Here is a 42,137-nt window from a genome sequence, read left to right as displayed (position 1 = left end):
CCGCCTTGAGCAGGCTATCGGCACTGCCCTGATCCAGCGGCTGGTTGAGGGTGAAGACGTAGTGGCCTCTCTGATCAAGCGTGAGGGTGAAAACGTTCTGACCGTTGACGGTGCCGCTGATGCTGTTACCGCTGATGCTGATAACGACCGGCTGGCCACCGCTGGTGAGGCCCTGCAGGCCCGGCTGGCTGGCATCGAAGCTGATGTTGACCAGGGGATCCGTGCCGGTGGTGATGTTGAGATCCCCGCTGAGGCTCTGAGCGGCGCTCCAGTCGCTGTCTTCCACCAGATTCAAAGTGACCGCATCCACGCTCGGCAGGGCGCCGTCGGTGATGGCGATATTCAGGGTGCCGAGGTTGCTCTGGTCACCGTCGAAATCGGTGCCCTGCACCTGCAGGCCCAGGTTGACGCTGTTGCTGTCCAGCGGCTGATCCAGCACGCCGTCGAGCTGCAGATGGTATTTGCCGTCCAGGTCCAGGGTGACAGTCAAAATGACCTTGCCAGCGGCATCGAGCAGGGTGATCTGGTTGCCATTGACCTGATAACTAGTGGCTTTACCGCCGCTGGTGAGACCGTCGAGGCCGGGCTGGCTCGCCTCGAAGTTGAGGGACACCAGACGGTCGCTGCCCACATTGACCGGCAGTTGGCCATCCATTGTCTGACCCGATGCCCCTTCCTGCAGGCTGATGCCGCCGTCGATGCCAAGACTCGGGTCTGCCGCATCATTGATCACCACATTGGTGCTGCCATTGATCACCGAGCCGTCGCTGTCGGTCACCTGTACCGGCAGGCTCAGGTTGAGGTTGTCGCTCGCCCCGTGATCCAGGTTGGTGTGCACCGTCACCTGATAGTCCAGGGTCGCGTCGCTGTGAGCCTCGATGCGGCCCGGCACGTTCGGCAGGGTGACCATCAACACCAGGGTGCCGCTTTGGCTGATCGCCTGGAAGCTGTGGCCGTTGCTGCCCGGCACTTCCTGCCAGGTCAGAGTCTCACCGTTGTGGGTGATGGGGTTGCCGCTCGCATCCAATACTTGGCCGGAAAGGGTCAGCCGCACGTCCACCACGGGATCCGAGTCGGCGGTGATGGTCAGAGTGCCGGTGGCGTGTTGATCGTCGCCAGTCGCACCGCTGGCGGCGCCGTCGAAGCGCCCTTCTTTCAGGGTCACCCCGGTCAGGGTGATGGTCGGGTTGTTCCCCTCGCCGATGCTGACGTTGAGGGTGCCGCTGGTGCTGTCGTTGTTGCCCGCACCCTTGTCACTGTCGACGACATTGATCTTGAACGGCAGCTCTGTCGTGCTGCTGCCGTTGGCTTGGTGCACCCCTTCGAACAGGGTCACCTTGTAGTCGAAGCCGTTGTTGGCGGCGTTGTCGAGCTTGCCGCTGATTTCGACCTGCAGCACTTCAATGCGCTGGCCATTGACTTCCACATAGCCCTTGAGGATCTGGTTGCCCGGGATGCTGGCATCGCCGTCCACCAGTTCGTAGAGGACTGTCTGACCGAGCGCGGTCAGGGCTGGCTGCTCCGCGATATCGGCAAACGACACTTCGCTCACCCGATCCGAGCCAGCGTCCACGCTGAAGTGACCGGTGCCGCTCAGGGGGCTGCTGCCATCGAGGTTGCCCTCATCCAGGCTCACCCCGCTGCCCGCCACGAAGCCCGGCGCGTTGCCATCCTTGATGACCAGCGGCAAGTCGGTGGAAACACTGTCCCCGTCCTTGTCGGTCAGGGTCACGGTGAGCGGCAGATCCAGGGACTCGTTGCCCTGATGATCCAGTTCGCCACTCAGAGTCACCTTGGCCGTGACGCTCCAGTTACCGTTGTTATCCACCAGGCTCAGCTCGGCGCGCAGCACGGTGCGGCCGTCGGCGCTGGTGCCCACCAGGGAGCCGTCAGCGTCCAGGGTGAAGGTAACAGGGCTGCCGTGGCTGCTGTATTTGCCGTCCAGACTCTGCTGGATGGCGCCGATATCGAACTTCAAACTGGTCGCATCGAGGGCATCGGAGCCGTGACTCACGGTGAAGCTCATGTGGCTGACCACATCCTTGGCCCCCTGATTGGCCTCGGTCATCTCGGTGCCGGTCACGGCGCTGATCACCGGGTTGGCTCCATCGCCGACAGACACGCTCAGGGAAGAGGAGACCTTGTCGCCGTCGCTGTCGGTGAGGGTGAAGCCCGCCTTGAGCAGGCTATCGGCACTGCCCTGATCCAGCGGCTGGTTGAGGGTGAAGACGTAGTGGCCTCTCTGATCAAGCGTGAGGGTGAAAACGTTCTGACCGTTGACGGTGCCGCTGATGCTGTTGCCACTGACGCTGATCACGACCGGCTGGCCACCGCTGGTGAGGCCCTGCAGGCCCGGCTGGCTGGCATCGAAGCTGATGTTGACCAGGGGATCCGTGCCGGCGGTGATGTTGAGATCGCCGGAGAGGCTCTGAGCGGCGCTCCAGTCGCTGTCTTCCACCAGATTCAAAGTGACCGCATCCACGCTCGGCAGGGCGCCGTCGGTGATGGCGATATTCAGGGTGCCGAGGTTGCTCTGGTCCCCATCAAAATCGGTGCCCTGCACCTGCAGGCCCAGGTTGACGCTGTTGCTGTCCAGCGGCTGATCCAGCACGCCGTCGAGCTGCAGATGGTACTTGCCGTCCAGGTCCAGAGTAACAGTCAAAATGACCTTGCCAGCGGCATCGAGCAGGGTGATCTGGTTGCCATTGACCTGATAACTAGTGGCTTTACCGCCGCTGGTGAGACCGTCGAGGCCGGGCTGGCTCGCCTCGAAGTTGAGGGACACCAGACGGTCGCTGCCCACATTGACCGGCAGTTGGCCATCCATTGTCTGGCCCGATGCCCCTTCCTGCAGGCTGATGCCGCCGTCGATGCCGAGGCTGGGATCCGTGCCGTCGTTGATGGAGACCACCAGATCGGCGCGGGTCTCATCACCGTCGATCTCCTTGGCCGAGACGGTGAGCCCGAGCGAGAGCTCATCGCTGCCCTGATGATCCAGGGGCCCATTGAGGGAGAGGGTCACGGTGCCGTCAATGTCGCTGCCAGACTGGTTCGCACTCAGCTCGGCCTTGATCACCTCGACTCGATTGCCCTTGTCATCGAGGTAATAACCGCTGAGCAGACGGTCGCCGCTGAACTCGAAGCTCAGCACATGGCCGTCGCTGCTGAGCCCGCTGCCGTTAAGGCGGGCCAGGGTATTGGCCTGATCTGCGAAGACGACGGAGTCCGCCAGCAGGGGATCGGCCTGGTGGCCTACCACGAAGTGGCTCTGGCCCACTACGGCCCCGGCATCGGCAAAGGCATCCTCGGTGAGGGTGATGGGGGTCAGCGTAAAATCGGGGGGCGTGCTGTCCACCAGATTGACGTTGAGGCTGGCGTGGACCAGATCCCCGTCGCTGTCGCGATACTCCAGCGAGAACGGCAGGCTCAGGCTGTCCTGGTCGTGATCCAGGCTCTGGTTCCAGACGATGCGATAGCTGCCGTCATTGGAGAGCGTCAGGGTGAAAACGGTGATCCCGCCTGCGCTGGCGGTGAGGGTTTGACCGCTTATCTGGTAGGAGAGCGCCGTGCCCTGGCTGCTGAGACCGAGCTGCTCGAGGGCACTCTGATCGGCGGCGAAGCTCACCTGCAGGCTGCCATCCATGCCGGCGCCGGTATGCAGGGAACCGGCGGCACTCACCGGGCCCTTGGCCAGATCCGCCTCGGACAAGGTCAGCACATCGCTCTGGCCGATGAGGGGCGCCCCGTCGACCACCCGGTTACCCGCCAGATCCGTCACCTCGGCGCGCACCTCGTAGGGGCCCTGGATGGTCGACAAATCGAGATTATCAAGCTGCCAGCGACCGTCGCTGCCCACCAGGGCGGTGCCGCTGTAGAGGGTCTGGCCATTCTGGCCGATGAGGGTGACGGTGACGCTCTGGCCCGCCTCGACCTGAGTCGTGGTGCCGCTCAGGGTGGCGTTGTCGTGGCCCAGGATGTTCTGGGTGTCGAGATCGTCGATGTCGATGCTGGCCTGGGTATCGACGGTGACGGTCAGGGTGTCGCTGGCGCTGTTGCCGGCGATGTCGACGGAGTCGACGCGAAAATCATAGGCCCCGTCGGCCATGTCGTTCGGGATCTGATATTGCCAGTTGCCATTGCCATCGACGGTGAGCACGGTCATAACCTTGCCACCGAGACTCAGGGTGACGGTGGCGCCGGGCTCCCCCTTGCCTTGCAGCAGCGGGGTGGTGTCGCGAGTCAGATCGTCCCCCTGGCTGGCGCCGGTGTCGCTTTCATCAGCCAGGTCGAGCGTGATGGTGGTGATGGTGTCGAGCAGGGTCTGACCGAGATCGCTGGCCCTGTTGCCGGCAGCATCCTGGGTATCGGCCTGGATCGTCAGGGGGCCATCCACCAGCTTGCCGGTGACATCGCCGAAATTGGCCTCCCAGACGAAGCCGGGCAGCACCACAGTGGTGGTGGTGAGGCGGTTGCCGTCCTGATCGGTCAGGGTGACGGTCACCGTCTGGCCGACTTCCACATCTTGCACAGTGCCACGAATAATGACCCCGGCCGCCTCATCGGCGTTGATGATGTTGTCGAGGGTCTGGGGCTCGGTGATGGTGATATAGGCCTGCTGATCCTGATCTTCGACATAGGGCTCGTCATTGCCCTGAAGAGAAACCTGGTGGTTGGTGTCAAAGCCCGCCTCCACCACGGTGAAGTCGTTGTTGAGATCCACCACCACGAAGCCACCGGCGCTGGAGCCGACCACACCGCCCCCCGTGGCGGCTGCCGCGTTACCGGCCGCGGTCTCCTCAAACAGCTCGGTCGGGTCGGCGCCCTGGCGGATGGCCTCCTGCAGGCTGGCCAGCTCGGGATCGAGCTGCTGGGGATCCGGCTGCAACTGAGCCAGCTCGAGCCTATCTGAGGTGTTGGCTTCAGCGGCCGGATCGGCCAACTCGAATCGCCCATCGGATTCGGCGAGCAGACGTTCGCCAGGCTGCAGCTGCATGCCCACCGCCGCACGGTGCAAGGTGCCGTCGGCATCCATGACAAACACGACCCCCTCCAATTGGGTAATCAGGGTCGGTTTTTCGATTCGCAGCTCAGCCATATTTCCTCCAACGCATAAACACTGACTCCCCTGCATATGAAGGGACGGGGAAGTCACAGTGACAGGTGGTCATTTTACCGTCTCGGCCGGCATATATCCCTTCGACATTTTCGAAAATATCGAAAGAAAATACGGCCAAACGTCCTACTTAATGCAAGAAAACGTTATCCCATGGGGATATCTGCATTATTTCCGCTCATTTCTCTTTGGACGTCACCCGGCATGTGTCTCTTGGCACCCATTTATACGACAGCTTCTGACTGCCTGCCCGGTCTGGCCTGAGTGCCGATCATTTCACCGTGAACCTCTCAGGGTAGGCGCCGTATCGATAAAAGTGAATTTCCATTCGTTCATTCACCACAGTTTCCCATGCCGGCAATGCCCTCTCATCTCTCTCACTCCAGGGAATGGAGCCCCTTCCCCCGCCTGTCTTCCCGCCGGTATGGCCCTTATCCGGCAGTGGTCATTCGCACTAAGCTCCCAATAGCATTCAATAATTAAAGCTGGATCTCACTTTTCACATGTGGATCCGCTGGCAATTGATCTAGCGCAATCCCCGTCGCGATAAATAATTATCCGTTTTACCTATTTGGTAATATCTCCCTGAGCAATCGCATAAAAAGCATTCTTTATGCACCAATAAAAATTAATCGGCCTGCCATGCCCGTCGACGACGGGCACTGATATCCACGCACCAAGATGGAAGGATCAGGCCCCGCAAGGACATTTATCTGGGAGTGATGATCGTGGGTTCACACAACAAACCATCCAGGCTGGGCTTCGCTGCCCTGCTATTGACGGCCCTGCTGGGCAGCAGTTGGGCAATGGCCGATGAGGCCACCCCCAAGGGCAAGTTCGAGGCGCGCAACGAGCTGTTCGCCAAGGATCACGTCGATCAGTTCGACAGCTGGAAATCGACCAGCGAGAGCAAGGAACGCACCGACGCCCTGGCGGAAGATCCGCAGATGGTGGTGCTCTGGGCCGGCTACCCCTTCTCCAAGGATTACAACAAGCCGCGCGGCCACTTCTACGCCCTGACCGACGTGCGGGAAACCCTGCGCACCGGCGCCCCCAAGACCGCCGAGGATGGCCCCCTGCCCATGGCCTGCTGGAGCTGCAAGGGCCCGGACGTGGCCCGCGTCATCGACGAGAAGGGCGAGGATGGCTACTTCAAGGGGATGTGGGCCAAGGGTGGCCCGGAGATCGTCAACACCATCGGCTGCGCCGACTGCCATGATACCGCCTCCAAGGAGTTCAAGGAGGGCAAACCCGCCCTGCAGCTCTCCCGCCCCTATGCGGACAGAGCCATGAACGCCATCCACAAGCCGTTCAAGGAGCAGGGTCGTTTCGATCAGCAATCCCAGGTCTGCGGCCAGTGCCACGTGGAGTACTACTTCAACGGCCCCACCAAGGCGGTGAAATTCCCCTGGGACAAGGGCACCACGGTTGAGCAGATGGAAGAGTACTACGACGAAGTTGGCTTCGCCGACTGGACCCACGCCCTCTCCAAAGCCCCCATGCTCAAGGCCCAGCACCCGGAATACGAGACCTGGCGCGCCGGCATTCACGGTCAGAACAACGTCGCCTGCGTCGACTGTCACATGCCCAAGGTGCAGAACGAACAGGGCAAGGTCTACACGGATCACAAGGTCGGCAACCCCTTCGATCGCTTCGAGCAAACCTGCCGCAACTGCCACACCCAGAGCAAGGAGATGCTGCAAGACGTCGTCCACCAGCGCAAGGTGGCGATCACCGAGATCAAGCTCAAGGTCGAGAAGCAACTGGTGCACGCCCACTTCGAGGCCAAGGCGGCCTGGGATGCCGGCGCCACCGAGGCAGAGATGAAGGACATCCTGCAAGACATCCGCCACGCCCAATGGCGTTGGGACTTCTCCATCGCCTCCCACGGGGTGCAGGCCCATGCCCCGGAAGTGGCATTGAGGATGCTGGGCAGCGCCCTGGACAAGGCGGCCGACGCCCGCACCAAGCTGGCTCGCCTGCTGGCCGCCAAGGGGATCAGCCACGAGATCGCCATTCCTGACATCTCCAGCAAGGAGAAGGCTCAGGCCGCGCTTGGCATGGACATGAAGCAGATGAACAGCGACAAGGCCCAGTTCCTCAAGACCACTGTCCCCGCCTGGGAAGCCGAGGCCAAAGCGGCCGGACGGCTCGCACAATGACGAGGCCGGCGGGCCCGCATCATCGGGCCCGCCGCCGAATGGAGGCTTCCTATGGGTGATTTAACGATGGATTTCTTACGACTGATGCTGATGGCAGCCATGCTGCTGACCAGCGTGCAGGGCCAGGCCGCGGATCAGACTGCCGCACCGACCGCCATGCCCGCCCCCCACCAGGTTGAGTTCTTGCGCAGCGCCGACAAGGCCTGTACCGACTGCCACAAGGAGCAGAAAGAGGGCATGCACGGCCAGCATGCCAAGGCGACCAATCCCAACAACCTGGCCCCGGTGACCTGCACCAACTGTCACGGCCAGCCCTCCCTCCAGCACCGGGAAGGGGTCAAGGATGTGATGCGCTTTAGCGATAGCTTCAACCAGCCGCAAGGCAAGGATGGCTATCCCATCGCCGAGCAAAACAGCGTCTGCATGAGCTGCCATGAGCCCAAACCCCTGCGCGAGGCGCTCTGGGCCCACGACGTGCACATGAGCAAGCTCAGTTGCACCAGCTGCCACCAGCTGCACCCGGCCAAGGAGCCCATGGTGGGGATCCCGGCAACATCCCGCATCAAGCTGTGCGTCGACTGTCACAGCAAGCAGCACGAGGCCATCAAGGCCAAGACCGCCGCCAAGGTGGATGCCGCCCAGGACAAGGAGGCGCCATGAGCTGCTCTCGCCGTCAATTTATGGCCGGCATGGGAGCGGGCGCCCTCATCATGATGACGGGCCCCGCTCGCGCTGGCACCGCCGCCCTCGTCCACAGTCAGCGCATCGACGGGGTACGCTACGGCATGCTGCACGACGAGACCGCCTGTATCGGCTGTACCGCCTGCATGGATGCCTGCCGCGAGACCAACAAGGTGCCGGAGGGGGTCTCGCGCCTCCAGATCCTCCGCTCCGGCCCCGAGGGCGAGTATCCCAATCAGGAGTACCGCTTCTTTCGCAAGTCCTGCCAGCATTGCGACAACGCCCCCTGCGTCCACGTCTGCCCGACCGGGGCCTCCCATCGCCGTGCCGAGGATGGCATCGTCGATGTGAACCCGGATCTCTGCGTCGGTTGCATGTACTGCCTCGCCGCCTGCCCCTACCGGGTGCGTTTCATCAACCCGGTCACCAGGGTGGCGGACAAGTGCGACTTCTGCCGCCAGACCAACCTGGCCCAGGGCAAACAACCCGCCTGTGTCGAGGCCTGCCCCACCAAGGCGCTGGTATTTGGCAATCTGGATGATCCCCAGAGCGCCCTCAGCCAGCGGATCGCAAAGGAAGAAACCTATCGCTTCAAGGAGGCGCTCGGCACTTCGCCCAAGATGTACCGCATCGCCAAAGGGGAGAAGTCATGATCTGGCATAACGCGTTTCACCGTGAGTCACGGACACCAGAGGGAGAGATCTGATGTGGCATGATGCTTTTCACTTCGAATCCCTGGTGTGGGATGGCCCCATCGCCATCTACCTGTTCCTGCTCGGCATCTCCGCCGGCTCCTGCACCCTGTCGGTGTTGCTGCGCCTGCGCAAGGGGGCCGGCAGCGAGAGCGGCATCATCAAGGCGACCGCCATCCTGGCGCCGCTCAGCGTGATCCTCGGTCTGATGTTGCTCATCCACCACCTGGCCCGTCCCTGGACCTTCTGGAAGCTGATGTTCCACTACCAGTTCGACTCCGTAATGTCGATGGGGGTCATGCTGTTCCAGGTCTATATGGCGGTACTGTTCGCCTGGCTAGGGGTGGTGTTTAGAGCCGAGATCGAGGGGGTGCGCCGCAAGCTGCTTGGCGACAAGCTGGCCTTCGTCGATGGCCTGATCGCTCTCGTCGGCCGTTTCGAGCGGCTGCTCGCCCCGGTCCTGTTAGTGCTGGCGGCGCTGCTCGGTGCCTACACCGGCTTCCTGCTGTCCGCCTTGATAAGCTACCCCATGCTGCACAACCCGGTGCTGCCGGTGCTGTTCCTCATCTCGGGAGTGAGCTCGGGGGTGGCCTCCACCACCTTGCTGGCGGTCACCCTGTTCAAGGAGGACGGCCACAGCCAGGGGGTGAGCTTCGTGCACCGTTTCGAGCGCCCCGTGGTGACGCTGGAGCTGTTGCTGCTGGCCAGCTTCTTCGGCGTGCTCTACGCCGCAGGTGGTCAGAGCGAGGTGGCGATGCAGGCGGCGATCGGCGGTGGCTTCTGGTCCAACGTCTTCTGGTTCGGGGTGATCGGGGTCGGCATACTGCTGCCCCAGTTGCTGAGCCTCGTTGCCGGCAAGGAGAAGGCCCATCGGCCCTCCCACCTGGTGCTGCTGTGCAGCCTGAGCCTGCTGGGGATCCTGATGCTGCGCTACTTCATCCTCTACGCCGGACAGATGACGCTGGTATGAGCGCTTGATCACAAACGCCAGTCGCCCCGGGCGGCTGGCGTTTGTCTGTTATGGGATCCTGGGATCTTCTGGTTATGCCCCAACGCCAGCCTGAGGCGGACGCTGCGGCATGACATGAACGAATGATTGGGACTGGAGGTTGTGTGCTGGCTGAACTCGGCTATCTCTCACTGTTGCTGGCGACCCTGCTCGCCCTGGTGCAAGGCAGCCTGCCCTGGCTGGGCCTCAAGCTCGCCTCGCGCCCGTTGATCGACAGCGCCCGCCCCCTTGCCCTGCTGACCGCCGCCCTGCTCGGGGCCGCGCTGGTGCTGCTCGCAATCTGTTTTGCCCGGGATGACTTCACCCTGGTGTACGTGGCCCAGCACGCCAACAGCGCCCTGCCCCTTGGCTTCAAACTCGCGGCCGTCTGGGGGGGCCACGAGGGCTCCATGCTGTTCTTCGTGTTCGCGCTGGCCCTCTGGGGGGCGCTGGTCGCGCTCTGCTCCAGGCGGGTCGATCCGCTGATCCTGGTCCGGGTACTCGCCATCATGGGACTGATCGTGGGGTTGTTTGGCCTCTACACCCTCGCCTTCTCCAGCCCCTACGATCGCGCCTTCCCTGGGCCGCTGGAGGGGCGCGATCTCAACCCCATGCTGCAGGATATCGGCCTCATCATCCACCCACCGCTGCTCTATCTCGGCTACGTGGGCTTCGCGGTCAACTTCGCCTTCGCCATGGCGGCGCTGCATTCGGGCAGGCTGGACGGCGCCGTGGCGCACTGGAGCCGCCCTTGGGCACTGGGCTCCTGGGTGTTTCTCACCGCCGGCATCCTGCTCGGCTCCTGGTGGGCCTATTACGAACTGGGCTGGGGCGGCTGGTGGTTCTGGGATCCGGTGGAAAATGCCTCCCTGCTGCCCTGGCTGCTGGGCACTGCCCTGCTGCACGCCCTTGTCGTCTGCGAGAAGCGTGGCGCTTACGGCCACGGCGTCTTGCTGCTCTCCATCTTCACCTTCGCCCTGAGCCTGCTCGGCACCTTCGTGGTGCGCTCCGGGGTGCTCACCTCGGTCCACGCCTTCGCGGTAGATCCCAACCGCGGCCTGACCCTGTTGCTGCTGCTCGGCCTGCTGCTGACTACGGCATTGACCCTGTTCGCACTGCGGGCCGACACCCGCGCCCCTTACGCTCGCTTCGGTTTCTGGTCAAAGGAGGGGTTGCTCGGTGCCGCCATCCTGCTGCTCTGCGTGGCCTGTGCCAGCGTGCTGCTGGGCACCTTCTACCCCATGGTGTTTCAGTCGTTGCATCTGGGATCCCTCTCGGTCGGCGCCCCCTACTTCAACGCCATCTTCGTACCGCTGGCCCTGATGCTGATGGCCCTGATGACCCAGATCCCGCGCCTGCGCTGGCAACAGCTGGCCACCGTCTCCCGCCTCCGCGCCCTGCTGCCACCGCTCTTCGGCTTGCTGGGAGGCAGCCTGCTCAACCTCACCTATCGCGAGCAGGGCAGCCTCGGCTGGAGCGGCATCCTCGCCAATATGATCGGCCTCTGGCTGATGGCGAGCCTGTTGTTCAACTTCCCGCTGAAAACCCGGTGGCGAGATGTGAGCCGGATAGGCAGCCTGCTGGCCCACCTCGGGGTCGCGGTCTGCGCCCTCGGGATCAATCAGGTGAGCCACCATAGCCAGGAGGGTGGCACAGTGCTCAGCGCAGGCAATCCCTACCGACTCGGTGCTTACGAGTTTCGCTACGAGGGGAGCGAGCCCCTGCTCGGCCCCAACTACACCGCCGAGCGCATCACCTTGAGTGTGCATAAGGAAGGCAAAGAGGTCGCGAGGCTGATGCCGGAGCGGCGCCACTACAGTGTGCGCACCATGAACATGAACGAGCCCGGCATCGCCTGGGGGCTCTTTGGGGATCTCTATGTGGTGCTGGGGGAGAAGATGGGGCCTGATGCCTATGCCATGCGACTGCACCACAAACCGCTGGTGCGCTGGATCTGGTTCGGCGGCCTCTTGATGACCGCCGGTGGCGCGCTGCGCCTGCTGGGGCGACGCCCGTTGCTGGCGGCGCACCAGCAGCCCTGTGCACATCAGACTCTCCCCTTGCAACCCAGGGAGGCGCCATGAGTGCTCGCCTGCGTCTCTTTATCCCCCTTGGGATAACCCTGTGCCTCGGCCTCCTGCTCTGGCTGGGGCTCGGCAACAACCCCTACAGCCAGGACGATGCCACCCTGGGCCGCAATCTGCCGAGCTGGCAGAGCCAGGATCTGTTCAGCGACCGGCTCATCCACACCGACAACCTCAAGGGGACACCCTTCGTGCTCAACGTCTGGGCCAGCTGGTGCCCGGCCTGCCGCGCCGAGCACCCCTTGCTCAGCGAGCTGGCCGGCACTGTGGCCCTCTATGGCCTCAACTACCGGGACAAGGCTGAGGCGGCCCGCAGCTGGCTGCGCGAGGCGGGCAACCCCTATCAAGCCGTGCTGGCGGATCCGGACGGCAAGCTGGCACTGGAGCTCGGCGTCTATGGCACGCCGGAGACCTATCTGTTCGGCGCCGACGGCACCCTGATCGCTCGCCACACCGGCGAGCTGACCCGGGATATCTGGCAGCGCCAGTTTGTGCCCCTGCTCGCCGAGGCCCATGCCAAGGCTGCCAGCCAATCCCCATCGGGCAGGGCGGAGACCACCCCATGAGACGCCTCACTCTGCTCACCCCACTCCTCAACGCCCTGCTGCTGGCGATAAGCCTCGGGGCCCTCGCCAGCGGTGTCGACATCTACCAGTTTCGCCACCCAGAACTCCAAACGCGCGCTCAGGAGCTGGCCCGTGCCCTGCGCTGCCCCCAGTGCCAGAACCAGAACCTGGTGGAGTCCAACTCCCCCATAGCACGGGATCTGCGCCTCGAGGTCTACCGCTGGGTGGACGAGGGGCAGAGCGACGAGCAGGTGATCGCCCGAATGACGGAGCGCTTCGGCGATTTCGTCCGCTACGATCCCCCCCTCAAGGCCAGCACCCTGCTGCTCTGGGGAGGGCCACTGCTGCTGACGCTGTTGGCACTGATTCGCCTGCGCCGCAGTCTGCGGCAGAAGGTGCGAGCTCCCCTTGTCGGATATCAACCTCAGGGCGCACAGCCCGAGGATCCCAGATCCGAGTTGAACCGGCGGATCCTGGCCGAGCAGCAGGTGGGGCTGACCCCTCACTCGCGCCTCTATCGGGAGCTGGAGCAGGCAAGGCTCGCCACTACCACGCCGCTGGCGGAGCAACAGTTGCGCGCCAGGGTGATGGCCGCCAGCCCCGGCATCCGCCCCCTGCCCTGGCTGTTGCTCGGAGTGTTGTTGCTGGGATCGGTCGCACTCTTCTACACCAGCACCGGCCGCTATCAGGCCTGGCAGGGGTATCAGCAGCGCTCCGATCCCTTGGCGGGCCTGAGCCCCCGCGACTTGCAGGACAAGGAACTCGGCACCCTGCACCAGCGGCTGCAACGGGATCCCCAGGATCTCGAGGGTTGGGCCGATCTCGGTCAGCTTTATCTGTATCGGGACGAATACGAGAACGCCTGGCTGGCCTATCAGCGGCTCGCCTTGCAAGAGGGTGGTGCCAGCGCCGCCACCCTGGCCGCCCAGGCCACGGTGCGCTACTACCAGGCGGGGCAGCGGCTCACCCCGGAGGCCAGCCGCCTGCTCGATGCCTCGCTCGCGCTAGACAGCGGCGAAGTGAGCGCCCTGATGTTGCTCGCCTCCGATCACTTCCTGCACGGCCGCTACAGCGAGGCCATCGCCCTGTGGCAACGGCTGCTCGATGAGGAACGCCCGCGCATCAACCGCGCCGCGCTTATTCAGGCCATTCAGACCGCTCGCATCATGGGGGGTTAATGCCGGTGGTGGCCGCCCAGGCACGCCACATCAAGACGCCGGATGCCTGGCTGTCGGGGAGCTTTGTCAGGGCAAGGGAGATGGGGAGTGACGAGGCAACAAAATACGTAAAAAAAAGAGTGGTAACGGATGGCCATAACCGGCATATAGTGCGCGTCCCTGACGGGGATGTTGACGCTTATTGGCCCCTTTGATGACCTGGTTCTGACCGAATAAGGGCGCGATATAGCCGCCGATGCGGTGATTTCAAGGATCACCGTCCCATTAAAATAAAAAATTGGAACTTTTAGCATTGTGAAGCGTCAATTCCCGTCATATAACTTAGCCAAATGCCCCTCTGAGTCGTAGTAGAGCCAAATCATGAACATTCGTCCTTTTCTTCCCTTGCTGTTCGGCGCCTTGCTCCTTCCCGCCAGCATGGAAAGCGCCCATGCCAACCCGTTTTCTGCGACATCCACCTCCTCCAGCCGTCTGCTCGAGCAACGAACCAATCTCTCCCTGAGATCCGATGCCTTCGTGGTCGCCAACTCCCGCACCGGTGAGATCCTGGCCGAACGCAACGCCAACCGGGTGATGCCCATTGCCTCCATCACCAAGTTGATGACGGCACTGGTGGTGCTGGATGGCAATCAGCGGCTCGCCGAGACCATCACAGTCACCATGGACGATGTGGACAGGATCAAGGGCACCGGCTCCCGCCTGGCCATAGGCTCTCGCCTGAGCCGTGCCGACATGCTGCACATCGCCCTGATGTCGTCGGAAAACCGCGCAGCCTCAGCCCTGGCGCGCAACTACCCCGGTGGCCGGCGCGCCTTCGTCGAGGCGATGAATGCCAAGGCCCGCATGCTCGGCATGTGGAGCACCCATTTTGCCGACAGCACCGGGCTCAACCCGCGCAACGTCGCCACCGCCCACGATCTGGCCAAGCTGGCGGCAACGGCCTCCACCTACCCGCTGATCCGTCAGTACACCTCGACCGAACACAGACTGGTGCGCAACGGCAAGCGCCAGATGCAATATCACAACTCCAACCGCATAGTGCGGGAAGGCAGCTGGCCCATTCTGGTCTCCAAGACCGGCTATATCCGCGAGGCGGGACGCTGCCTGGTGATGGGCACCACCGTCAGCAATGAGCCCGTGATCATGGTGCTGCTCCATGCCAACACCACGGACGAGCGGGTCGCCGACGCCAAGCGGATCAAGACCTGGCTGGAGACCTCTGGCCGGGCGACCCTGACCGCCCAGTCCACGCCCCCCGCCAAGCTGTTCTCGGCGCAATAACCCTATCCGCCCGATCTTGAACCGCAGGCCACTCGCCTGCGGTTTTTGTTGTCTCCTCGCCGCGTTCGCCCTCATATCTGCCCGCCTGACAGCCTGGCTGTCTTTCATCGCCCCCTCATCTCGTCGTCTTTTTTGGCAGCAACAAACATCACAAACCCATCGTTCAACATGATAAAAACACTGGTTATATATGTTAATGCAGTGATAAATCACATTTCACGGCGACAGGATTTGCCGATCTCACTGCCGATGATACCGTGATGGCCAATCTCCCCCGGCAACGGGACCGGGGGCAATTCACTCCAGGTGCAACAACAAGGATGATGGAATGAAGATTGTCGTATTGGGAGGGGGCGTGATCGGGGTCACCAGCGCCTGGTATCTGGCCAAGGCGGGTCATCAGGTGACCCTGCTGGAGCGACAAGACGGGGTAGCGCTTGAAACCAGCCATGCCAATGCGGGGCAGATCTCCCCCGGCTATGCCTCCCCCTGGGCGGCCCCCGGCATTCCCCTCAAGGCGGCGAAATGGATGCTGCAGAAGCACGCCCCTTTTACGATAAGGCCCACCTCGGATCCCTTCCAGCTGCGCTGGATGCTGCAGATGTTTGCCAACTGCACCCCGGCGGCCTATGCCACCAACAAGGGGCGCATGGTGCGTCTGGCCGAATACAGCCGTGACTGCATGAAGGCACTGCGGGATGAGCTTGATCTGGATTACGAGGGGCGCCAACTCGGTACCCTGCAGCTGTTTCGAAGCGCGGCCCAGCGCGAGGCCAGCAAGCGGGACATCGCCGTGCTGGAGGAATACGGCGTCCCTCATCAGGCGCTGGATGCCGCCGGCTGTGAGGAGGCAGAGCCCGCGCTGGCACGGGTGCGTGGCAAGATCCTGGGGGGCCTTCGTCTGCCCGGCGACGAAACCGGCGACTGCTTCCGCTTCACCCAGGCACTGGCGGACGAAGCGAAGCGGCTCGGGGTGGAGTTTGTATTCGATTGCGCCATCGACGAGGTCGAGCTGGCTGGGGGCCGCGCCGTGGCAGTGCGAGCCGGCGAGCGGCGCTGGCAGGCCGATGCCATCGTCTGTGCGCTCGGCAGCTATGGCACCGGCTTGCTGCGTCCCCTCGGCATCGCGCTACCCGTCTACCCGGTCAAGGGCTACTCCCTCACCCTGCCGATGACCAATCCCGAGGCCGCGCCGCTCAGCACAGTGCTGGATGAAACCTACAAGGTCGCCATCACCCGTTTCGACGAGCGGATCCGGGTCGGTGGCATGGCCGAGCTCAGCGGCTTCAACCTGGCGCTCAACCCCAGGCGCCACGACACCCTGGCCATGGTGGTCGGGGATCTCTTCCCCGCTGGCGGCGATCTCTCCCGCGCCGAGTTCTGGACCGGGCTGCGCCCCATGACGCCGGACGGCACCCCGCTGGTGGGTCCAAGCCCCCTCCCCGGCCTCTGGCTCAACACCGGCCACGGCACCCTGGGCTGGACCATGGCGGCGGGCTCGGGCCAGTTGCTGGCGGATCTCATCAGCGGCAATCCGACCGCCATCAGTGACGAGGGGTTGACCCTGGCCCGCTACGGCTAGGCCGCTCGCCGCCACAAGGCAAAAACGAAGAGGGTGTGCCAGCCACTCCCTCTTCGCTTGTCACAACGCTCTCAGGGGCCAATATTCAACCCGGGCAGCCCCTGCCACACCAAGGCGGGATCGGGCTCGGCAATAGCCGCCGCCACCAGCTGCTCGCTCCAGCGCCGGTGCAACTGCCACATCTGCCGCCCCAGCTCCCCCTGCTCCTTGGTGCACTGCTTGGCCACGTCCGCCGTGCGATAGAAGTAGCGCACCAGCATCGTCAGCTCAGGCTCGGGCCAGCGGCAGCCAAAATGACGCAGCCGCTCGGACCAGAAGGCAATCTGGCCCCGCTCGTGCTCCTGCTCCACCGCATGCAACGCCGGGATCAGATCCATCGCCTGCCAGAGCGCACCATAACCGACGAAGCGCTCATCCAGCGCCTCCAGCGCCTGATCCAGCAGCTGCAGGCTCTGCGGCCAGTCGGCGGCCTGCTGCTTGATCGCCTCCTGCGCCTCGCACACCGCTGCCAGCCAGTCCAGGGCAAGGCGGCAGATGATCGCCTCCTTGTTGGGAAACAGGTGATAGAGCGACTTGATGCCCACCCCGGCGCGCGCGGCGATGGCATTGGTGTTGAGCGCCGCAAAGCCCTGCTCCTGCAGCAGCGCCAAGGTGGCCTGCTCGATACGGCTCGCCACGTCCTGGCTGCGTAACTGCCTGGGCTGGCGCCGCATACAGAACTCGGTCGGCAGTGAATGATCCGTCATCTCGTTTCCTCAACATGGTGACTGGTTGTCATAACTACATGATGTGACAAGCTAAACACAAGCCAAAAAAAATGCAGTAATCACTGGCATTTTTCAGGATAGCTGCAATAAACAAGGTGCTCATATCTGCAGTAAAGACTGCAATTAACTCAAGGAGAGCGCGCTATGGATAGCAAAAAGACCCCCTTCAGGTTGGGGGTGACCACCCTGTTGGCCGCTGGCCTGCTCGCTGGCTGCCAACAGGACAACAGCAGCGAGGCCCCACCGGCCAACACCCTCTACCTCAACGGCCAAATCCACACCCAGGATGGGCAACGCAGCCAGGCCGAGGCCATGGTGGTCAGCGATGGCAAGTTCACCTATGTGGGCTCCCGTGAGGGGGCCGAAGCCTTGCAGAACAAGGCAACCCAAGTCGTGGATCTGCAAGGCAAGATGGTGCTGCCGGGCCTGCACGACAATCACATTCACCTGCTCGGTACCGTGGCGCTGGACATGTGCGACCTCGATGGCCAGAGCATCGATCTGGATCAGCTCGCCGCCAAGGTCAAGGAGTGCCTGCCCCGCTATGCCCCCAAACCGGGGGACTGGTTGGTTGTCAATCAGTGGTCCCCCTATGACGGCAACACCCCGACCGCGACCTACGGCACCCTGCTGGCGGTGCTCGATGCCATGGCGCCGGACAACCCCGTGATGCTGGCCGGGGTCGACGGCCACGCCGGTGGCTACAACTCCCAGGCGCTGGCACTGGCCGAGGACAAGGACGGCAATGTCGTTGGCTTCAACCCCACCACCCTGGCGGCGGGGGGCGTGTTTGCCGACTTCATCCCCTACGTGGACTTGACCAGCGGCGTCATCCGCGACGCGGCCCGCAGCGCCATCCCTGTGCCCGACAGCGGCGTGCTGAGCGCGAGCGACGATCAGGCCGCCGCCCAGTATGACAAGATTTTGCCGGCCATCTCCGAGCTGATGGCGTCGCGCGGCATCACTGGCATTCAGGATGCCTGCGCCAGCGATTTCATCCGCCAGCGTCTGCGCAACATGGAGGCGCAGGATCTGCTGCACATGCGCGTCACCGCCGCGACCTGCTTCCACGACGATGATTTCAGCGGCAAGCTCGATCTCGCCAGCCATCTGGCCAAGGCCAGACAGGTCAGGGACAGCTTTGCCGAGGATCCGCTGATCAAGGCCGATGCGGTCAAGATCTTCCTCGACGGCGTGATAGAAGGGGACCCCTTCACAGATCCCGTCTTCCTGCCCAACGCCGGCATGCTGGAGAACTACCACCGCCCCCATCTGGCCATGGATCCCAGCAGTGCCGAGGTCACCATCACCGCCGACAGCGAGGACGCGGGCAGCAACGGCATCGTCAACTACAAGGATGCGGACTTGAAGCGTTACGTCAGCGCCCTCGATGAGGCCGGCTTCAGCATCCACATGCACAGCATCGGCGATCGCAGCACCCGGATGGCGCTGGATGCGCTGGAGGCGGCCCGGGCCAGCAACGGCGATCATGGTATTCCCCACACCCTGGCCCACCTGCAGGTCGTCCACCCGGACGATCAGAAGCGATTGGGAGAGCTTGGGCTCTATCTGACCTTCACCTATGCCTGGACCAACCCCCAGCTGGCCTACGACATGCTGGTCTCCCCCTTCATCCAGCCGACCAAAGCGGGTCAGTCCTTGAGCGAGGCCATCTATGACCCCCTCGGCTATCTGCACGACGCCCTCTACCCGGTGGAGAGCACCCGCAAGGCTGGCGCCGTGCTGGTGGCGGGCAGCGATGCCCCGGTGGACAGTCGGGATCCGCGCCCCTTCGAGAACATGGCCGCCGGTATCATGCGAGCGGCGGATGGCCACGACGAGTATCGCGCCAGCCAACGTATCTCCCTTTCCGAGATGCTGGCCGCCTATACCATCAACGGGGCCAGAGCAGTGCGCCAGGGAGACATCACGGGATCCATCGAGGTGGGCAAGTCGGCAGACTTCATCGTGCTGGACCGAGATCTGTTCGCCCTGGTCAAGGCCGGCACCCCGGAGCAGATCGCCGGCACCCAGGTCGAGCGAACCGTGTTCCAGGGGGAGACGGTCTATCCCGTCACCGGCGCAACCCCCTGAGCCCGTCACCATGTAAAAGGCCCCGCGAGGGGCCTTTTTTTATCGTCAAACTGCCGCGTTTCTTGTCTAGGGCGACGGCACCACCTCGTCGATCAGCCCGGGCTGCAGGGCCAGGGTGAAGAGCGCGGCCACCATGTCCGACTGGGTCAGGATCCCCACCAGCCGTTCCCCCTCCAGCACCGGCATATGGTGCAGCCCCCCGTCGGAGAAGGCCCCCACCAGATCGTACAGTGGCTGATGGCTGCGCGCCGTGCGCACCTCCCGGGTCATCAGATCCGCCACTCGCCACTGCGCCAGGGCGATGGCCTCCCTCGGCTGCTGCCGCTCCCTGTCGATCATCAGATCGTGCAGCGTGATGATCCCGACCAACCGGCCGCTCTCGTCGACCACCGGCAGCGCCTTGATCCTGTGGTGGGCAAGCAGGCGCCAGGCCGCCATGGCCGACTCGTCCGGCGAGATGACGATGAGATCCCGCGACATCACATCCTGGCAGCGCACCGTGCCCACCCGCTCGCGCAGGGCGTGCAACTGCGCCTCCTGCAGCAACTCCTGCAGATCCTGGCGGCTGATGTCGAGCAGCTCGCCATGTTTTTCCAGCGCGAAGTCGATGTCGGTGGCGCTGGCAAGGCGTGCGCTCGGTTCGGGATCCGCGGTCTGGTGGCGATTGGGCTGCGCCTTGCCGCCATTGGGATAGCGACGCCCCAGCAGGCGGTTGTAGCACAGCCCCAGCACCAGCAGCAGGCATGAGTTGATGAGCACCGGCAGCAGCACATAGCCCACTCCGAGCTGGCGAATGCTCTCACCACCGATGACGGCGGTCAGTGCCACGGCGCCGCCGGGGGGGTGCAGGCTGCGGGTGAGGAACATGGCCGCGATGGCCAGCATCACGGCGCAGGCGCTGGCGAGGGCCAGATCCGGGATCAAGGTGGCACTCGCCACCCCCATCAGGGCCGAGACGCCGTTGCCCACCACGATGGACCAGGGCTGAGCCAGGGGGCTCGCCGGGGCGGCAAACAGCAACACGGCGGAGGCCCCCATGGGGGCGATCAGCCAATGGGCGTCCACCCCCAGTCCCCACTGACACAGCCAGCCGGTGCCCAGCAGCCCGATGAAGGCGCCAAGGGCGCCATAACCACACTCTTTGAGGCCGGTATTGGTCGATACCGGAAAGAAATCCCTGAACTGCATCCTGCTCCCGACGACGATAAGGTTTATTTCAAATGCGCAATATTAACGGCAGAGCCACCGCAAAGGCCAGCCATGGAGCCGTCACCGCCAACAGCCGTGATAAAGAGACCAAAAAAGAGGGAAGGCCCAGGCCTTCCCTCTCTCGTTACTTATCCCTGCTCTGCTTCGTTATTTTTATCCCTTCAGGCCAGCTCGGCCCGCAGCGCCTTGGTCGCCTCCACCATCACCTTGAGGGCGGCGGTGGTCTCCTCCCAGCCGCGGGTCTTGAGGCCGCAATCCGGGTTGACCCAGAGCCGGTCCGCCGGAATTTGTTCGGCAGCCTTGCGGATCAGATCCTCAATCCAGCCCTGGCTCGGCACGTTCGGCGAGTGGATGTCGTAGACGCCCGGCCCGATCTCGTTCGGGTAGTTGAAGCGCTCGAACGCCCCCAGCAACTGCATCTGGCTGCGACTGGTCTCTATGGTGATGACGTCAGCATCGAGCGCCGCCACCGCCTCTATGATGAGGTTGAAGTCGCTGTAACACATGTGGGTGTGGATCTGGGTGCTGTCCACCACCGGGCTGGCGCTCAGGCGGAAGGCACGCACCGCCCAGTCGAGATAAGCCTGATGATCCTGCTTGCGCAGGGGCAGGCCCTCGCGGATCGCCGGCTCGTCGATCTGGATGATCTTGATGCCGGCGGCTTCCAGGTCCGCCACCTCGTCGCGAATGGCGAGGCCAATTTGCAGGGCAGACTGCTCGCGGCTCACGTCTTCCCGGGGGAAGGACCAGCAGAGGATGGTGACCGGGCCGGTCAGCATGCCTTTCACCGGCTTGTCGGTCAGGCTCTGGGCGAACTTGGTCCATTCGAGCGTCATGGGAGTCGGGCGGTCGATGTCACGGGTGATCACCGGCGGCTTGACGCAGCGGGAGCCATAGCTCTGCACCCAGCCGAAACGGGTGATGGCAAAGCCGTCCAGCAGCTCACCGAAGTACTCCACCATGTCGTTGCGCTCGGCCTCGCCGTGCACCAGTACGTCCAGCCCTATGGCTTCCTGACGCTCAATCGCATCCTTTATCTGGGCCTGAATGCCCGCCTCGTAGGCCTGGTCGTCGATGCGACCGGCCCGCCACTCCTGACGCAGCCCCCGAATTTCCGAGGTCTGCGGGAAGGAGCCTATGGTGGTGGTGGGCAGCAGCGGCAGCTTGAGATCAGTCCGCTGCGCCTGCGCCCTCACCGGGTAGGCGCTCTGGCGATCGAAGTCGCCGCTGGTGAGGCTGGCCAGACGGGACTGCACCGCTCGTTTGTGTACCCGGCTATCGGACTCCCGATCGACGATGGGCTGGCTGTAGGCGGTGATTTTGTCGATGTCACCACCGTCCAGATAGTCGGAGAGCAGCCCCAGCTCGTAGCACTTCTGCAGGGCGAAGGCGAACCAGCTGCGGCTCTGGGGATCCAGCTCGTGCTCCAGGGTCAAGTCCACCGGGCTGTGCAGCAGGGAGCAGGAAGAGGCCACCCAGAACCGCTCGCCGAGCTTGGCTTTCAATGTTTTGAGCGTCGGGGCCAGCTTGGCCAGGTTGGCACGCCAGACGTTGCGGCCATTGATGACACCGGCTGAGAGCACCCACTGGGCAGGCAGATGAGGCACCAGCGTCTCCAGTTGCTCGGGAGCGGCCACCAGATCCAGGTGCAGGCCATCCACCTTGAGGCTGGTGATGATGTCGCGCTGATGGGCCACGGAGCCGAAATAAGTGGTGAGCAGCAGCTTGCAGGGGCCGGCCAGGCGCTCATAGGCCTTGAGGCAGGCCAGGCGCCACTCGTCAGGCAGATCCAGCGCCAGGGCAGGCTCGTCGATCTGTACCCACTCCACTCCCTGGGAAGCCAGCTTGGCCAGGATCTCCTGATAGACGATGAGCAGGCGCTCGAGCAATTCGAGGCGAGAGAAACCGCTCTCTTTCTCCTTGCCGAGCCACAGATAGGAGACGGGTCCCAGCAGCACGGCCTTGACCGGCAACCCCAGCGCCTTGGCCTCTTCGACCTCGTCAAACAGCTGGCTCCAGCCCAGTTTGAAGCGCTGATCCCGGCTGAATTCCGGCACCAGATAGTGGTAGTTGGTGTTGAACCACTTGGTCATCTCGGCGGCAGCGGCGCTGGGGCCGGTGGGCGCACGGCCACGGGCCACCCGAAACAGGGTATCGAGGTCGGTGTCACCATGGCGGTGACGCTCAGGCACGGCGTCCACCAGCAGGCTGGTGCCGAGCACCTGATCGTACCAGGCGAAGTCGCCCACCGGCAGCAGGTTGACCCCGGCGGTGCTCTGGGCCTGCCAGTGGCGCTCACGCAGGCTCTTGCCCACGGCCACCAGCTCGGCCTGGGTGGTCTCGCCACGCCAGTAGGATTCGAGGGCAAATTTCAGCTCGCGCTTGGCGCCGATACGGGGAAAACCGAGGGTGTGTGCGCAGGTCATAGGTCCAATTCCTTATGCTCGTTCATCTGATGGGAAACTGGATGATTTGGCCATCCAGATGTTTACACATCTAGAATGTCGAGATAAGGTGGCCCTGGCTATTGAATCCTTTTCAACTGGCTCTCAAGAAATTCTCAACTGACGCGCAAGGGAGTCTTAGCCCATATGGAAGTCAGCCTGCAACGGACGCAACAAGGAGCCCCATCATGACCGCACCCCACCCCACGACCGGCAGTCAGAGCGGCAACCTGGGCATCGATCTCAAGCACCTGAAGACCATCAGCGCGCTGGCCGAGCAGGGTTCACTGGCGGGGGCGGCCCTCTGCCTCAACCTCACCCAGTCCGCCCTCTCCCACCAGTTGAAAGAGCTGGAGACCCGTCTCAACCTGGAGCTCTACTTGCGCAAGAGCCGGCCCCTGGTGCTGACGGCGGCGGGTCAGCAGTTGCTGCATCTGGCGCGCCAGGTGCTGCCCGCCCTGGCCCTGACCGAGCGGCAGTTGCAGGCCTTGCACAGCGGCGATGCGGGCAGGCTGCATCTGGCGCTCGATTGCCACAGCTGCATCCAGTGGCTGCTGCCGCTGCTGCCCGATTTTCGCCGCCAGTGGCCAGGGGTGGATCTGGAGGTGGAGTCTGTGCCCGGCTTCGATGCCATCAGCGCCCTGCTCGGCGGCCAGCTCGACTTGCTGCTCACCTCGGACGTGCAGGCCCGCGGGGATCTCCACTTCGAGCCCCTGTTCGCCTTCGATCTCACCCTGGTGATGGCGCCGGACCACCCCCTCTGCCAGCAGTCACACATCAGCCCCACCGATCTGCAACGGGAGGTGCTGCTGGTCTACCCGGTGGAGCGGGCTCGCATGGACGTGTTCAGCCGCTTCCTGCAACCCGCCGGGGTGGAGCCCGCCCGCTGCAAGCTGGTGGACAACACCTCCGTCATGCTGCAGATGGCCGCCGCCGGACTCGGGGTCGCCGCCCTGCCGCGCTGGGCCAGCGAGGAGTTTGTGCGCCAGGGACTGCTCGAGGCCAGGCCACTCGGCAACGGCGTGCGCCGCCATATGTATGGCGCAGTGCGGGCCGCCGACAAGGATCAGGCCTGTTTGCAGAGCCTGTTTGAGCGCATCCGCGGCAAGATGGCGCCGGTCCCCGCAGTCGCATAAGCCCACGGCTCGGAGCACAAGCCCACAAGAAAGCCGCCCATGGGACGGCTTCGTCAAATCAGCGGTAGCGAGTACGCAACCCGGCCCTTGCCGGGTTCAGTAGGCACAATCCCCTTGGCCCCCATCATGGCAACAATGGCGTGGGCAGTTGTCACACAGGCGGCCGTCACTGCGCTTGTGGTGCAGGCAGCAGCGCTGGCGCACGTAACCGGGGACGGCACTTGCCGGCTCGAGCTCCCCACACTGACGCCAACCCGCCAGATGCTCGGCGGGCAGGCCGCAGGCGGCGAGCCAGAGCGGCGCATGGGCCGCCACCTGCTCGCGGCTTATCTCGCCGAAGAAATCGGGCACCCGCACCAGGGCCGCCAGCAGATCGTCCGCCAACAGCGGGCGAATGAAGCCGGGTCGCAGCCGCTGCACGCTCGCCATCAACTCGAACAGTGCCTGCCAGTGGCTGCGCAGCCGCCGACCCACCGCCTCGATCAGCACCTCCCGCTCGCCCCTGATCATGGGCAGGGCCGGCAGGGTAAAACCGGACACCAGCCCGGCGTTATAGCCCAATCCCATCCGATCCAAAGCGGGCACGGCCCCCACCCGATAGACGGCGACCATGGCCAGATAGATGGATTGCCAGCAGAGCATGCCCCAGCTGCGAGTCAGCCAGTAGGCAGGGCCCGCCTCCGGGTGCGCCAGCCGCCAGTGATCGTGCAGCGCCAGCGTCACCTCTGGTGGGGCCAGATCGGTGTCGGCGGGCGCCAGCAATGGCATGGCCTCCGCCACCAGCCGTCCCTTGAGGGAGGGAATAAGCTGCTCGGCCGCAGCGAACAGGGCATCGTGCTCCGCCTGGTGACGGGCCCGCTGATGGCTGGCCAGACTGCCGAAACCCTTGTCACCAAATCCAAGAGTGCTGCCAGAGGAGCCGCCACGCGCCGGCATCCCGTGATGAGAGGGCCCCGGCGTCTGGCCGGGGCGCAGGCTTAGAATACGTATTTGAGTCGAGCCTCCATGTTACGCTCGGCACCGAACCAGCAGTTGTTCTGGTCGTAGCAGGAGTAGTAGGTTTCATCGAACAGGTTGCTGACGCTGAGCGAGGCTTCGACTCCCTTCAGGCTGTGACTAAGCGCCGCCAGATCGTAGGAGGCAGCCAGGTCCATCAGCAGGTAATCCGGCACCGTGTCGGTGTTGGCGGCATCGAGCTGCGCCTCACCCACGTAGCGCAGGCCGGCACCGATACGCATCCCCTGCAGGCTGCCGCTCATGTGGTAATTACTCCACAGGGAAGCCATCTGCTCGGGTACCCAGACCGGGGTCTTGCCCTGCAGATCTGTGGTGTCACGGGTAATTTCCATATCCAATCGGGTGTAACTGAACGCCAGATCCAGGTTGTCGGTCAGATCGGCCCGCCCTTCCAGCTCGATCCCCTTGGAGACGATCTCGCCGGTCTGCAGCTTGGGCCCATAGATGTTGTCCGGATCCGTGACCAGGGCATTTTGCTTGGTGATATGGAAGGCGGAGACGGTGAAGGTCTTGCTCATGTCCTCAGACAGGTACTTGAGACCCCCTTCCCACTGCTGAGCCGTCGAGGGCTCGAAGGCCTGGCCATTCTTGTCGGCCCCTGGCACCGGTTCGAAACTGTCGGCGTAACTCATGTAGGGCGAGAAGCCATTATCCAGCTCATAGAGTCCACCGAACCGGAAGGAGACGTTGTCCTGATCAATCTGTGCCAGGGAGTGGCTGGCGGATCCCATATAGAGGCTGTGGCTGTCGGTATCCATCCGGTAGCTGTCATAGCGGGCGCCACCGATGACCACCAACCTGTCGAGGCGCATCTGATCCTGCAGATAGAACCCCGTCTGGTACTGACGGATACTCTGCTGATCCTGATAGTTGAAGACCAGCTCGCTCGGCACGATCTGGCTGTGGTCCGGGTCGAAAATATCGATGGGGGGAGCCGAGTAGTCGAGGGTGTCCTTATAGAGGATCTTCGCGTCCAGATACTGGTAATCGATGCCGATCAACAGGTTGTGCTGGGCCGCACCGGTCTGCACCTTGCCCGCCAGCTGGTTGTCGATGACGAACCCTTTGGAATGCTCGTCGGTTAAATAGGCATTGCGGGCCAGGGTGCGATTGTCTGCCGCCAGCGCCGCGTTATAGGTATTTTTCTGATAGGCAGACGAGTCCATGTAGCGGGCATTTTGCAGCACCTGCCAATTGTCGTTGAAGTCGTGGCTCAGTTTGTAACCGAGCAGAGCCACATCCCGGTTGTACTGGTTCCAGTTCTCGTCACCGAGGAAAGTATCGCTGTCCAGCTGACCCAGCGGGTTGCTCTTGACTGAACCGCTGGCGGGCACCGTGGTGTAGATGCCGGCGGCCGGATCCTTCTGGTAATAGAGATTCAGGTTGAGCAGGGTACGATCACTGAGCTGCCAGTCCAGCGACGGCGCAAACACGTAACGCTCCTCTTCCGAGGTCACCGCCTGGCCCTCTTTCTGGCGGGCCAGCCCCACCACGCGGTAGGCGAGCTGCTCATTGATGGCGCCCGTGCTGTCGACGGTCATCTCCTTGAGTGTACCGGTCCCCGTGGCCACGCTGACACTGTGCTTGGCTTCCCGCTGCGGACGCTTGGCGATCAGGTTGACCATGCCACCGGGCGGCATGCTGCCGTAGAGCACCGAGGTCGGCCCCTTGAACACCTCTAGTTGCTCGATGGCCACCGGATCTATCTGGGGTTGCAGGTTCCAGTTGTTGTATTGCAACAGCAGGCCGTCGTAGAAGTTCTGGTAGTTGTCAAATCCCCGAATATTGAACAGATCCAGCCGGCTGACCGCACCGCCCCGCAACTCGGTGTTGACGCCCGGCACATAGCGCAGCGCCTCGCTCACCGAGCTGACCCCGCGCTGCTCCAGGGTTTCGCTGTCGACCACCGAGATAGCCTGTGGCGTCTCGATGGGCTCGAGCTGGGTCTTGGTCGCCGTATTGCGATAGGTCTGACCGAGCACGGTCAGCGTCTCGTCGGCGATCGCCGTATCCGGGCTGGTGGGCGCAGCGGCCAGCACAGAGCCTGCCAACAGGACGGAGATGGTCGCGGCGACCACGGTCAATGGGGGGTGAACAAGTTGCATCTGATCCTCGACTGCCTACTGCATGTGAATAGTAACAAATATCATTTGCATTTTATTGTTCTATTTTGCCCCTGAATTAACAATTTGGGGCATGTTGGCGGAGAAAACGGGGAAATCCGGGTCAAGTCAGCCTCAACCGACAACATCCATCGGCGACCGAAAAAGCGAGTGAATTCAAATGACTATCTACAGCAGAAATTAAACGCGATTGAATGGGGGTCAGGAGAAAGGCGCGAGCTCAGCCTGGGTGGGAGGTAGCATCAACCTCCGGCTGCACCGTGTCGGCTCAGATCGCCTCACAGGGGGCGACGGGCAGCCAGTATTCCATACGGGCATCCGCCTGCTGGCCATTGAAGTGGGGGCCGTAGCGCTCCAGCTCGAAGCCATCCAGCCCCCGATAGCAGGAGCCGGGCAGCCAGTGCAGGATAAACCAGTTGAGGGTCTCCGCCAGCTGCTGGATGGGGCCCACATGGCTGAGCACCGCATACTCCTGGGACGGGATCGTCAAGCGAGCAAATCCGGCGGGCAGGATGGCGTCTTCCGTCGCCGCCACCCCGGCCCAATAGGGCAGCGCCGCCCCCGCCGCCGACACGTCCACCACCCCCAGCAGCTCACCCGTCGAGGGCAAGCCCCCGGCCGCCTGGGCCGCGCGCCAGATGGCAGGCACCGTCTGGTGGAAGTCGGGCTCGTTCGCAAACAGTCCCCGGATCTCCCCCTTTATCCCGTGCAGCACGAAACCGGCCCGGCTCTCGACCCGCACCTGTACCCATTTCGGCGCGCAGGCCTGCGGCGTCTGGGCCCGCACCAGCGGCATGGAGAGGCCCAGCCGCTGTCCCCGCTTGCGATAGGCCAGCGGCGAGCAGCCAAATTGCTGCTTGAAGGCACGGCTGAAACTCACCTCGGAGCCAAAGCCATAGCAGAGCGCCAGATCCAGGACCCGCTGCCGACTCGAGAGCAGCGCCTCTGCCGCCTGGCTTAATTTCAGCTCGCGCACGTAGTGGGCCACGGTGAGCCCGGTCTCGTGCAGGAATACCCGCTGCAACTGCCAGCGAGACCAGCAGCTCTGCTCCGCCAGCTGTTCCAGAGAGAGGGGTTCATCCAGATGGGCATGGATGTAGTCGAGCACCCGCTCGATGCGGGTGAAGTGGGAACGAGCCTGTGGCACTGGGCCCGGCAAAACGGGGGGAGCGGATGTCATGATGGGTTCGGATCTCTGCCGGCACGGGCAGTGGCTGTCCAGGTGGGCCCATTAAACATGGCCGTGGTGCCGGCGGCAAGCCTTCTGCCGACCCGGCCAGCCATGAAGGGGCTCTGCCGCCCCCCCACGGACTTGGTCGTTCAGGGCGATAGCCCTGTACCCCAGCCGCAGTGCGCTCCCTGCTCTATCCCGCAGACTCATAGCGGGCGGGACGGCGCGGCTCCCTGCCCCTCCTCAAAGTGGCGACGCAGGGCGGCGATCACCCGCCGCACCTTCTCCGGGATCTCCCGCTGGGGGGTGATGGCATGGATCTCCATGGGGGGCACCCGAAAGCCCGGCAACAACTCGAGCAGCAGGCCACAGGCGAGATCCTCGGCGATTTCTCCCTCCGGTTGCAGCGAGATCCCCTGCCCCGCCAGGGTGAACTGGCGCAGGGGTAAGACGTTGTTGCAGATCACCCTGGGTTTTGGCCTCAGCTTGTGCCCCTGCCCCTTCTCATCGAGCAGCATCAGGCCCCCGCCGAGCAGATCCGACGCCAACCAGTCATGGGCCAGCAGATCCTCAGGGCTGCGCGGGTTGCCCTTGCGGGCGAGATAGGCGGGCGAGGCGCACAGCAGCATGCGGGTCTGCCCCAGCCGGCGCGCCACCAGGGTGGAGTCGGACAGGGTGCCAACCCGCAGCGCCACGTCGATGCGCTCGGCAATGAGATCCCGCTTGCCATCGTCGGCAATGATCTGGATGCACAGGCCCGGGTGGGCCTGCAACAGCGGCGACAGCGCCCGTGCCAGGGGTTGACCGGCCATGCCCACCGGCGCGGTGATCCGCACCTCGCCGAGCAGGCTGTCGCGCACCTCGGACAGGCGCAGCTCGGTCTGGTTGAGGGTCTGTTGCAGGGCCTGGCATCCCTGCCACACCACCTCCCCCGCCTCGGTCAGGTTGAGGCGACGGGTGGAGCGGTGCAACAGGCTGAGGCCGAGCAGGCTCTCGAGCTGACTGATGTGTTGGCTGACGGCGGAGGGGGTCATGCCGAGGGCCTTGGCGGCCCCGGTCATGGTGCCCGCCTCCACCACGGCGGCGAAGATGGCGTAGCGTCTTAGCTGTTCCATTATTAAATCCAGCTTACAAGTGAATGCATTTTATAGAGGATTATTAAATCACAATCGGGGGCGTAGGATAGCCTCATTCCAACAGTGAAGGAGAATCCCCATGAAAATTGCCCTGATCGGTGCCAGCGGTTTTGTCGGCGCAGCCATCCTCAACGAAGCCATCGACCGTGGTCACAGCGTCACCGCCCTGGTGCGCGACGTCGGCAAGATTGCGCCCCATCCCCAGGTCCGCGCCGTGGCCGTAGATGCCCAGGACCCTCAGGCCCTGGCCGAGGCACTCAAGGGACACGATCGGGTGATCAGTGCCTACAACCCGGGCTGGAGCGTGCCGGACATCTATGAGCAGTACCTCAAGGGGGCCAACGCCATCGTCCATGCGGCCGTGGCGGCGAAGAGCTGGCTGCTGGTCATCGGCGGCGCCGGCAGCCTGGAAATCGCCCCCGGGGTGCAGCTGGTGGATACCCCGGACTTCCCGGCCGAGTGGAAGCAGGGCGCCCTGGCGGCCCGCGACGGTCTCACCGCCCTGCGCCGTGAAACCACCCTCGACTGGCGCTTCGTCTCCCCGCCCGTGTTCCTCGAGCCCGGCGAGAAGCGCGGCGGTTACCTGCTCGGCGGCGATCAGGTGCTGTTTAGCGGCGACAAGCCAGCCGGGATCAGGGTCGGGGATCTGGCCGACGGGGTGATGAACGAGGTAGAGCAACCGGCCCACCTGCGCCAGCGTTTCACCCTGGGCTACTGATCGTCTGATCGTCGCGCCGCCCCATGGACATCAACTTTCATGGGCAGCCAGAAACACCATAGAAACGAGGGAGGATGATATCTCCCTCGTTTTTTTTTGCCTCCTATAGCAGGTTTCTCTGCCTGTCCATCCCCTGTCAGCCAAAGCGTCCAGCGCCAGGCTCATCCCGAATGGATCGCCCGTCAAACGGCCATGGATGCCGCTCAAGCCACCCATCCCCGAACAGTATTCGATTTCTATTTCGATTTTTGTATATAACTAAGAATAATTCGTTGTTTTGCCGTTATAACTCCAAATCGTAGTATCACCTCAAGCCAGTGGGTTACCGCTCGAGTTCGGCCTCAAGGCCGCCGCCGGCGCACCACTATTCGATAGCGGGATAGGATCCCAGGATCTGACCGCGTGAGGAGATGCACATGGAAAACGTATCACTGCCCATCATCGATTATGCCGCCCTGAGTGGCGCCCCCGAGGCTCGCCGCCAGATGCTGGCAAAGCTCGGCCAGGCGGCACGGGAGGTGGGTTTCTTCTATCTGACTGGCCATGGCCTGAGCGAGGCGCAGCAGCAAGAGACCCTGGCACTGGCGGCGCGCTTCTTCGCCCTGCCGGAGCAGGAGAAACGCACTGTGCAGATGGTGCACTCCCCCCATTTTCGCGGTTACAACCAGGTGGGGGCCGAGCTGACCCGGGCCAGACCGGACAGGCGCGAGCAGTTCGATATCATGGGCGAGGAGGCGGCGATAGGCGCGGAGGCGCTGCACCAGCCCTGGCAGCGACTGACAGGCCCCAACCAGTGGCCCGCCGCCCTGCCCGGGATGAAGGCGCAACTGCTGGACTGGCAGGCGCGCCTCACCGACATCACCCTCGGCCTGCTCTCGGCCTTCGCCGAGGTGCTGGAGCAGCCGGCGGAGGTGTTCGATGCCAGCATCCGCGGCGCCCCCTATCAGCACATGAAACTCATCCACTACCCGGGCCGGGAAGTGGGCAGCAGCGACCAGGGAGTCGGCGCCCACAAGGATCCGGGCTACCTGACTCTGGTGATGCAGGACGATCACTCCGGCCTGGAAGTGGAGACGGCAAACGGCTGGATCTCCGCACCGCCCCTGCCGGGCGCCCTGGTGGTCAACATCGGCGAGCTGCTGGAGCTGGCTTCCAACGGCTACCTCAAGGCGACCCTGCACCGGGTCGTGAGCCCGCCGCCCGGGGTTTCGCGCCTCTCCTGCGCCTTCTTCATGGCGGCGAGGCTGGATGCCACTGTGCCGCTGCTGACCCTCTCCCCGGCCCTCGCGGCCGAGGCGCTGGGGCCCGAGAGCGATCCGACCAACCCGCTCTTCTATCAGGTGGGGGAGAACGTGCTCAAGGGCCGACTGCGCTCCCACCCGGACGTGGCGGCGCGCCACTATCCTTCTTCACAGGAGCAGGGCACTCTGCGGCGGGAAGCCGTGCCCGCCTGAACATACAGCGGTGATGGCCCATTTTGCCATCCCGACTCAAGGGGCGATGCCAAGACCCTCGCCCCATCAACAGTGACATGAGAACATCCGCCAGCTCGCTGGCAACGACGGAGCAAGACGATGAAATTCAAGACCATGAGCGTGCACAGCGGCCAGCGTATCGATCCCCAGACCGGCGCCCTCACCACCCCCCTCTACCAGAGCAGCACCTTCAGCTACTTCAATGCCCAGACGGGCAAGGAGCGTTTCGCGGGCCAGGCCCCGGGTTTCATCTACAGCCGCTTTGGCAACCCTACCACCGCCGAGCTGGAGCAGAAACTGGCGGCACTGGAAGGGGCAGACGAGGCATTGGTAGTGGCGAGCGGCATGGCGGCGGTGAGTGCCATCCTGTATGCCCTGGCGGACAGCGGTGACGAGGTAGCCTACATAGGCCCGCTCTACGGCGGCACCGATGCCTTCCTCAAGCAGACCTTCAGCCGCGCCGGCATCAGGGTCACCGCCTATGACAGCGATCAGGATCTGCTGGCCAACATCAGTCCCACCACCAAGGTGGTGCTGTTCGAGACGCTGACCAACCCCACCCTCAAGGTGGTGGATCCGCGGATCGTGGTGCAGGCGGCCCGCAAGGTCGGCGCCATCAGCGTCTGTGACAACACCTTCCTCACCCCCTATCTGCTGCGTCCGCTGGAGCTTGGCATCGACATCGTCATGCACAGCGGCACCAAGTATCTCGGTGGGCACGGCGACATCATTGCCGGAGTGGTGGCCGGCTCCCACGCCCTGATGAAGTCCATCCGCACCGTGGCCCTCAAGCACATCGGCTCCCCCATCGGCCCGCAGGAGGCTTATCTGCTGCAGCGCGGCGTCAAGACCCTGCCCCTGCGCATGGATGCCCATCTGCACAACGCCCAGAAGGTGGCCGAGTTCCTGGCCGCCCACCCGGCGGTGAAGAAGGTGATCTATCCGGGGCTCGCCAGCCATCCGGGTCACGACACCCTCGGCGCCTTCGCCAGCGGCTTTGGCGGCATGGTGAGCATAGAGCTGGAAGGGGGCTTTGCCCGCTGCGCTACCCTGCTCGACAACCTGCAGCTGTTCGTGCAGGCGGTAAGCCTCGGGGATCTCGAGAGCCTGGCCTGCCATCCGGCCAGCACCACCCACGCCGCCATGGACGAGACGAGCCGTCTCGCCGCCGGGGTGAACGACGATCTCATCCGCTTCAGCATCGGGGTGGAGGATGCAGACGATCTGATCGCCGATCTGGCGGCGGCGCTGGCGCTGATCTGACACGCCGGTGGCGGCACTGCCGCCCGGGACCCAGAAAACAGAAAGGGAAGGCTCAGCCTTCCCTTTTTTATGCTAATCAAAATAGCATTTACATTATTATATTTCACAAAATCACAATGTAGCGATATCAAATAGCCTCATTGCATGCCTCGTCGAGACGGATCGGCTCGCTCAGCGCCCCCTCGACACGCCTCAGGCGTCGTGGTAGTCCTGACAGGCGCTCAGGGTGTTCTCCATCAGGCTGGCCACCGTCATGGGGCCGACCCCACCCGGTACCGGCGTGATGAAGGCCGCGTGATTGCGCGCCGTCTCAAACTCCACGTCACCCACCAGGGAGCCATCGGCCAGGCGGTTGATGCCCACATCGATCACCAGGGCGCCGGGCTTGACCCATTCCCCCGGGATGAAGTTCGGCTTGCCCACCGCCACCACCAGCAGATCGGCGCGGCGCACCTGGGCCTCCAGATCCTGGGTGAAGCGATGGCAAGTGGTGGTGGTGCAACCCGCCAGCAGCAGCTCCAGGGTCATGGGGCGACCCACGATATTGGAGGCACCGACCACCACCGCATGCAGACCGTGGGTCTTGACCCCGGTCGCCTCGATCAGGGTCATGATGCCCTTGGGGGTACAGGGGCGCAGCGCCGGGATGCGCTGGGCCAGACGGCCCACGTTGTAGGGATGGAAGCCATCCACATCCTTGTCGGGGCGAATGCGCTCGAGCAGCTGGGTGGTGTCGCAATGGGCCGGCAGGGGCAGTTGCACCAGAATGCCGTCCACCTCGCTATCTTCATTGAGCCTGTCGATCAGGGCCAGCAACTCTTCCTGACTCGTGTTGGCACTCAGATCGTAAGAGCGGGAGACAAAACCCACCTCTTCACAGGCACGACGCTTGCTGCCGACATAGACCTGGGACGCCGGATCCAGCCCCACCAGGATCACCGCCAGTCCAGGAGCCCGTTTGCCCAACGCGACACGCTGTTGGACCTGTGCGGCGACCTGGCTGCGAATCGTTTGCGCAACCTGTTTTCCATCAATGATTTTGGCAGACATCGTTCTTCACTCATCCTGTGTTCAACTGCGCGCATTGTCGCATTTTTTTGGCGCGGGTGTTAGCGGCTCTCGCCTGGCGGGCAATAAGTAGGCATTTGAATTTACTGGCGGAAAAAGTCATTGACGCTGCGTTTACCGCTTGGGTATGATGCCCGCCCGTTGCCCAGTGGTACCGCTATCGGTATGCTGGACAGTGAAATTTCGGTGATTAGCGCAGCCCGGTAGCGCATCTGGTTTGGGACCAGAGGGTCAAAGGTTCGAATCCTTTATCACCGACCAGGTTCATCGGGAAGTCCCCAGGACTCCTCGATACAGAGCGCCCTTAGCTCAGTCGGATAGAGCAACGGCCTTCTAAGCCGTGGGTCGCAGGTTCGAATCCTGCAGGGCGCGCCATTAATGTGAGGGCTTTTAAAGCACACATTAACGGCCAATTTCAGTGGTGGCTGTAGCTCAGTTGGTAGAGTCCCGGATTGTGATTCCGGTTGTCGTGGGTTCGAGCCCCATCAGCCACCCCATTATTCTTTTTGCGCTGCTCGCAGCCAACAGCCGTCAGTCTGACTGACCGCGTGCACCCTTTGTCGCACGATCAAAAACCGGCCCAGTGCCGGTTTTTTGTTTTTGACGCTCGGGCTCATGCCAGAGAAGGAGCCGACCCGGACGTCATTCGGCGAGGTTCGCATTCCAACAACTCCCCGTGCCAAGGGAGCCACCAATGACAAGAGCTGGAAAAGCGCCAGAGCACAACCCTCTCCTCCATCGGCACCTTGATAGCGAGTTCGAGCCACTCGAATGCCAGCAATGTGACTTTACCTGCCAGCCCTAATCTGCCCGCCAAGCCAACCCTCCTTGGCTTGACCGCCCGCAACTGACTTGTTCGGCGTCTCGCATCCGGTGAGAGAAAACCAAGGCTCGCTGGCATTCACTCCACAGCGCGTGATGGGAGTCATGGCGCTCCCGCATAGAAAAGAAACAACCCGGCAATTATTAGTTGCCGGGTTGTGGCTCAGACTGGCCATCGGAGTAGCGACGGGATCCCCGCCCCTCTCTAGCCTAGGGGTTGTCGATGTCGAGCCTGTGGTTGGTCAGCATGTAATCGAGCACCTGGGATGCCGTGCTGTTCGAATCTCCCGTCATCGAGCCGAAGGTATGATTCGCCAGCACTATATCCTGCGTCACCTGATGGGTCGTGGTGTCCTTTACCTGCAGATGGATGCCATCGGTATCCTGCACCATGGAGAGCAGGCTCTTCAGATCGTCCACCGACTTGCTGCCATCGTGGTCAAGCAGATCGCTCAGATCCAGCCGGTCACCTTCCCCCTGATTGAAGTCCGCAACATAGTCCCTGGTCACCTCGCCTGCGTGTGTGTCTCCCTGCAACCAGACGAAGCTATCGGCGCCACCACCACCGTGCAGGGCGTCACTGCCCGCCCTGCCGGCCAGGATGTCGTTGCCAGCTCCCCCCTGCAGATCGTCATCTTGCAGGGTGCCGATCAGAGTCCCGCTGGAAGCGCCACCATACCCGACCCGCACACCGCCCTCGGCATCGTCCGTCAGCAGGAAGTCCCCCTCCGAGTAGTGGCCAAGCAGATGGAGCTCGGCGCTTTGCACCCCGTCGGTCACCGTCAGCAGGCCACCGGTGCCATGGGCATTGGCGCTGTAACTGAGTCGGGTATCGGCACCCAGGATCAGATCGCCGAGCAGCAATTCATCGTCCTGTTCCAGACCCAGGATGGTACCAAGGGATGCCGCCTCATCCGCCCCGACCACCAGGGTACCGGCCCCATCACCGTGGAAGGCCAGGCTGCCAATATGGGCCGCACCGGCGAAGGAGAGGGTCCCATCGCCGTCTATGGTGGCGCTGCCGCTGCCCGTCACATCCCCCAACAGGCGCAGATCACCGCCGTTGGCCCACAGATGTCCGCTGTTCTCCACCGCACTGGCCACCGTCATGCCCCCCGCCCCCGTCGACTCCAGGGTGCCGCTGTTGCCGATGACATTGTTGCCGGTGTCGAGCTCCAGGGCATGCAGGCCGTTGGCCAGGATCAGGCTGGCGTTGAGCAATGCCATCTGACCTGCGCCGATGTGCCCCGCCCCCGAGATGCTGTTGTTCTCGTTCACCAGCCGAGCCTGGGATGAACTGCCGACGATCAGGTTGTTCGGATTGTCGGACAGCACCACCTGACCACCGCCGCGGAGGGTCAGGTGCTCGACCAGCACCTCCAGACGGGTGGTCTGGCCGTGGGAGTCGAGGACGACGCGGCCACTGTTGTCGAGGAAGCCCCCCAGCGGCAACATGGCGCCGTCGTGGATGACCATCTCACCGGCGTTGCTCAGCTCCGGCGCCAGGTCGAACACGACGTTGGCCGCGCTCAAAGCCGTGCTATCCACCCCGCGCAGGGTGATGCTGGAGTCCGGCCCCAGGGTGACGACCGCATTCCCCTGACCATCGTCGGCAATCTGCAGGCTGGCGAAGTCCAGACCCGCACCAAAGCCAATCAGATCGAGCCTGTCGGCCGCCACATCGAAGCCGTAGACCTGGTTGTGGGCGATGGGCTGGGCAAACACGAAGGTGTCCGCGCCAGCGGAACCGCTGAGATTGTCGTCCTGCGACAGGGCGAAGATCGGCGAGCCGGGGGCGTAGGCTTCGACGTTGTCCAGCACTGTGCTGCTGCCTGTGCTGCCGTCGGCGTTGGTCCAGCTCATGTGCACCGGCAAGACCATGGCCCCGGCGAAGTCCGCGGCAGTGGTCACCGTCAGGCTACTCGGATCGTCAGTGACCACAGTCCAGGTGCCGTCGCCATTGTCGGTGCCTTCACTCAGAGTCCAGCCTTGGGGAACGCCAGCAATGGTCAGCATCACAACATCCGCATGACCTGCAGGTGCAGCCAGCGCGAGGTGGATAGGTTCCCCAGCAGTGCCTGCAGGCGCAGTGCCTGTTATTGTGCTGACATTCCCCGCCATATCCGTCAGGGTTATGGTAACGCTATTTCCGTTCATGGCGTCTCGGTTACCCGATGCCGTCCATGTCCCATTGGTAGCGGAGCCAGAACTCAGCGACAAACTGAAATCTGCAACATCATTGCCGTTATCGTGAACGCTCACTGATGCAACCCCAGTAGCATCAGTCACCCCCGATAATGTAAACAAATTGTCAGTATTGCTGTAAAGATTGCCTAGTCCTCCTGTGACCGCCGGCGCCGCTGTATCGACAGTGATATCGCGGGCTCCACTCGCCGATAGTGCGCCCGCGTTACCAGCAGTGTCAGTCACCGCCGCCCGCAGGTTGTAACTCGTCCCGTTCGTTAACGCTGGTGTTGTGATGTCGACATAGCCGTTGGTGATGTTAGCGCCCGACAACGTCACCGCCCCGCCCAGCGCAGTCGTGTTATTGGACAGCTGCACCGTGTTGCCAGCCAGCGCCCCAGTCCCGCTCAAGCTGACCCGTACAACCAAGCTCGTGTCGTTGGTAAAGCCATTATCTGCCACGTCGCCCTGGATGGTGCCGACGTTGTCGGTCACGAGGGTGATGCTCGGCGAGGCCGGCGCAGTGGTATCCACCGTCACGCCAAAGGCGGCCGATAGATTCCCGTTGCCGGCGGTATCGATCAGTGCGGCAGTCAGGCTGTGCGCGCCCTCGACCAGCGCCGAAGTGGTAAAGCTCCAGGCGCCACCACTGGTCGTAGTGGTCGTACCAATCAAGACCCCACCGTCAAATATTCCTATCGCTTGGCCGCTGCCTTGGGTAGATGTGCCAGTCAACGCCAACGTGGTGTCATTGGTGCTCGCCCCGTTCGCCAGCGTTCCGGTGACGGGGAGCACGTTGTCCGTCACAGTGCTGATCGTTGCCGTCCCTGTCGGTGCGTTCGTGTCGATGGTCACGGCCTGACTGTCCGTGTTGCCGACGTTACCGGCAGCATCTACCACCCGCGCCTGATAGGTAAAGTTGCTGCCATGCGAGATGCCGTCAATCAGACTCCAGCTTGTGCTCGTGTTTTGCGTCACATCGGTCCAGTTCGTTCCTCCATCGCTGCTGATCTGGATTTTTTCGCCGCTGCCCAGCGCCATGTTGCTACCCGACACGGTCAATGAGGTGTCATTGGTGATGAAGTCGCTACTCGATATGCCGCTGTCCGTACTGATAGCGGTAATGTTCAAGGTTGCCGTCGGGGATAAGGTGTCGATCGTGGTGGTGAAGGCGGCAGACGCCGTGCCCTGGTTGCCCGCCGCATCTTCGATCCGCACCGTGTAGCTAACGTTGTCGCCGTTGGCAAGCGTGCTGTCCGTGTACGTCCAGCTGCCTGCCGAGGCGGTAGCCGTGCCCAGACGCGTTGCACCGTCATAGACCGCAATCACTTCGCCTGCGCCCAGGGTACCGGTATAGGTACCGGCCAGCGCCAACGAGGTGTCGTTGGTGCTACCACCGCTGGTCAGCGTGCCAGTAACAGGGCTGACGTTATCGGTCACCGTGCTGATCACGGCCGTTTGCGTTGGCGCCGTCATGTCGATCGTGGTAGTGAAGGCGGCAGACGCCGTGCCCTGATTGCCTGCCACATCTTCAACCCGCACGGTGTAACTGACACTGTCGCCATTGGCGAGCGTGCTGTCCGCGTATGTCCAACTGCCTGCCGAGGCGGTAGCCGTGCCCAGACGCGTTGCACCGTCATAGACCGCAACCACTTCGCCTGCACCCAGGGTACCGGTGTAGGTGCCAGCCAGTGCCAACGAGGTGTCGTTGGTGCTACCGCCGCTGGTCAGCGTGCCAGTAACAGGGCTGACGTTGTCGGTCACCGTGCTGATCAGGGCCGTTTGCGTTGGCGCCGTCGTGTCGATAGTGACGGGCAATGCTGCCGACACTGCACTCACATTACCAGCCACATCAGTGGCTTGGGCGGTGAAGTTGTAGTTGCCTTGGGCCAGCGTGGTGCCGGTGTGATCGAAGCTCCAGTTGCCCGAGCCATTGGCCGTGGTGGTGCCGATACTGACGCCATCGCGAAACACCTGGACGCTGCTGTTGGCTTCGGCCGTACCGTTGATGATCAGTGTGGTGTCGTTGGTAATTTCATCCGTGCCGCTGCTGCCATTGTCGGCGGTCACATTGTTCACCACCGGCGCGGCCACACTGGTATCGACCGTGATATTCAGCGCCCCCGAGGCCGAGGCGGCACTGGTATTACCGGCGACATCCGTCTGGATCGCACGGATGTTGTGGTTGCCCGCCGCCAGCGAGACATCCAGGCTGAACACACCTCCTACTACCGTCGCAGTACCCAGACTCTCGCCAGCATCGATGGCGCCATCGTTGTCGATGTCACGGAAGACGGTGACGGTTGCGCCGTTTTCTCCCGCACCATCGATGGTCAGCGCGCTGGTGTTCTGAGTGAGGTTGTCGCTATTGCTCGACCCGCTATCGTCCGCTGCCGCCAGGTTGAGCGCAGTCGGCGCCGCTGCCGTGTTGTCGAGCGTATAGCTGTTGTTATTGGCGCCCGTTGGCGTGGTGGCGGTCAGGGCGTTGCCGGCGATATCAGTGATATTTTGGCCGCCGGCGAAGCCCAGGGTGACGGTCCCGTTCAGGCTGGCCAGATTGCCACCGGAAATGGTCACGTCGTAAGTATTGGCATTGATGGCCGAAACCCCGGTGACCGTCGCTGTCGTGCCATTTACCGTGAAATCGCCAGTGGACACATTGGCCACGGCCTCGCCGAAGGTCACGCGGAAGGTCAGGCTGTCCGCGTTGGTGATGGCCGTTGCCGGGGTCTGGTTGACGATCGCACTGACGGTGGGTGCACTGGTATCCACAGTCACCGGCAGTGCGGCGGAAACGACACTCAGGTTGCCTGCCACATCGGTAGCCTGGGCGGTGAAGTTGTAGTTGCCTTGGGCCAGCGTGGTGCCGGTGTGATCGAAGCTCCAGTTGCCCGAGCCATTGGCCGTGGTGGTGCCGATACTGACGCCATCGCGGAACACCTGGACGCTGCTGTTGGCTTCGGCCGTGCCGTTGATGACCAAGGTGGTGTCGTTGGTGATCTCATCCGTACCACTGCTGCCATTATCCGCAGTGACCGCACTGACCACGGGGGCGGCCACGCTGGTATCTATGGTCACTACGAGCCCCGCCGAGGCCGGGCTGATGTTACCCGCCCAGTCGGTCACTTTGGCTGTCAGCGTATGTGCGCCGCTGGTCAGCGTGCTGCTGGTGATGGTCCAGCTACCATCCAGCGCGGCAATGGTCGTGCCCAATACCGTGGTGCCGTTGGTATCGTAGAGCGTAACCGTGGCCCCGGCCTCGGCACTTGTGCCACTGACGGTGGGTGTATTGTCACTGGTAATGTTGTCCGTGCTCGACAAGCCGGAGTCGGAAGCCACCTGCAGATCGGGCACCGAAGGTGCTGCCGGTGCGCTGCTATCGACAGACAGAATATGGTCGTAGCCGCCGAAGACTACCTTCACCGGCATCGCACCCTGCGCGTTGGCACCGATCAGGGTATAGGTCTGGCCACTGGCGAAATTGCCACTGCCCGTCGTATCCACCGACACCAACAGGTTTTCACCCGACACCGACAGTTTGACAAACTTGGCCACATCGGCGCCCGCCTGGAAGCCGGTCAGCAGGGACGAGAGGTCGAGTTTGTCACCTTCGGTGAAGTTGTAGTCGGCGATGATGTCCGCATTCGCAACGCCAGCGGCCTCGGCTCCCCATTTGAAGGTGTCAGCCCCACCGCCGCCAGCCAGCATATCGCCCCCGGCACCACCGATCAGCACATCTGCACCGGTGCCACCCAACAGCAGGTCATTATTAGCGCCACCATCCAGGGTATTGCCGCTGTTCTGCGCCACCAGTACGTCATTGCCAGCCAGACCGGAAACCGTGCCAGCCCCACTGGCGATGATCATTTCCGCGCTGGCCGTACCGGTCAGGCCGAGGATCTCACCCGTACCACCGCTGTTGGCCGCGATGACGCCCTTCCAGGTTGTATTGATGTCGAGATAGTTGTTCGACGGGGTCACTGTATCCCGGGTCGACCAGACATTGGCCAGGCCGATATTTGCAACCTCGAAGTAACCGCTTGGGCTGACGGTGGCATTCCAGCTGGTCGCATCCAAGTTCAGATCATTGCCATCGGCATTGAACAGGAAAGTCTGCAGATCGTCGCGCGTCGTGGCGTTCGTCAGGATTTCCTGCAGCTGGGTGGCCGTAAAGTTGAGATAGATGGTGTCCGTGCCAGTGACAAAGTCATCCGTATAATTGGTCGCCGCCGCACCTACATGGCTCCAGCTGGTATAGACGGTGTCACCGCCACTCCCCGCATTGAGCGTGGGCGCGAGCACATTGACCCCTGCATAGTTGTTGGTGTCCGCGTTGCCGGTACTGGTGAATGTCGCTTCGCTGACAACGTAACTGCTGATACTGCCACCCGAGTTGATGGCGATGGTGAAGGTATCCGGATCATTACCATTGCTATCGTGGGTGAGATTGTTGCCAGCAAGCCAGGCGTTGATATTGGCGATGGTGCCCGTGATCGTTGCGTTATTGCCCCCCACTGCCGTCCCACCCGAAGGCGCACCGGTCACGCTGAAGCTGCTGTCACCACTGGTACGAGTGATGGTCACCGTCACCGAGCCGGTGGTGTCAGCATCGACAAACATGAGCCGATTGAACGGCGTCTGATCCCCCGAATCCGGATCGTACTGCAGGTTGTCCGGCGCAATGATAACCGAGGCATCGGCGGTGCCGTTGATGGTGATCACCACGTTGTGCGTTGTGCCATCGGCCGTCGAGACGACGATCGTATCCGTCAGTGTTCCGCCATTGGACAGTTGCTGTATCGCAGCGTGCGTATTGTCCGCCTTGTAACTCCAGGCACCGCTCGCATCAATAGAGAAGAGACCATAGGCGCTGGCCACATTGGTCTGTACCGTGAATGTAGCGGCGCTATCTACATCCGTCGCATCCAGATCTCCACTTGCCACCAGTTGACCAGCAACAAGGGCGGTATCTTCGGCGACAGCAGCAGTGCCGGTGCCGGTGATGACGGCTGCATCGTTGGTGCCCTGGAGGGTGATGGTCACCGTCTCGGTGGCACTGCCGCCGTCGTTGTCGGTCACGGTCACGTCATAGCTGAAGGTGACCGTCTCGCCGGCCGCCAGGAACTGGGTGGCGGCATTGCTCACCGCGTAGTCCCAGCTGTCGCCGTCGGCGGTGAAGCCGC

The 42,137-nt window shown here is 63.1% G+C and carries 24 protein-coding genes and 3 tRNA genes; 17 read left to right on the top strand and 10 right to left on the bottom strand.

What is annotated here, in order from left to right; genetic code table 11:
• Window positions 1-5,095, bottom strand: a 5,095-nt coding sequence (locus MM194_RS18805) for a retention module-containing protein (RefSeq protein WP_241344448.1), incomplete at its 3' end; no start/stop codon positions are given.
• Between the two features lie 740 nt (window positions 5,096-5,835).
• Between MM194_RS18805 and nrfA the strand changes: the two genes are divergently transcribed.
• The 9 genes from nrfA to MM194_RS18760 all read left to right on the top strand — a co-directional run bounded on the left by nrfA (window position 5,836) and on the right by MM194_RS18760 (window position 16,327).
• The gene (nrfA, locus tag MM194_RS18800) at window positions 5,836-7,275 is read left to right on the top strand and encodes an ammonia-forming nitrite reductase cytochrome c552 subunit (RefSeq protein WP_241344449.1); all 1,440 of its coding nucleotides are present in this window, start codon (window positions 5,836-5,838) and stop codon (window positions 7,273-7,275) included.
• Window positions 7,276-7,326: 51 nt separating this feature from the next.
• Window positions 7,327-7,935, top strand: coding sequence for a cytochrome c nitrite reductase pentaheme subunit (gene nrfB, locus MM194_RS18795; RefSeq protein WP_033131310.1), 609 nt, complete (start codon window positions 7,327-7,329; stop codon window positions 7,933-7,935).
• Window positions 7,932-8,609, top strand: a complete 678-nt coding sequence (gene nrfC / locus MM194_RS18790; RefSeq protein ID WP_241344447.1) for a cytochrome c nitrite reductase Fe-S protein — start codon at window positions 7,932-7,934, stop codon at window positions 8,607-8,609. Before nrfB ends, nrfC begins: the two co-directional genes overlap by 4 nt.
• A 52-nt stretch (window positions 8,610-8,661) precedes the next feature.
• Window positions 8,662-9,618, top strand: coding sequence for a cytochrome c nitrite reductase subunit NrfD (gene nrfD, locus MM194_RS18785; protein ID WP_241344446.1), 957 nt, complete (start codon window positions 8,662-8,664; stop codon window positions 9,616-9,618).
• Between the two features lie 143 nt (window positions 9,619-9,761).
• Complete coding sequence (gene nrfE / locus MM194_RS18780; RefSeq protein WP_241344445.1) at window positions 9,762-11,720, top strand: heme lyase NrfEFG subunit NrfE; 1,959 nt, start codon at window positions 9,762-9,764, stop codon at window positions 11,718-11,720.
• A complete protein-coding gene (locus MM194_RS18775; RefSeq protein ID WP_033132566.1) occupies window positions 11,717-12,286 on the top strand; it encodes a DsbE family thiol:disulfide interchange protein in 570 nt (189 codons plus the stop codon). Before nrfE ends, MM194_RS18775 begins: the two co-directional genes overlap by 4 nt.
• Entirely contained in the window at window positions 12,283-13,464 is a 1,182-nt protein-coding gene (nrfF, locus tag MM194_RS18770; RefSeq protein WP_241344444.1) for a heme lyase NrfEFG subunit NrfF, read from the top strand. The genes MM194_RS18775 and nrfF overlap by 4 nt, the downstream gene beginning before the upstream one ends.
• Window positions 13,465-13,824: 360 nt before the next feature.
• Entirely contained in the window at window positions 13,825-14,745 is a 921-nt protein-coding gene (locus MM194_RS18765) for a serine hydrolase (RefSeq protein WP_033132569.1), read from the top strand.
• Between the two features lie 295 nt (window positions 14,746-15,040).
• Window positions 15,041-16,327: a D-amino acid dehydrogenase gene (locus tag MM194_RS18760; RefSeq protein WP_338010740.1), complete on the top strand. Its 1,287-nt coding sequence runs from the start codon at window positions 15,041-15,043 to the stop codon at window positions 16,325-16,327.
• A gap of 71 nt (window positions 16,328-16,398) precedes the next feature.
• Here the strand turns inward: MM194_RS18760 and MM194_RS18755 are convergent, their stop codons facing one another.
• Complete coding sequence (locus tag MM194_RS18755) at window positions 16,399-17,073, bottom strand: TetR/AcrR family transcriptional regulator (protein ID WP_241344443.1); 675 nt, start codon at window positions 17,071-17,073, stop codon at window positions 16,399-16,401.
• 165 nt (window positions 17,074-17,238) lie between these two features.
• On the opposite strand from MM194_RS18755, the gene MM194_RS18750 reads away from it, so the two are divergent.
• On the top strand, window positions 17,239-19,188 hold the full coding sequence (locus MM194_RS18750; protein WP_241344442.1) for an amidohydrolase: 1,950 nt from the start codon (window positions 17,239-17,241) through the stop codon (window positions 19,186-19,188).
• Window positions 19,189-19,254: 66 nt separating this feature from the next.
• Here the strand turns inward: MM194_RS18750 and MM194_RS18745 are convergent, their stop codons facing one another.
• Both MM194_RS18745 and metE read right to left on the bottom strand, forming a co-directional pair.
• Window positions 19,255-20,376, bottom strand: coding sequence for an HPP family protein (locus tag MM194_RS18745; protein ID WP_241344440.1), 1,122 nt, complete (start codon window positions 20,374-20,376; stop codon window positions 19,255-19,257).
• 182 nt (window positions 20,377-20,558) lie between these two features.
• Window positions 20,559-22,823 carry a 5-methyltetrahydropteroyltriglutamate--homocysteine S-methyltransferase gene (metE, locus tag MM194_RS18740; protein ID WP_241344438.1) on the bottom strand — a complete coding sequence of 755 codons (2,265 nt, stop codon included), beginning with the start codon at window positions 22,821-22,823 and terminating at the stop codon, window positions 20,559-20,561.
• 206 nt (window positions 22,824-23,029) lie between these two features.
• Between metE and MM194_RS18735 the strand changes: the two genes are divergently transcribed.
• Window positions 23,030-23,977 (top strand): LysR substrate-binding domain-containing protein, encoded by a 948-nt coding sequence (locus MM194_RS18735; protein WP_241344437.1) that lies wholly within the window; start codon window positions 23,030-23,032, stop codon window positions 23,975-23,977.
• Between the two features lie 96 nt (window positions 23,978-24,073).
• Here the strand turns inward: MM194_RS18735 and MM194_RS18730 are convergent, their stop codons facing one another.
• The 4 genes from MM194_RS18730 to MM194_RS18715 form a co-directional block, all read right to left on the bottom strand.
• The gene (locus MM194_RS18730) at window positions 24,074-24,913 is read right to left on the bottom strand and encodes a siderophore ferric iron reductase (RefSeq protein ID WP_241344435.1); all 840 of its coding nucleotides are present in this window, start codon (window positions 24,911-24,913) and stop codon (window positions 24,074-24,076) included.
• Window positions 24,914-24,954: 41 nt separating this feature from the next.
• Complete coding sequence (locus tag MM194_RS18725; protein ID WP_033132576.1) at window positions 24,955-27,099, bottom strand: TonB-dependent siderophore receptor; 2,145 nt, start codon at window positions 27,097-27,099, stop codon at window positions 24,955-24,957.
• A gap of 286 nt (window positions 27,100-27,385) precedes the next feature.
• On the bottom strand, window positions 27,386-28,297 hold the full coding sequence (locus tag MM194_RS18720) for a helix-turn-helix domain-containing protein (RefSeq protein WP_033132577.1): 912 nt from the start codon (window positions 28,295-28,297) through the stop codon (window positions 27,386-27,388).
• Window positions 28,298-28,494: 197 nt separating this feature from the next.
• Window positions 28,495-29,403, bottom strand: a complete 909-nt coding sequence (locus MM194_RS18715) for a LysR family transcriptional regulator (RefSeq protein ID WP_033132578.1) — start codon at window positions 29,401-29,403, stop codon at window positions 28,495-28,497.
• Window positions 29,404-29,503: 100 nt separating this feature from the next.
• Between MM194_RS18715 and MM194_RS18710 the strand changes: the two genes are divergently transcribed.
• The 3 genes from MM194_RS18710 (at window position 29,504) to MM194_RS18700 (ending at window position 32,880) form a co-directional block, all read left to right on the top strand.
• Window positions 29,504-30,142 (top strand): NAD(P)-dependent oxidoreductase, encoded by a 639-nt coding sequence (locus tag MM194_RS18710; RefSeq protein ID WP_241344433.1) that lies wholly within the window; start codon window positions 29,504-29,506, stop codon window positions 30,140-30,142.
• Between the two features lie 416 nt (window positions 30,143-30,558).
• Window positions 30,559-31,596 (top strand): 2-oxoglutarate and iron-dependent oxygenase domain-containing protein, encoded by a 1,038-nt coding sequence (locus tag MM194_RS18705; protein WP_241344431.1) that lies wholly within the window; start codon window positions 30,559-30,561, stop codon window positions 31,594-31,596.
• A 120-nt stretch (window positions 31,597-31,716) separates the two neighbouring features.
• Window positions 31,717-32,880, top strand: coding sequence for an aminotransferase class I/II-fold pyridoxal phosphate-dependent enzyme (locus MM194_RS18700; RefSeq protein ID WP_241344429.1), 1,164 nt, complete (start codon window positions 31,717-31,719; stop codon window positions 32,878-32,880).
• Window positions 32,881-33,072: 192 nt separating this feature from the next.
• Here the strand turns inward: MM194_RS18700 and folD are convergent, their stop codons facing one another.
• On the bottom strand, window positions 33,073-33,930 hold the full coding sequence (gene folD / locus MM194_RS18695; protein ID WP_033132582.1) for a bifunctional methylenetetrahydrofolate dehydrogenase/methenyltetrahydrofolate cyclohydrolase FolD: 858 nt from the start codon (window positions 33,928-33,930) through the stop codon (window positions 33,073-33,075).
• Between the two features lie 202 nt (window positions 33,931-34,132).
• Between folD and MM194_RS18690 the strand changes: the two genes are divergently transcribed.
• The 3 genes from MM194_RS18690 (at window position 34,133) to MM194_RS18680 (ending at window position 34,445) form a co-directional block, all read left to right on the top strand.
• Window positions 34,133-34,209, top strand: a tRNA-Pro gene (locus MM194_RS18690).
• A gap of 37 nt (window positions 34,210-34,246) precedes the next feature.
• Window positions 34,247-34,323 (top strand) — tRNA-Arg (locus MM194_RS18685).
• 46 nt (window positions 34,324-34,369) lie between these two features.
• Window positions 34,370-34,445, top strand: a tRNA-His gene (locus MM194_RS18680).
• 535 nt (window positions 34,446-34,980) lie between these two features.
• On the opposite strand, the gene MM194_RS18675 is transcribed toward MM194_RS18680, so the two are convergent.
• Window positions 34,981-42,137 (bottom strand): Ig-like domain-containing protein (locus MM194_RS18675; RefSeq protein ID WP_277605159.1); only part of this gene is annotated, 7,157 nt, incomplete at its 5' end.

This window comes from Aeromonas sp. MR16 (genome assembly GCF_022549315.1).
In the GTDB taxonomy this organism is placed as follows: domain Bacteria; phylum Pseudomonadota; class Gammaproteobacteria; order Enterobacterales; family Aeromonadaceae; genus Aeromonas; species Aeromonas aquatica.
The sequence above is the reverse complement of the archived record's forward strand: the minus strand, read 5'-3'. Positions and strand labels throughout refer to the sequence as shown.

Bases quoted from the DNA above. Each gene is read 5' to 3' on its own strand.
- MM194_RS18775 (WP_033132566.1), top strand. From the start codon at position 11,717: ATGAGTGCTCGCCTGCGTCTCTTTATCCCCCTTGGGATAACCCTGTGC.
- nrfC (WP_241344447.1), top strand. From the start codon at position 7,932: ATGAGCTGCTCTCGCCGTCAATTTATGGCCGGCATGGGAGCGGGCGCC.
- MM194_RS18725 (WP_033132576.1), bottom strand. From the start codon at position 27,099: ATGCAACTTGTTCACCCCCCATTGACCGTGGTCGCCGCGACCATCTCC.
- MM194_RS18750 (WP_241344442.1), top strand. From the start codon at position 17,239: ATGGATAGCAAAAAGACCCCCTTCAGGTTGGGGGTGACCACCCTGTTG.
- metE (WP_241344438.1), bottom strand. From the start codon at position 22,823: ATGACCTGCGCACACACCCTCGGTTTTCCCCGTATCGGCGCCAAGCGC.
- nrfF (WP_241344444.1), top strand. From the start codon at position 12,283: ATGAGACGCCTCACTCTGCTCACCCCACTCCTCAACGCCCTGCTGCTG.
- MM194_RS18700 (WP_241344429.1), top strand. From the start codon at position 31,717: ATGAAATTCAAGACCATGAGCGTGCACAGCGGCCAGCGTATCGATCCC.
- folD (WP_033132582.1), bottom strand. From the start codon at position 33,930: ATGTCTGCCAAAATCATTGATGGAAAACAGGTTGCGCAAACGATTCGC.
- MM194_RS18705 (WP_241344431.1), top strand. From the start codon at position 30,559: ATGGAAAACGTATCACTGCCCATCATCGATTATGCCGCCCTGAGTGGC.
- nrfB (WP_033131310.1), top strand. From the start codon at position 7,327: ATGGGTGATTTAACGATGGATTTCTTACGACTGATGCTGATGGCAGCC.
- MM194_RS18745 (WP_241344440.1), bottom strand. From the start codon at position 20,376: ATGCAGTTCAGGGATTTCTTTCCGGTATCGACCAATACCGGCCTCAAA.
- MM194_RS18715 (WP_033132578.1), bottom strand. From the start codon at position 29,403: ATGGAACAGCTAAGACGCTACGCCATCTTCGCCGCCGTGGTGGAGGCG.
- MM194_RS18710 (WP_241344433.1), top strand. From the start codon at position 29,504: ATGAAAATTGCCCTGATCGGTGCCAGCGGTTTTGTCGGCGCAGCCATC.
- MM194_RS18720 (WP_033132577.1), bottom strand. From the start codon at position 28,297: ATGACATCCGCTCCCCCCGTTTTGCCGGGCCCAGTGCCACAGGCTCGT.
- MM194_RS18755 (WP_241344443.1), bottom strand. From the start codon at position 17,073: ATGACGGATCATTCACTGCCGACCGAGTTCTGTATGCGGCGCCAGCCC.
- MM194_RS18735 (WP_241344437.1), top strand. From the start codon at position 23,030: ATGACCGCACCCCACCCCACGACCGGCAGTCAGAGCGGCAACCTGGGC.
- MM194_RS18765 (WP_033132569.1), top strand. From the start codon at position 13,825: ATGAACATTCGTCCTTTTCTTCCCTTGCTGTTCGGCGCCTTGCTCCTT.
- MM194_RS18730 (WP_241344435.1), bottom strand. From the start codon at position 24,913: ATGCCGGCGCGTGGCGGCTCCTCTGGCAGCACTCTTGGATTTGGTGAC.
- nrfD (WP_241344446.1), top strand. From the start codon at position 8,662: ATGTGGCATGATGCTTTTCACTTCGAATCCCTGGTGTGGGATGGCCCC.
- nrfA (WP_241344449.1), top strand. From the start codon at position 5,836: ATGATCGTGGGTTCACACAACAAACCATCCAGGCTGGGCTTCGCTGCC.